The sequence below is a fragment of the Rothia sp. HMSC066H02 genome, from assembly GCF_001814995.1.
GTDB classification, from domain to species: Bacteria; Actinomycetota; Actinomycetes; order Actinomycetales; family Micrococcaceae; genus Rothia; species Rothia mucilaginosa.
Window position 1 is genome coordinate 1 of record NZ_KV818670.1, and the last position, 57,671, is coordinate 57,671.

The 57,671-nt window shown below is 59.3% G+C and carries 45 protein-coding genes and 1 other RNA gene; 11 read left to right on the forward strand and 35 right to left on the reverse strand.

Features of this window, described 5'->3' with window-relative positions; translation table 11 throughout:
• Positions 1-66: 66 nt before the first annotated feature.
• The 17 genes from HMPREF2999_RS01890 to glf form a co-directional block, all read right to left on the reverse strand.
• On the reverse strand, positions 67-675 hold the full coding sequence (locus HMPREF2999_RS01890; protein WP_070676034.1) for a hypothetical protein: 609 nt from the start codon (positions 673-675) through the stop codon (positions 67-69).
• Between the two features lie 426 nt (positions 676-1,101).
• Positions 1,102-1,474, reverse strand: a transfer-messenger RNA (tmRNA) gene (ssrA, locus tag HMPREF2999_RS01895).
• 299 nt (positions 1,475-1,773) lie between these two features.
• Positions 1,774-2,667: a DUF4190 domain-containing protein gene (locus HMPREF2999_RS01900; protein ID WP_005508596.1), complete on the reverse strand. Its 894-nt coding sequence runs from the start codon at positions 2,665-2,667 to the stop codon at positions 1,774-1,776.
• A gap of 238 nt (positions 2,668-2,905) precedes the next feature.
• Positions 2,906-3,370 carry a DUF4190 domain-containing protein gene (locus HMPREF2999_RS01905; RefSeq protein ID WP_070676032.1) on the reverse strand — a complete coding sequence of 155 codons (465 nt, stop codon included), beginning with the start codon at positions 3,368-3,370 and terminating at the stop codon, positions 2,906-2,908.
• A 127-nt stretch (positions 3,371-3,497) separates the two neighbouring features.
• Positions 3,498-3,992: an SsrA-binding protein SmpB gene (gene smpB / locus HMPREF2999_RS01910; RefSeq protein WP_005508591.1), complete on the reverse strand. Its 495-nt coding sequence runs from the start codon at positions 3,990-3,992 to the stop codon at positions 3,498-3,500.
• 19 nt (positions 3,993-4,011) lie between these two features.
• Entirely contained in the window at positions 4,012-5,139 is a 1,128-nt protein-coding gene (gene prfB / locus HMPREF2999_RS01915; RefSeq protein WP_049327697.1) for a peptide chain release factor 2, read from the reverse strand.
• A 204-nt stretch (positions 5,140-5,343) separates the two neighbouring features.
• Positions 5,344-5,937: a pilus assembly protein TadG-related protein gene (locus HMPREF2999_RS01920; RefSeq protein WP_083315082.1), complete on the reverse strand. Its 594-nt coding sequence runs from the start codon at positions 5,935-5,937 to the stop codon at positions 5,344-5,346.
• Positions 5,900-6,421 (reverse strand): pilus assembly protein TadE, encoded by a 522-nt coding sequence (locus HMPREF2999_RS01925; protein WP_070676031.1) that lies wholly within the window; start codon positions 6,419-6,421, stop codon positions 5,900-5,902. The genes HMPREF2999_RS01920 and HMPREF2999_RS01925 overlap by 38 nt, the downstream gene beginning before the upstream one ends.
• Positions 6,387-6,842 (reverse strand): TadE family protein, encoded by a 456-nt coding sequence (locus HMPREF2999_RS01930; protein WP_005508587.1) that lies wholly within the window; start codon positions 6,840-6,842, stop codon positions 6,387-6,389. Before HMPREF2999_RS01930 ends, HMPREF2999_RS01925 begins: the two co-directional genes overlap by 35 nt.
• Positions 6,842-7,069, reverse strand: a complete 228-nt coding sequence (locus HMPREF2999_RS01935; protein ID WP_070676030.1) for a hypothetical protein — start codon at positions 7,067-7,069, stop codon at positions 6,842-6,844. Before HMPREF2999_RS01935 ends, HMPREF2999_RS01930 begins: the two co-directional genes overlap by 1 nt.
• Before the next feature lie 109 nt (positions 7,070-7,178).
• Positions 7,179-8,111 (reverse strand): type II secretion system F family protein, encoded by a 933-nt coding sequence (locus HMPREF2999_RS01940; protein WP_070676028.1) that lies wholly within the window; start codon positions 8,109-8,111, stop codon positions 7,179-7,181.
• Positions 8,108-8,962 carry a type II secretion system F family protein gene (locus HMPREF2999_RS01945; RefSeq protein ID WP_070615018.1) on the reverse strand — a complete coding sequence of 285 codons (855 nt, stop codon included), beginning with the start codon at positions 8,960-8,962 and terminating at the stop codon, positions 8,108-8,110. The genes HMPREF2999_RS01940 and HMPREF2999_RS01945 overlap by 4 nt, the downstream gene beginning before the upstream one ends.
• Positions 8,962-10,224 carry a TadA family conjugal transfer-associated ATPase gene (locus tag HMPREF2999_RS01950; protein ID WP_005508584.1) on the reverse strand — a complete coding sequence of 421 codons (1,263 nt, stop codon included), beginning with the start codon at positions 10,222-10,224 and terminating at the stop codon, positions 8,962-8,964. The genes HMPREF2999_RS01945 and HMPREF2999_RS01950 overlap by 1 nt, the downstream gene beginning before the upstream one ends.
• 465 nt (positions 10,225-10,689) lie before the next feature.
• Entirely contained in the window at positions 10,690-11,463 is a 774-nt protein-coding gene (locus HMPREF2999_RS01955) for an ABC transporter ATP-binding protein (protein ID WP_005505398.1), read from the reverse strand.
• A 4-nt stretch (positions 11,464-11,467) separates the two neighbouring features.
• Entirely contained in the window at positions 11,468-12,349 is an 882-nt protein-coding gene (locus tag HMPREF2999_RS01960; RefSeq protein ID WP_005505397.1) for an ABC transporter permease, read from the reverse strand.
• Positions 12,346-14,352 carry a glycosyltransferase gene (locus tag HMPREF2999_RS01965; RefSeq protein WP_070676026.1) on the reverse strand — a complete coding sequence of 669 codons (2,007 nt, stop codon included), beginning with the start codon at positions 14,350-14,352 and terminating at the stop codon, positions 12,346-12,348. The genes HMPREF2999_RS01960 and HMPREF2999_RS01965 overlap by 4 nt, the downstream gene beginning before the upstream one ends.
• A gap of 2 nt (positions 14,353-14,354) precedes the next feature.
• Positions 14,355-15,542, reverse strand: a complete 1,188-nt coding sequence (glf, locus tag HMPREF2999_RS01970; RefSeq protein WP_005508581.1) for a UDP-galactopyranose mutase — start codon at positions 15,540-15,542, stop codon at positions 14,355-14,357.
• Positions 15,543-16,161: 619 nt separating this feature from the next.
• Between glf and HMPREF2999_RS01975 the strand changes: the two genes are divergently transcribed.
• Positions 16,162-20,649 carry an FtsK/SpoIIIE domain-containing protein gene (locus HMPREF2999_RS01975; protein WP_246823057.1) on the forward strand — a complete coding sequence of 1,496 codons (4,488 nt, stop codon included), beginning with the start codon at positions 16,162-16,164 and terminating at the stop codon, positions 20,647-20,649.
• A gap of 11 nt (positions 20,650-20,660) precedes the next feature.
• On the opposite strand, the gene HMPREF2999_RS01980 is transcribed toward HMPREF2999_RS01975, so the two are convergent.
• Positions 20,661-21,101 carry an alpha-N-acetylglucosamine transferase gene (locus HMPREF2999_RS01980; protein ID WP_070676022.1) on the reverse strand — a complete coding sequence of 147 codons (441 nt, stop codon included), beginning with the start codon at positions 21,099-21,101 and terminating at the stop codon, positions 20,661-20,663.
• A gap of 476 nt (positions 21,102-21,577) precedes the next feature.
• On the opposite strand from HMPREF2999_RS01980, the gene HMPREF2999_RS01985 reads away from it, so the two are divergent.
• Positions 21,578-21,826 carry a WhiB family transcriptional regulator gene (locus HMPREF2999_RS01985; RefSeq protein ID WP_005505386.1) on the forward strand — a complete coding sequence of 83 codons (249 nt, stop codon included), beginning with the start codon at positions 21,578-21,580 and terminating at the stop codon, positions 21,824-21,826.
• A gap of 151 nt (positions 21,827-21,977) precedes the next feature.
• Here the strand turns inward: HMPREF2999_RS01985 and HMPREF2999_RS01990 are convergent, their stop codons facing one another.
• From HMPREF2999_RS01990 to HMPREF2999_RS02000, 3 genes are all read right to left on the reverse strand, one after another.
• Positions 21,978-23,552 (reverse strand): sensor histidine kinase, encoded by a 1,575-nt coding sequence (locus HMPREF2999_RS01990; protein WP_049337848.1) that lies wholly within the window; start codon positions 23,550-23,552, stop codon positions 21,978-21,980.
• A gap of 306 nt (positions 23,553-23,858) precedes the next feature.
• Positions 23,859-25,553: a CpaE/TadZ family protein gene (locus HMPREF2999_RS01995; RefSeq protein ID WP_070676020.1), complete on the reverse strand. Its 1,695-nt coding sequence runs from the start codon at positions 25,551-25,553 to the stop codon at positions 23,859-23,861.
• Positions 25,550-26,242: an SAF domain-containing protein gene (locus HMPREF2999_RS02000; RefSeq protein ID WP_070676018.1), complete on the reverse strand. Its 693-nt coding sequence runs from the start codon at positions 26,240-26,242 to the stop codon at positions 25,550-25,552. The genes HMPREF2999_RS01995 and HMPREF2999_RS02000 overlap by 4 nt, the downstream gene beginning before the upstream one ends.
• Positions 26,243-26,604: 362 nt before the next feature.
• On the opposite strand from HMPREF2999_RS02000, the gene HMPREF2999_RS02005 reads away from it, so the two are divergent.
• Positions 26,605-26,838 carry a helix-turn-helix domain-containing protein gene (locus HMPREF2999_RS02005; RefSeq protein WP_005505378.1) on the forward strand — a complete coding sequence of 78 codons (234 nt, stop codon included), beginning with the start codon at positions 26,605-26,607 and terminating at the stop codon, positions 26,836-26,838.
• A 190-nt stretch (positions 26,839-27,028) separates the two neighbouring features.
• Here the strand turns inward: HMPREF2999_RS02005 and HMPREF2999_RS02010 are convergent, their stop codons facing one another.
• Entirely contained in the window at positions 27,029-27,697 is a 669-nt protein-coding gene (locus tag HMPREF2999_RS02010; RefSeq protein WP_070676016.1) for a histidine kinase, read from the reverse strand.
• A gap of 208 nt (positions 27,698-27,905) precedes the next feature.
• Between HMPREF2999_RS02010 and HMPREF2999_RS02015 the strand changes: the two genes are divergently transcribed.
• Both HMPREF2999_RS02015 and HMPREF2999_RS02020 read left to right on the forward strand, forming a co-directional pair.
• Positions 27,906-28,886 carry a LysM peptidoglycan-binding domain-containing protein gene (locus HMPREF2999_RS02015; protein WP_070697696.1) on the forward strand — a complete coding sequence of 327 codons (981 nt, stop codon included), beginning with the start codon at positions 27,906-27,908 and terminating at the stop codon, positions 28,884-28,886.
• A gap of 124 nt (positions 28,887-29,010) precedes the next feature.
• Positions 29,011-29,670, forward strand: a complete 660-nt coding sequence (locus HMPREF2999_RS02020) for an Rv3235 family protein (RefSeq protein WP_070676012.1) — start codon at positions 29,011-29,013, stop codon at positions 29,668-29,670.
• A gap of 113 nt (positions 29,671-29,783) precedes the next feature.
• Here the strand turns inward: HMPREF2999_RS02020 and secA are convergent, their stop codons facing one another.
• The 10 genes from secA to HMPREF2999_RS02070 all read right to left on the reverse strand — a co-directional run bounded on the left by secA (position 29,784) and on the right by HMPREF2999_RS02070 (position 43,606).
• The gene (gene secA / locus HMPREF2999_RS02025; RefSeq protein WP_070676010.1) at positions 29,784-32,399 is read right to left on the reverse strand and encodes a preprotein translocase subunit SecA; all 2,616 of its coding nucleotides are present in this window, start codon (positions 32,397-32,399) and stop codon (positions 29,784-29,786) included.
• Between the two features lie 371 nt (positions 32,400-32,770).
• A complete protein-coding gene (gene hpf / locus HMPREF2999_RS02030) occupies positions 32,771-33,412 on the reverse strand; it encodes a ribosome hibernation-promoting factor, HPF/YfiA family (protein WP_246823058.1) in 642 nt (213 codons plus the stop codon).
• A 209-nt stretch (positions 33,413-33,621) separates the two neighbouring features.
• Positions 33,622-34,548, reverse strand: a complete 927-nt coding sequence (locus tag HMPREF2999_RS02035) for a ComF family protein (RefSeq protein ID WP_083315081.1) — start codon at positions 34,546-34,548, stop codon at positions 33,622-33,624.
• A 40-nt stretch (positions 34,549-34,588) separates the two neighbouring features.
• Positions 34,589-36,295, reverse strand: a complete 1,707-nt coding sequence (locus tag HMPREF2999_RS02040) for an LpqB family beta-propeller domain-containing protein (RefSeq protein ID WP_070676003.1) — start codon at positions 36,293-36,295, stop codon at positions 34,589-34,591.
• A gap of 229 nt (positions 36,296-36,524) precedes the next feature.
• Entirely contained in the window at positions 36,525-38,276 is a 1,752-nt protein-coding gene (gene mtrB / locus HMPREF2999_RS02045) for an MtrAB system histidine kinase MtrB (RefSeq protein ID WP_070676001.1), read from the reverse strand.
• Positions 38,277-38,310: 34 nt separating this feature from the next.
• A complete protein-coding gene (gene mtrA / locus HMPREF2999_RS02050) occupies positions 38,311-39,012 on the reverse strand; it encodes an MtrAB system response regulator MtrA (protein ID WP_005505360.1) in 702 nt (233 codons plus the stop codon).
• A 55-nt stretch (positions 39,013-39,067) separates the two neighbouring features.
• The gene (locus HMPREF2999_RS02055; RefSeq protein ID WP_070675999.1) at positions 39,068-40,372 is read right to left on the reverse strand and encodes a uroporphyrinogen decarboxylase/cobalamine-independent methonine synthase family protein; all 1,305 of its coding nucleotides are present in this window, start codon (positions 40,370-40,372) and stop codon (positions 39,068-39,070) included.
• A gap of 67 nt (positions 40,373-40,439) precedes the next feature.
• A complete protein-coding gene (locus HMPREF2999_RS02060; protein ID WP_070634482.1) occupies positions 40,440-40,838 on the reverse strand; it encodes a chorismate mutase in 399 nt (132 codons plus the stop codon).
• Between the two features lie 101 nt (positions 40,839-40,939).
• Positions 40,940-42,163, reverse strand: a complete 1,224-nt coding sequence (gene mnmA / locus HMPREF2999_RS02065) for a tRNA 2-thiouridine(34) synthase MnmA (protein ID WP_070675997.1) — start codon at positions 42,161-42,163, stop codon at positions 40,940-40,942.
• A 195-nt stretch (positions 42,164-42,358) separates the two neighbouring features.
• Positions 42,359-43,606, reverse strand: coding sequence for a cysteine desulfurase family protein (locus tag HMPREF2999_RS02070; protein ID WP_070675995.1), 1,248 nt, complete (start codon positions 43,604-43,606; stop codon positions 42,359-42,361).
• Positions 43,607-43,765: 159 nt separating this feature from the next.
• Here HMPREF2999_RS02070 and HMPREF2999_RS02075 point away from each other — a divergent pair, with 159 nt between their 5' ends.
• Together HMPREF2999_RS02075 and HMPREF2999_RS02080 are read left to right on the forward strand one after the other, a co-directional pair.
• Positions 43,766-44,233 (forward strand): tRNA (cytidine(34)-2'-O)-methyltransferase, encoded by a 468-nt coding sequence (locus HMPREF2999_RS02075; protein ID WP_070675993.1) that lies wholly within the window; start codon positions 43,766-43,768, stop codon positions 44,231-44,233.
• A 1-nt stretch (position 44,234) separates the two neighbouring features.
• A complete protein-coding gene (locus HMPREF2999_RS02080) occupies positions 44,235-44,882 on the forward strand; it encodes a uracil-DNA glycosylase family protein (protein WP_070675991.1) in 648 nt (215 codons plus the stop codon).
• A gap of 193 nt (positions 44,883-45,075) precedes the next feature.
• On the opposite strand, the gene HMPREF2999_RS02085 is transcribed toward HMPREF2999_RS02080, so the two are convergent.
• Entirely contained in the window at positions 45,076-46,404 is a 1,329-nt protein-coding gene (locus HMPREF2999_RS02085; RefSeq protein ID WP_070675989.1) for a S1C family serine protease, read from the reverse strand.
• Positions 46,405-46,779: 375 nt separating this feature from the next.
• Here HMPREF2999_RS02085 and HMPREF2999_RS09460 point away from each other — a divergent pair, with 375 nt between their 5' ends.
• The 4 genes from HMPREF2999_RS09460 (at position 46,780) to HMPREF2999_RS02100 (ending at position 53,009) form a co-directional block, all read left to right on the forward strand.
• Positions 46,780-46,947, forward strand: a complete 168-nt coding sequence (locus HMPREF2999_RS09460; protein ID WP_168165990.1) for a hypothetical protein — start codon at positions 46,780-46,782, stop codon at positions 46,945-46,947.
• A gap of 303 nt (positions 46,948-47,250) precedes the next feature.
• Positions 47,251-49,641, forward strand: a complete 2,391-nt coding sequence (locus HMPREF2999_RS02090) for a non-ribosomal peptide synthetase subunit (protein ID WP_070675987.1) — start codon at positions 47,251-47,253, stop codon at positions 49,639-49,641.
• Positions 49,642-49,909: 268 nt separating this feature from the next.
• On the forward strand, positions 49,910-51,979 hold the full coding sequence (locus tag HMPREF2999_RS02095; RefSeq protein WP_070675985.1) for a TPM domain-containing protein: 2,070 nt from the start codon (positions 49,910-49,912) through the stop codon (positions 51,977-51,979).
• Positions 51,980-52,244: 265 nt separating this feature from the next.
• Positions 52,245-53,009, forward strand: coding sequence for a PspA/IM30 family protein (locus HMPREF2999_RS02100; protein WP_070675984.1), 765 nt, complete (start codon positions 52,245-52,247; stop codon positions 53,007-53,009).
• Between the two features lie 121 nt (positions 53,010-53,130).
• On the opposite strand, the gene HMPREF2999_RS02105 is transcribed toward HMPREF2999_RS02100, so the two are convergent.
• Both HMPREF2999_RS02105 and HMPREF2999_RS02110 read right to left on the reverse strand, forming a co-directional pair.
• Positions 53,131-55,560 (reverse strand): S-layer homology domain-containing protein, encoded by a 2,430-nt coding sequence (locus tag HMPREF2999_RS02105; RefSeq protein WP_070675982.1) that lies wholly within the window; start codon positions 55,558-55,560, stop codon positions 53,131-53,133.
• A 1,475-nt stretch (positions 55,561-57,035) separates the two neighbouring features.
• Positions 57,036-57,668, reverse strand: a complete 633-nt coding sequence (locus tag HMPREF2999_RS02110; RefSeq protein WP_314684801.1) for a site-specific integrase — start codon at positions 57,666-57,668, stop codon at positions 57,036-57,038.
• Positions 57,669-57,671: the final 3 nt, after the last annotated feature.

A 57,671-nucleotide genomic window follows, 5' to 3' on the forward strand; every position in this document is an offset into this window, starting at 1 on the left:
GGCTTTCCCGTAAGTGGAAAGCCGCCGCCTCGCTATGTATCGCTATGAGAGCAAGTGTTGCCTGTTTTAGGACAGCATCGTGAGAGTTCCGAGCAGACCCAGCAGGCTCAGACCCGAGATGATGTACGCCAGAATGTTGAAGGTCGTCATCTTCGAGGTGTACTTGGTGACGTGACCGGTGTTGACCTTCGCCGAGTAGATGGCAAGCCAAATGGAAACACCGACCGGGATCAGGCCCACGAGCAGCAGAGCAATCACCATGATGTTGGGGCTCAAACCGGAGCTATACGCAGAGGAGCTATAGCCGCGGGAGTTGAGCGCTGCTTCAGAGTGGAGTGCCGCGACCTGAACCCACGCGTAGAGGGTCAGCGCCAGGGCACCCAGGGAGGCACCGAACGCGCCGATGGAGTAGAAGTAGCCGGGGCCGCGGAAGTCACCGGTGGTCTCGCCGTAGGGGCGGCGGTGCTCAGCCGGTACCCGGTACATGTCCGGGATGCGCTGGTAGCTGTCATCGCGGTCGCGCACGTTAGCGGGTGCCACGCCCAGGGCGGGTGCGGGTGCTGCGCCGAGGGGAGCGCCGAGGGGAGCGCCGGGTGCTACGCCAGCAGGTACCGGCTGCGGGGAGTTTGCGTTGTTCTGCTCCGGGAAGGAGGGGGCGGGAATCTGGTTTTCCATGGTGTGTCCTTGAGTGGTCGTCATAGCGGGTATGTAGCTACCGCGTCGTAGCGGTGGCGTCCCTATGACCGGCTATTCTGTGGCTCGTTTGGTGGCTCTGTGGTTGCTCTCGAATGTTGCCGGTGAGATTGAATGAACAATCAACGCCGAACAACGATATCTACCCTTCGATACTACGCCATAGGGTGCGTTTTCGCCTTCTCTGATGACGTTCTCATTACAATGCGGTCACCTGAGCACCCTCGGGCACGCAGGTACACCCCAGAACAGACCGACAATACAGACCGACAATTGGGCATAAAAATACCCGGCAGGTGACGCCGTGGGGCGTCCTGCCGGGTGGTAGAAACCTACCGCGGTTCTTCCTCTGGATTGGAACCGATAATCACCGCCGCACCCCATACGGGATAGCGGACGGCTGGGAGATCGTGGAGATGCGGGGAATCGAACCCCGGTCCGATGTGGCGTCAACGGGGCTTCTCCGTGCGCAGTTTATGCGAACGCTACTTTTCGGCTCCGGTACTTGCATAAACACATATACCGACGAACCTAGTCACGTAAAAGTCCCGCTAACCCCCGCAACAAGGGCTAGCAGCAGTGGCCTTTTAAGTCGATGCCGGTAACTGAGCCAAAGGCATGCTCAGGCCGACAGACGGCAACTCGCGCTTAGGCAGCGAGTGCGAAGTCAGTGCGCTTAGATTCTGCACTTAATTTTTTGCAGAGGGCGTTAACGAGATAACCCTGCATCCTCGGCACGCTTCACCCATCTCAACTCACATCGTCGAAACCGATCATCCCCCTATGCTTTTATCAAAAAGCCCACCGTCTTCTGAAAGTTTTCCTCGACATACCTTGATGCCGTGGTGCCATTCAAACACGGTAGAGATTCAGTATATCTAAGATGTTTAACGGCGTGCAAGTCCCCTACCCACGTAAGTACACCCCTCCGCTAGAGGCGAATAAAGCGAACAGATTAGCACAGCAGCAACACCGTAGCCTGACACAGCGCATAAAAACGGGGTGAGGCACCCCAGAAAATCTGGAATCCTCACCCCGTTCGCGTACCGCGCTGGGTAGCCAAAATTAGGCGGCTAAGACTTAGCGGTGAGCCGGAACAGTCATGCGGTTGTTCGGGTTATCACCAATCTGGCACACCACGTTACCGTGGCCGTCATCGGTACCAACTTCAAGGCACTTCTCAGCAGTCTGAGCAACAGAAATGTACACGAAGAGCATGCACAGCGAGAACAGGACAGCCACCGCGCCGGTTACGATACCGGTAATCGCGAAGCCCTTACCCGCGCCAGCCTCCTTGACCTTCTTCAGGGACAGGGCGCCCAGAATAATCGCAGCGATACCCAGCAGCGCACCAAATACGAAGAAACCGGTCACGACGCCCACAATACCCAGAATCATCGCAGCCAGCGCCATGCCGGGAGCCTTCTTCACAATGGGAGCCGCATACGGGTAACCTGCGGGCTGACCGTAACCATAAGCGTCCTGCTGAGGCTGCTGCTGGTAAGAGTTCTGCTGGTAGTTGTAGTCAGCAGGCTGAGCCTGGTACGAGGCTTCCTGGCCGTAACCGTACTGGTTCTGCTGAGCGGGCTGAGCCTGGTAGGAAGCATCCTGACCGTAGCCGTACTGCTGCTGAGCGGGCTGAGCCTGGCCGTAGGTGTTCTGAGTCGCAGCGCCCTGGGCGGAGGTGCCCTGAGCAACGTTCTGGCCGTAAGCATTCTGCGAAGAGGGCTGCGCACCAAACTGGCCGTACTGGCTCTGCTGAGCCGAAGACTGCTGGCCCGAGTTCTGCTGCGCCTGGCCGTAGCTGTTCTGAGCGGATGCGCTCTGACCGTAGTCCTGGCCGTAAGTGTTCTGAGCCGAAGGAGCCTGGCCATAATCCTGACCGTACGAGCCCTGGGCGGAAGAATTAGGCTGCTGAGCAGCGTAGGGGTTCTGCGCGTTCCCCTGGTTGTTTCCGTAGTTATTCTCAGACATCCGTCGTTCTTTCCTTCACAGTTGCAGCGAACAATTTATACTCGCCCAACGCACCATTGCGCGCTGAGTTCGGTTCCATTATATAAATAAGCTGTCATTTGGGTCATCTGTGAAGTTCAAGATTTCAGATTCAGCGCCCAGAATCCACCAATCGGGCAGATTCAGCGCCGAAAAAGAGCAAGGGACCGAATAGTTCAACACTATTCGGTCCCTCAACGCTTCAAAGAGTCAACGCGACTTAGCGGCGGACAGCCTTATATTCCTTAGGGCTCATGGTCATAGTCTCGCCATGAATGGTGCACACATAGTTACCGCTCGAATCCGGCTCGGCATTCTCAGCGCACTCGCTGAGCATACCAATGCCAATCAAACCCAGAACCAGCACAACAACAGCAACAATCATGCCCAGCGCACCGGTGACAATACCACCAATCGCCATACCCTTACCGGATGCGGTACCGTTCTTCACCTTCACCAGGGCAACAATACCCAGAATCACGCCGACCAGACCCAGCGCGCCACCGAAAATCAGCCAGCCAGAGAGCAGACCAATAATACCCAGAATCAGCGAAGCAATCGCCAGAGCCGAGCTCGGGGTCGGCTGGTAGCCGGGGTAACCACCCTGCATGTTGTATGCGGGTGCCTGCTGCGGTGCGGGAATGAACTCGCCCGGGTTCTGCTGGTAGTTCGGGTTCTCAGACATGTGTCTCCTCAAAAACGTATGGTGCTCGCGGTACACCGCGAATTTTCAACCATTATACGCGAGGAACCGCGCCCCGCCCCTACAGGCAGTCACCGAACCAGCGGTGCATCCCGCCGTTGCCTCAGCCCTAGCCGAGGTTACGGTAACGCATCGCGCGGCGCGCCTCCAGGTCATCCTGACGCTCACGCAAAGCCTGACGCTTATCATACTCACGCTTACCGGTCGCCAAAGCAATCTCAACCTTCGCACGACCATTCGAGAAGTACAGCTTCAACGGAACTACCGTGTAACCGGTCTCCTTCAGCTTCTGCGCCAACTTATTAATCTCAGAACGATGCAGCAGCAGCTTACGGCGACGACGAGCCGCATGGTTCGTCCACGTACCGTAACCATACTCCGCAATATGAATACCCTCGAGCCACAACTCGTTATCGGTCACCTGGCAGAAACCATCCACAATGGACGCCCCACCATCACGCAGAGACTTCACCTCGGTACCCAGTAGAACAATGCCCGCCTCATAGGTATCCACAATGTTGTAGTTGTGGCGAGCCTTCTTATTCTGGGCAATAATCGCGTTATTCGGGTCCTTCTTCGCGTCTTTCTTCTTTTTCTGAGCCATCACTCAATCCTTATACGTCTTAGCTCTCTTCAGCCGCGCGCCCCGAAGCACGCCAGCGAATACCAGCATCAATAAAGGCGTTCAAACCGCCATCCAAAACATTAGAGGTGTTACCCTCCTCATAGCCGGTACGCAGATCCTTCACCATCTGGTACGGATGCAAAACATAGGAGCGCATCTGGTCACCCCAACTTGCCTTAATATCACCGGCAAGCTCCTTCTTCTTCGCGTCCTCCTGCTCCTTACGCAACAGCAACAGGCGAGACTGCAACACACGCAAAGCCGCCGCACGGTTCTGCAACTGCGACTTCTCATTCTGCATCGACACCACAATACCGGTCGGCAAGTGAGTCATACGCACCGCCGAATCCGTCGTATTCACCGACTGACCACCCGGGCCCGACGAGCGGAACACATCCACCTTAATCTCAGACTCGGGAATCTCAATAGCATCCGTCTGCTCAATCAGAGGAATCACCTCAACCGCCGCGAACGAGGTCTGGCGGCGTCCCTGATTATCGAACGGCGAAATACGCACCAGGCGGTGAGTACCCGCCTCCACCGACAGACGGCCAAAAGCGTACGGTGCGTTCACCTCAAAGGTCACCGACTTCAGGCCCGCTTCCTCAGCGTAGGAGGTGTCCAGAACCTTCGTCGGGTAGCCGTTCTTCTCCGCCCACCGCAGGTACATGCGCAGCAGCATCTCCGCGAAATCAGCAGCATCCACGCCGCCGGCGCCCGAACGGATCGTCACCACAGCCTCACGCTGATCGTACTCACCCGACAGCAGTACCAGCACCTCAAGCTCTTCCAGCTTGGCGCGGATTTCACCGCACTCACGCTCAGCATCAGCGAGTAGCTCGGCGGCAGTCTCCTCATCCTCCGCTTCGGCAAGCTCCACCATCACCTCAACATCATCAATGCGAGAAGACAGCGAACGCAGACGATTCAGCTCCGACTGCTTATACGACAGCGCGCTCGTCACCTTCTGCGCGTTCTCCACGTCATCCCACAAATCGGGCGCGGCAGCCTGCGCAGACAGGTCCTCAATGGCGCGCTCAATCCCCTCAATATCGCTCACAGCAGCAATAGAGGTGAAAATCGCGCGAAGCTCTTTAATCTCAGCAGAAAAGTCGAAGGATGCCATAGCTTTTAACACTATCGCGAAACTGCCAGAAAGTCCCGCCGTTACAGTCCGCAACAGCCCACAGCGCAGAAGGATGCGTTGGGCAGCGTACAGAAGCCGCGCAACGGAGACATAAAAAGGGCATAAAACGAGGGCGCACCCGCTAGCCGTTACACTACCTTGCGGATGCACCCTCGCAGTCTATGGGGGGGGCTCACAACGCCCCTAGTCGCTGGACGGGCCCTGGCTCGTCTTCAAACGCGACGAACCGTGAGCGGTCACCTCAATACCATCAGGTACCAGAATCGACAGCAGCGGCGGACGAATACGAGCCGACAGGTACACGTGCACACTGTGATCAGAATCCACGGACACATTCTCCAGACGCAACGCATGAAAATCCTGCCCCGGCTGAACCTCAGCCAGGTACGCACTCGCATACTCCCACGCCGCCGAACCACTCGCCTCATCCAGAGTGCGCATCGTGCGGGTAATCGAGTTCGCCTGAGCATCCGCCATATCCTGCAGATGCTGCGTCTGCAGATACGCACCCGTAATCGCCACCGTCACCGAACCGATGAGCAGAAGCAACGCCAGCATACCCACAATCAACGGGGCAATGCTGCCCTCTTCCGGGTCTGAGGCGAGCGGGTCAGAGGCGAGCGCCCGGCTCTGCGCACGAGCCTGAACCTGTAGATGGGCACGACGGCATGCGTTAGCGTAGCGCTCCCGCACCGAGGAAAGCAGGCGAGCCGGCGATAACAGGTGAGCGGGCGAACCATTAGGAATCAGCATGACCAGACCCCCAACTCGTCGCATGAGAACTCACCGGAATCACGCCGCCACCCATAAACGAAGGCAGCAGCGGCAGACGCGCCTGAACCGTCACCGTGGCGTACGCCTTCGTACCCGAGACGCACTCCCCCGACGCACAGCTCAACGACACGCTCACATCGGAAGGCTCAACCCCGTAATCCGCGGCAGCATGCACCGCCAGACGCTGAGCCAAATCAGGACCCACCGACGAATCCTGCGGCTGCTCCTGCACATACAGCACCACCTGGGCGCTCGCCGCATGAGCCGCCATCACCGAAGACTGCAAGCTAAAAATCGTCAGAATGCCGTAGAGCACCGGGATCAACAGGGTAATACCCAAACCCAGGAACTCCACGATGGCGCTGCCCTCTTCAGAGTCGTGTTGCTCAGAAAGAGGTCGATTAGAGCGGCTCTTCAGGCGTTCCTTCACACGCTGCCGAAGCGAAAAGTCGCTAATCACCGGAACGCTGCTCCGCATAAATCGCATGCCCCTTCACCTCAATAGAATCCGGAAAACCCCACGGGCCCAGCACCGGCAACGGAGACTTCACCGTCACCTCCAAGGTGCGCACACCCGTAGAATCACTACTCTGACGGTACGAAATATTCTCAGCATACGAAGACGGAAGAACCCCCTCAATCATCTGACGGGTACGCTCCATGCCCTCCTGCGGAGTGCGGTCACGCATCGTACCGTAACGTGCCCCAGCCGCCGCAGCATCCACCAACATGGTTCGTGCATACAGGGCGAAAGAAACCTGCAGAATCGCCATGGTCAGCAACACCAACAGTGCACCGACCATGACGAATTCCGTGCTAGCGTCACCGCGCTCGCTCTCCTCCACAGAATATTCCGCGGAGGATAGCTCAGCGGCAGTCAGCTCAGAAGCGATGCGGGGCTTACGCATTACTGGTGAACCAGAGCAATCGCATCGTTGAACATCTTGGTCAGAGCGGGCTGAGCAATCGCCAAGATAGCGGCAACCAGCACGGCGCTCATCATGGTGATCATGACCCAGCCGGGCACGTCACCGCGCTCGGGGTCATCCTGCTTGTTCTTCAGGCGCAGAGCCAGCACGGATGCGACAGCCAGGGCAATCAGCACGGTGAGGGTGGTGCGGAAACGACGGAACATTGTATTCTCCTTCTCTCAAAGGGTGTAGTGTGTGGTTGGTGCGGCACGCCGGGCAATGAAGCCTAGCCCGCCGCGGTGCAGCCGGTACGGTATGTACCCGCCGCAAAATCTAAAAGTTCAAACGCATGAGCGACAGGCCGGGGAATACCGCGAAAATCACGGTCAGCGGCAGGATGAAAAACACCACCGGGGCGAGCATCGCGATCTCCTTCTTACCGGCTGTTTCCATCAGCTCACGCTTAGCGTTATCGCGCACATCCTGAGCCTGCGCACGCAACACATCGGCTAGAGGGGTGCCGCGCTCAATCGCCACGGCAATACCCTCAACGAAGCGGCTCAACGCCGGAACGCGAGTACGCTCCGCAAACTCCTGTAGCGCGCTCAACAGCGAAACACCGGAACGGGTCTGCGCCAAAATCTCCGAAAACTCACGAGCCAACTCGCCGCGAGAGGTCAAACAGATACGCTCCAAAGCCGCCAGCGCCGACTCGCCCGCCGTCACCGACAGAGCCATCATCTCCGCCAGCGCCGGGAACTCAGCGACCAGCTGCTTCTCACGCTTAGTCACCGCCTCACCCAGCCACCAGTCACGCGCCAGAAAGCCGCTCAAACCGCTCACCAGCACCAGCACAAGAGCCACCAGGATGGAGAAACGCTCCTGCACCACACCGATAACGGTCAAGGCACTCATGACGGTCACACCGGCAAGAGCCCACAGCAGCTGCTCAGCACGAAACGCGCTCACACTCTGCGAAGAACCAGCACGACGCAGACGCTCCTGCACCGAACTATCGCTCAGCGACGAGCCGCTCAGAGACGAAGACAGCGAACGCAGAAGCGGCGCGCAGAACGCCGAAATCGCCTCCAGCAGGCTCGGCTCACGGCGCTCCTGCTCCTTCAACAGCAACTCACGCAGAGTCTCACCGCGCAGCTGCGACGCCACACGATCAGAAAACGAAATACTGCGGGTATTCAGCACCGACGAAAGAATCAGACCCACGCCGGTCGCCAACAGCAGACCAAAAATCAGAGGCAGGTTCACCCGAAAACCCTCCGTTCACGCGGCAACTCACCAATACGCAGCATCAGACGGTACGCCGCCAAAGAAATAGCGGCACCTGCAATCATCAGCATCGCACCGGCAAACGAGTTATACACCATGCGCGCGGCAGGCTGAGTCGCCATCAGACACAGCACAAACCAGGGCGCCACACAGGAGAGGCGAGCCGCATTCACAGTCCACGACTGGCGAGCCAGAAGCTCCGAACGGGTACGCGCATTCTCACGCAGAAAATCACTCAGCGTGCCCAGCAGCTTACCCAGGTCCGAACCGCCCACCTCGCGAGCAATCTTCAACGCCTCAATAATGGTGTCCGCCACCGGGTCAGAGAGGTACTCCTTCAAACGGTTCAGCGACGGCACAAACTCACCCGACGCACGGTAATCACGCGAGAAATGGGCGAAGGCATCACGCAACTCTTCCGGGCCGCGGTACGAGAGCTGAATCAGCGCCTCCGGCAAGGACAAACCCGCACGAATCGCCGAACGCAGGTGGTCCACCGCATCCGGCCACAACTGCCAAATACGGGCATCCGCCGCGCGAGCACGATGATTCACAATCACGCGAGGTGCCGCAAAACCACCAATCAGGCCCAGCAAGCCAAGCGGCAAAAGCTGAGTGACCATCAACAGCAGAACCGACGCGCTCACGCCGCTGGCAACGCTCACCCACATGAACGTGCGAGGAGTCAGCGAATGCATACCCGCCTTACGCAGCGCCACAACCAGCGCCGGGTCGTTACTCGGCTTCGGCGGCTTGCCGTTATCCGGAAAGCAGGAAAGGTAAATCAGGCAGACGCCCAACCCCAAAATCAGGCTCAGAAACAGAGGCATTACTGACCCGCCTTCGCCGCAGCCAGCACCTGCTCAGGACGGTGACCGGCACGAATCCAACGGTCCGGGTTCGGCAGCTCCAACGCCACGCACACCATCTGACCGTCACGGCGCACAAACAGCGGGGACATCTCAATCACTCCGTCCTCAACGCGGCCACCCAGCATGCTGATCTCTTCGACCTGACGCTGACCGCGCGAATCGCGGCCGCAATGCACCACAATGTCAAAGCAGGACGCCACGGTCGGCACCACGAACGCCGAGGAAATATTCTCGCCCGCCAGCAGCGGCAGGGTACAAATCTTGGTCACCGCGTCACGCGCCGAGTTCGCGTGAATCGTGCACATACCCGGCAGACCCGCGTTGAGCGCAATGAGCATGTCCAGGGATTCCGCCTCACGCACCTCACCAATGAGGATGCGGTCCGGGCGCATACGCAGAGCTTCCTTGACCAGGCGGCGCAGCTCAATCGCGCCGGTGCCCTCAAGGTTCGGCTGGCGGCACTGCAGGCCCACCACATCGCGTAGCGGAACCGCGAGCTCAAAGATTTCTTCGCACGTAATCACGCGCTCACGCGGCGGAATGGATGCAGACAGGCAGTTCAGCATCGTGGTCTTACCCGCCTGGGTTGCGCCCGAAACGAGGATGTTCATGCCGCTCTCCACCGCCGCGTGTAGCAGGGACGCCGCGCCGGCGCTCAGCGAGTTCATGCGCACCAGGTCGGGCAGTCGGCGGGCACGCACCACGAACTTACGGATATTGATGCTCGTGTGCCTGCGAGTAATATCCGGAATCACCGCGTGCAGGCGGGAGCCATCCGGCAGGGATGCATCAACAAACGGAGAGGAAAGGTCCACACGACGGCCCGAAGGCTTGAGCATGCGCTCCAGCAAGCTATTGATCGCCTCGGCGCTCAGGTGCAGACCGGTCAATTCGCTTTCGCCGTTACGGGCGATAAAGATTTCGTCGGGAGAGTTGATCCAGATTTCTTCAACGCTCTCGTCATCGAGAAACGGCTGAATCACGCCAAAGCCGCAGATTTCATCGTGCAGGCGCTGAATCACGGATTCGCGGTCACCCAAATCCGGCAGGGAAATGCGGGTGCGCCGCTGCTCATAATCGTTCAGGTGCTCGTCAATGAGCCCACGCACCGCATGCTGGTCCTCGTGCGGATCCAGGCTGCGGTGGCGCATTGCCTCACGGATATTTTCCTCGAGCAGAGTTAGATGCTCCGCCCGGGTATCCAGTACGGTGTTCTCCATTGAAGTGATCCGATGCTGTGTGTGGTGTGGTTGTGTGGAATACGGTGAGGCATTGATACATCAATGCCACCATCACCCTACCCTCAGCGCATCAAATTTATCAAAATGTAATAAAACGCCCCTTAATATTTACGAGTATAGTATTTGAGCATTTTTGATGCATAGAATTGCATACATTGTTACCTAACGTGCACCAACATTCAAAGCGCCTAGTCAGCTGTGACTCGCAGAACAGTTGCAGGTACGCACCTCGAACCACTCACCGTTAATCACCGCCATATTGCACTCGGTGCACACGTAACATTTCGTCTTAAAAGCCGCAGCCTCCCCTGCTAAAACGCAAGAACCCTACCCAGCAGCACATTCCCGGGCACAACTTTCGGGCGCTCCTTCCCGGGCACAGTAAAGGGGCGTGCACTCCCCCATCGGGAATACACGCCCCATCACAAGCGATACATCTAGCGGTTAGTCGCCGCCACGAATCACCTTCACAGCTTCCTTAATCGGACCGTCAAAACGCAGGTTACCGTGCTCCAGCACCACGCCGCGGTCACAAATCTTCGACACCAAATCCAGGTCGTGGCTCACCACGGCAAGAGTCTTACCGGCAGAGCACAGCTCCTGAATCTTCGCAATACACTTCTTCTGGAACGGCTCATCGCCCACCGCAAGAATCTCATCCACCAGGAAGATATCCGGGTTCGTATGCACCGCAACCGAGAAGGCCAGACGCAGATACATACCCGAAGAGTAGAACTTCACCTCTGTATCGATAAAGTCGTGAATCTCAGCGAAATCCACAATCGAATCGAAGGAAGCCTCAATCTCATCCTTGGTCATACCCAAAATCGCGCCGTTGAGGTACACATTATCGCGACCGGTCAGATCCGGGTGGAAACCAGCGCCCACCTCAATCAGACCCGCAATATTGCCGCGCGTGAGAACCTCACCCTCATCGGCGCGCATCACACCAGAAATCATCTTCAGCAGCGTGGACTTACCCGAGCCGTTCAGACCCAGAAGAGCCACACGCTCGCCCTGACGAATATCCAGGCTCACGCCGTTGAGCGCATTGAACTTCTCCGAAAGATCACCCTTGCGGCCCTTAATCAGCCACACAAAAGCTTCCTTCATCGAACGGGTGTGGCGCAGAACGAAGCGCTTCACCAAATTCTCCACGTGAATCACTACGGGAGCGTCCGGGCTCACCGGCGGGAACTCAAGCTTCTTAATATCCACAGAATCAGAGCTCCTGGGCGAAGTTGCCCTCAAACTTACGGAAGAGCAAATCACCAATCAAAACGGTCAGCAGAGAAATACCAATGGCAATCGGAGTCCAGAAGCTGAAGAGATGCGGAACCACCTGCGAAGCAGGAAGCGCCAAATCCTCAGGACGAAGCGTCGGATGCCAGAAGCCATAGTGGAACAGCTCCACCGCAACAGTCAGCGGGTTAATCATGAACACGTTGAACACCCATGGGTAGAGAGTGTCACGCACCATGGTCCAGGAGTACAGCACCGGCGAGAACCAGGTAGCCACCATCAGCAGCATGTCCACGATGTTCTCCGAATCACGGAAGAACACGTTAGCCACACCGAAAATCAGACCCAGACCATAGGACAGCAGCATCACGATGAGCATGCCCGCCAGAATCGACTCAAAAGCCAACAAGGACGGATGCCAGCCCACCGCAAAACACGCCAGGAGCATGACCACAATCTGCGGCACAAAATGCACCAGAGCCACCCACACCGTAGACAGCGAGAACAACTCACGCGGCAGGTAAATCTTGCGAATCAGAGCACTGTTAACCACCATGGCGCGAGCACCATTGCCGAACCCCTCCGAGAAGAAGTTAATAGCAATCATGCCCGAGAACAGGTACACCGCATAGTTGTGCATACCGCGTTCCAGGCCAAGGAAAAGACCCATGGCAATGTAGAACACCAGGAACTGCACACCCGGCTTAATGTAGGACCACAGAATACCCAGCACCGAGCCGCGGTAGCGGACCTGGATTTCCTTATCGACCAGAAGTCGAAGCAGGTAGCGATTCTTCATCGCATCCAGAATGCCGCGGCCGCGACCGGGCGCCTTCAGGGGAACAGACTTCAAATCGCTCATCGGGTCAGCTCAGAATCCGTATGCTCGGCGAAGGTCTTAGCCCACGCATCGTAGGAGGCAACCTCAGCAGCCTTCGAACGGTACTGCTCACGCAGCTTCTCCCAGCCGGTCACCAGCTGAACGTGCAGCTTAGCGGCCTGAGCCAGCTTCGACTTGAGCTGCTCGGGGTCGCGGCGGTACCAGAACAGGCCGGTACCCTCAGCATTAGTCGCCAGAGCCGAATCGAACTTCGACAGGGTCCACCAGTTGGTCTCACCGTAGTTCAGCTGAATCTGCGGGTGAGCCTTCGCCTCTTCGCTCACCGGCTTGAACAGCTGACGAGCAACAGTCTTCGCGGTCCAGGAAGCAAGCTTCTTGTAACCGGGGGACGCGAAGGAACGGCGGCCACGGAACGGAGGCTTCTTCGTCTGAATAGCCGGGAAGTCATCCACGTTCGGCTTCACCTGAGACTCCGGGTACTCCTTAGCCATCGCACGAATCACCGGCAGACGCTGCGAGAGCGAGGGGTGCAGGTGCTCGGGGCCGGAGAGCAGATCCTCCAGCGCCATCAGGCGGCCGGCCTCAGTGTAGTACTGCATGGACAGGGTGTGCTTGACGTCCAAGAACAGGGACTCCAGCAGCACGCGGCCACCCTTATCGAAGGGCGAGTGCAGCAACGCCGTAATGAGGCGGTTGCGCTCGTGGTAGTACGCCTGCCAGCCGACCGAGTCATCCTTATCGGTCCAGGACACGTGCCACACGCCAGCACCGGGGAAGGACACGGTAGCGAAGCCCGCAGCCTTAGCGCGCAGACCGTACTCAGCGTCATCCCACTTCAGGAACAGAGGCAAGGACAGACCGATTTCCTTAATGACGGCGGTCGGGATGAGGCACATCCACCAGCCGTTGTAGTCCACGTCCACGCGGCGGTGCAGCCACGGGGTGTTACGCAGATTGTGGTGGCCCAGGTTGTGACCCATAGCCATGTCTTCGTGCGGCTTAGCGTAGAAGTTACGCCACGGGTCAACAACCTCACCGAACGCGTGCAGGACCGAACGGTCGAACATGTCGAACATGTGCGCACCCACGATGGTGGGTTCCTTGCAGTAGTTCGCGAAGGTCACCATACGCAGGATCGACTCGGGCTCAACGATAACGTCATCATCGAGCAGCAGCACGTAATCGGAGCCGTTGTTGACAGCCTCAAACATGCCGCGCGAGAAGCCACCGGAACCACCCAGGTTGCCCTGGTTAATGATGCGGAACTTACCGGAGAGGGGCTTGACGACCTCTTCGAAATCCTCGTGATCCTGCACCTTCTGGGTGCCCTGATCCACAATCAGGAACTCGTGCACAGCATCGAAAATCTCGGGGCTCTCACCCAGAGCACGAATGTTGTTGATGCAGTACTCCACCTTGTTCATGGTGGTAATCTGCACGGTCGCCTGACCAGCCTTCACGTCTGCGCGGGGCTCAATGTCGCCCAACCAGTTCGCTTCAATCAGCTCAAGGTCGCCGGTACCAGCCAGGTCGAACCAATACCAGCCACCGTCGCCGAACGGCGCCAGGGGCAGGGTGAAGGTGTTGGTCTCCTCGCCGGAGAGCAGCTTCGCATCCACACGCTGAATCACGCCACGGCCGTTGGACTTGTACACAATGACCATGCCCTCACCGCGAGTCTGAACGCTCAGAGTGACCTTCTTCAGGTCAGTCCAGCGGCGCCAGTACGATGCGGGGAACGCGTTGAAGTACGTGCCGAAAGACAGGCTCTGGCCCGCGTTTACGGTGATGGAGCGGCGGCTGTTCAGGCTGTTCGCGGCATCACGGTTCGCGCTAGCGTTCGACACAGACTGACCGGAGGTGTTCATCGCCTCCGCAATGGAGGTGGAAGCGTCACCGTCAATACGGGTAGGCAGCTGAACGCCGGTTGCGACACTCGCGTCCACGTACAGGGGCACGACGTCAGTCTCAACCGCGCTCGGGAAAATAACCCGCTGCAGGTTCTTCAAAGTCTTATCAGCCATGGTTATGCGTCAACACCACCGGACTCGATCTTCGCACCGTTAGCGAAGTGCGGGCGGATCTTGTTGTCGAACATGGACAGTGCAGCGCCGATAGCCATGTGCATATCCAGGTACTTGTAGGTACCCAGGCGGCCACCGAACAGCACATTGTTCTCGCCCTTAGCCAGGTCGCGGTACGCCAGCAGCTTCTCACGGTCCACGGAGGTGTTGACCGGGTAGTACGGCTCGTCGCCCTTGTTCGCGAAGCGAGAGTACTCGCGCATGATGACGGTTGCATCCTTGGTGTAGTCACGCTCGGGGTGGAAGTGACGGAACTCGTGGATGCGGGTGAAGGGAACATCAGCATCGGGGTAGTTCATCACGGAGCAACCCTGGAAGTCCTCAATCGGCAGGACTTCTTCTTCCAGGTCGATGGTACGCCAGGACAGGTCGCCCTCAGCGTAGTCGAAGTAGCGGTCAACCGGGCCGGTGTAGACCACGGGAATCTGACCCAGGACGTTCTCACGAGAGTACTGGTGACCGGGCTCGAAGAAGTCAGTGTTCAGGTGCACCTCAATGTTCGGGTGCGCCGCCATACGCTCCAGCCATGCTGCGTAGCCGTCAACGGGCAGACCCTCGTACTTGTCGTTGAAGTAGCGGTTGTCGTAGTTGTAGCGAACCGGCAGGCGGGAAATGATAGATGCGGGCAGCTCTTCCGGCGGGGTCTGCCACTGCTTAGCGGTGTAGTGCTTGATGAACGCCTCGTACAGGGGGCGACCAATCAGGGAGATACCCTTGTCATTCAGGTTCTGCGGGTCGGTGCCAGCCAGCTCGCCAGCCTGCTCAGCAATGAGCGCCTTTGCCTCTGCGGGAGAGTAAGCGGCGTTGAAGAACTGGTTGATGGTACCCAGGTTAATGGGCATGGGGTACACGATGCCGTTGTGGCGGGTGTACACGCGGTGTACGTAGTTGGTGAACTCGGTAAAACGGTTCACGTACTCCCAGACACGCTCATTGGAGGTGTGGAACAGGTGCGCACCGTAGCGGTGCACCTCAATACCGGTCTGCTTCTCCTTCTCGCTGTATGCGTTACCACCGATGTGGGAACGGCGGTCCAGCAGGGCAACCTTCAGGCCCAGCTCAGTGGCAGCCTGTTCTGCGATGGTCAGACCAAAGAGGCCCGAACCGACTACTACGAGGTCAGCGGTCAATGTTTTCTCCTGTATTATCACGGCGCACCGCCGCTTCTGCGAGGGCGGTATTCACCTACCAGATTGGACACATCCGAGGGTTCTCAGTCGCGCCGCAATCCGCACGGGTGGGTACAAAAAGCCCCTCCCGTGATGGATATAGTCATAATCTAAGATACCTGTTTATCAAGCACTACGCATACTTATGACGTGCTTTTAGGGGCTTTTGGACTATTGTTCGCACGCTCTTTCCCCGAGTGAGTATTCTTCGCGAACCCCGAGGTCACGCCGGTCTGAGACAGTTCTTTCTTCTGCGTATTTTTACGGTCTACTCATGGTGAAGGAATTTTATTTACGGGTAAATATTCACCCTGTCCTAGTTGCGGCGGTAATTAGCCACCACCTAGAGCTGTAGGCACAGAGGGTGGTTCGAGGGGGCGTTTCATGGCTCTCACACGCTACAAAGAAGTACCCCCATCAGCACTTTTGGGGATGCGCACCGGTGTATGCGAGAGGCAATTGAGGTGATTTATCCACAGCTTTTTGAAAAATAGGGCGAAAAATTCAAAAAATACGAACATATTAGTTTATCTACAGATAATTTATTGAGCTTTAATGCTTTTTAATGTTTTCTGAGGGTATGACTCTCTTCTTTCTCGACCACCACAACACAACCAACGCGCTCCCCTACCCCCGCGTACTCCGACTCGACGGCGAGGCGGCACCCACCGGAATACAGCTGCGCCCCGGTAGCGCACACCAGCAGGCTCTAGAGCAGGCGCTCAACCAAGCTCTACAGCACCCTGCACCCGGCGCGCACACTCAGGCACAGGAAACGACGTTCCAGCTACGCCCCGCGCACGATAAGGATCCCGCCGGCACCTCGGTTGCGCCAAACAGCCACGTTCCGAACGAATCTCAAACTCCGGGCGCGCCCGCCGTCAGCCTCCTGCATATTCTGCGCGGACCCGACGCGGGCGCAACCTTCCCCATCAGCCGCGGTCGCACCAGCCTCGGCAGGGCGGCGCTAGCTCCCCGCGGAGGAGAGCAGCCGCACCATATTCACCTGCAGGATCCATTCCTCAAGCCGGTACACGGCAGCTTCTACGCCGATAGCTCCGGCATCCGTTGGATTGAGAAGCCCCCCTCCGCGAGCGAGGGTAGCGAGAAGGTGCAGGGCGGCAAGAAGGTGCAGAGCGCCGAGCCGCGCATCCTGCGCTGGGACGAGCCGTTCCGACTCGGTTCCTCGCTCTGCGTGCTCACCTCCCCCGGCACCGACGGCGAGCGCACCGTGGAGAAGACGAGCGCGCACACCATTGCAGAGAATTCCGGCGAGCCCGCGCAGACGCTCACTCCCCTGGGAGATGCCGGCAACCCGTTTGAGCCGGTGGTCGTGAACCCTCCCGCGCCGCGTAAGCTCAAGCAGATTCTGTTGAGCGTATGCCTGCCGATTGTGGTGGGTCTGATTATTGCGCTGGTGACCGGCATGTGGTTCCTTCTGCTGATGTCTGCGGCGTCTTCACTGCTGATGCTTCTGCATTTCTTTGGCGGTCGGGCTGAGAACCGTGCCGCCTCGCAACAGACCCATCAGGCAGCTGTTCAGGAGAAGGAACGCGCCCTCGCTCTGCCGACCGCAGGTAACTTGGCGATTTCGGGTGATTCGAGTCTGAGCGCCTCTGGGTACCCGGCGATTGTGCTCGGGTGCGGTCCCCGCCAACCCTACCTGCGCGGACGTAACCTCCCCCTGGGCACTCTGGAGAAGCAGGATGCGCCCCACTACCTGCCGCTGCCCACCCCGGCTCTCGGTCACTACCTGAAGCTGGAGGAGGCGCATCTGCGTGCCTACCTGGTGCAGTTGGTGGCGGGGTATCCGGGTGCAGTGCATGTTCTGTTGGCGGGTGCTGAGAGCGCTGATCAGCAGCGCACTAATAGTCTCTTGCAAACTCTGGCTGTGGTGCCGGGCGTAAGTGTGCATTGCCTGCCGGGTGTGCAGCAGGAGAAGTACCTGCAGACTCTGCAGAGTAGCCTGCAGTCGGAGCTGTCCGCATCTGTTCCGCCGCTAATTCTCATGCCCCAGCATGCGAGCGCGGTTTACGCTCCCCTGCTGACCGCCCTAACTTCTGGTGCGGCCGCGGAGTCTTCGCACTCTCGTGCGTTCTCTTCCCCGCGTGAGCAGAAGATGAACGCCCCGGCGCTCTGCGTGGTGGGCGGTACCGAGGCTGATAGCCCCGCCCATACACCTTGTGCGCTTTTTAGTTCCGCCTGGGTTGAGTGTGCGAGCGAGGGGAGCCACCGTCAGAGCATCCGCTACCGCGCGCACGGCTATTCGGCGCCTCCGGTGCAGCCTACCGAGGGTGTCTATCAGGTGCACCCGCTGGCGTGTGAGGGTCTGTGCCAGCACGCCGACGGGCTGAGCGTTAGGTCGTTCTGCACCGCTCTTGAGAACCTGTACCGCGCCGGATGCGAACAGGAGCAGGGCGCGCTCAACGAGGCGCAGGTGCACCAGTCGGCTCACCTGTTCTCTTCGCTTCAGCGGCAGAGCGCACAGCAGAAGAACCGTGCCGATGACGTGGCGGTGGAGTCCGTTCTGCAGCGCTGGTCTGCTCAGCGTTACGCCTCCGATATTCGCTGCTACCTGGGTGTTTCTTCGGGTGGCTCGCTGAATATCGGTCTGTCTGAGCACGGACCGCACTGGTTGCTCGGTGGCACGACCGGTGCCGGTAAGTCGCAGCTTCTGCGTTCGCTGGTGCTCAGCGCCGCCCTGCGCTACCCGCCCGAGCGCCTCGGCCTGATTCTGGTGGACTTCAAGGGCTCCGCGGGTTTGGGTCCCCTGGCTCAGCTGCCGCATGCGCTCAGCGTGTTGAGCAATTTTGATGTGTCCGCAGTGGAGCGTGCCCTCGAATTTTTGCGCGCCGACATTCACCGCCGCGAGGTGGATCTGCAGGCGCTCGGCGTGAACTCATACCGCGACTACCTGGCGTCCTGCCAGGCGGCGGGTACCACTCCGCGCTACCCCGAGCTGCTGATTGTGGTGGATGAGTTCCGCATGCTCATCGATTCCATGCCGGACGCGATGGCTGAGCTGATGCGCATCGCAACGATTGGTCGTTCGCTGGGTCTGCACCTGGTGTTGGCGACTCAGCGTCCGCAGGGCGCTATTTCGCAGGATATTCGCGCCAATATTGCCACGAGCATTTGCTTGCGCGTGGCGAGCGCGCAGGATTCCTATAACCTGCTGGAGCATGAGTCTGCGGCGTATATTTCGGCGGCGCATCCGGGTGCCGGGTATGTGCGCCTGCCGGATGGCCGTTCGGTGCCGTTCCGCGCCCCGCTCGTGGATGCGGTCCCCTCGAGTAGCGATGCCCGCCCGGTGCAGGTGCTGGGTCTTGAGGAGGACGGCTGGCGCGAGCTGACTACTGTCTCCCCCGTTCAGCAATTGGGTGGGAATGAGGATGAGTTGCTGATTCGTTCGGCACAGCAGATTCGTGCGCTCTACGAACGCGAGTACGCTCCGAAGAGTCTTCAGAAGAACGCGGCAGGTCAGGATGAGTACTGCCCGATCCCGCCGGAGCTTCCCGAGAACACCCCGCTGCCCGCGCTGGAGGCGCCGGTTAGCGAACCGGTCGCGTACGGTATTGACCCGGCGGCTGGTCCTCATGAGTCCACCGAGCCCAGCACCGCCCCCGAAGGCTACCTGCTGGGCGAGCTGGAGATTGCCCGCTACGGCGTGCGCCGCCGCATTAGCTGGTCGGGGCATCAGGCTCTGGCGTTGCTGGCGCAGAACGCCGAACGCGCACCGATGCTTTACGGGCTTTTAGCTCAGGCGTTTGCCGCACGCACGCCGGTTGTTCTGCTGACCTCTGACGGCGCGCTCCACCGCGATCTTGAACCCTATGCCAGTGCCTTTGAGGCGCTGGTGGGTGCACAGGAGCTTTCGCATCTGCGGTTCTGCCTGGAGGAGCTGCGCGCCCCGAACCTGTGGGGTGCCGAGGGTACCACCCGCCCGCTCATCATTGTGGACGGTCTGGACAGCTGGCTGGAGGCGCTGGTTCGCCAACCCGATACGGAGAACCTGCTCTACGATCTGCTCTCGCAGGGGTGCCGTCGCGGCTATTCGGTGGTGTTCACCTCCGCGTTGAATCCGCGCGGTCGTTTCGCCGCTGCGGCGCATTCTACGCTGTTGAGCCGCCGCTTCCTGGATGCCGATCTGATGCGTTCGACGAGCAAGGACTACCCCACCCCGGCGCAGAGCCACTACTGCGTGGAGGGTGCCATTAATGAGGAGTTGATTGGGGATCAGCCGCTAAGCGCGTCGATTCTTTCGCCCTGCGTTGCGGGCTTCCAGGAGCTTGTACAGGTTCTGCGGTGCAACGCCGCGAGTGCTTCTAGCGGGTCAGCCGCTCGCCCCGGCACGCTGTTGAAGCAGTTCCCCGAGTACTACCGCATGCCCTCGACCGAGTACGTGACCGCCGCCCACGCCGCCTGCAATCCGCAGGGCGCTAAGCTGCTGGTCGCGTTTGACCGTCGGCAGATGCCGGTGTGGTTGAGCGCCCCGGCCGGCGCTGTGGTTCCGGTGCAGGGTTCCCGTTCGGCGGGTAAAACCACCCTGCTAGAGAGCATTGCTCAGCTCAACCCGATGATGGAAACCCTCGTCCTTGAGGGTTCTGGCGGCACCTCGGGTGATGGCGGAGCGTCGGGTGAGCCGCCGAGCGTGGAGCGTACCCGTGCGCTCCTGGATTCGGTGAAGAACCCCGCGCAGACGCTCGTGCTCATTGACGACCTGCAGTATCTGCAGCCCACCGTTCAGCAGTTGCTTCTGGAGCGTCGCGGTGAGTTCCGCGCCATGCTGGTCGCCTACACGCCCTGGCCTAGGCGCGTCTCCTCACCCATGCTGGCTGCGCTCATGGGATGCTCGCGTGCGCTCCTGCTCGCGCCCACCTCCCTGGCGGATGCCGACATGTGCACGGTGACCGCGCTACCGCTGGACCGGTTTACGCAGGGTGAGCAGCCCGCCGGTCGCCTCGTGGTAGTGGACGGCGCCTCCGTCTATGCGGCGCAGGTTCCCCTGGCGCTGGCACCAGTAGCGCAAGCTGCTACGTCTGTACAGAAGGTACCGGCAACGGTCTAGGGTTTAGTGGTTTAGCGGCGTCGGCGGTTGTACTTCTCCGCTTCTTCGCCCGATGCCTCGGTGACCGCCTCAATATAGCGGCGGCTACTGGGCATGAGCACGAAGATGAAGGCAGCCGCCGCACCAATAACACCCGCAATCGTGATGGACTGGCCAATGTTCAGGCCGTAAGCGCTCACATTCATGACGAGGGTGCTTGCGGTGACCCACAGGGCACAGAGGGTAATCAGAATCATGGGCAGGCGCGAGCCGAAGCGGCCGCGGTAGAAACGCAGACCGAAGTAGGTCATGCCCGCGGCGATGAGCACCTGGAGCACACCGCCCACAATCGCCTGCGCGGTAGACATTCCGCTGACGATAAAGGGGTAGAGGATACCGCGAATCAGAATGTATGCCGCGAAGGTTTCGGTCAGGGCGAATGCATAGATGACGTTGAACGGGCGTGACGGCACGGTGGGCTCCTCATGGGTAGTGTCGGCGGCAGACCGGGGTGTATTCGGTCCGATGTGTTGGTCGATGTGCTGGTGCGTTAGCGGGTGGCATTGCCCCCCCCGTCTCGGGTTCACCGCCTCGTCGTCGGTGCGGCATTTCAGGGGTAGGTACCGCTTTATATTATGCCTGAGGCGCCACTCACCCAGCCGCCCGCGTCTCGCCTATGAGACGCAACTCAGAATATGTGTGTCAGCATGCGATTCCCCGCCCTCTCAATTAGACAAAGGTTTGCCTAAGTGATAGATGCCTCAGCGTAATACTGAAGTTTTTAGAGAAAAGTACTTGTCACATCCGCTCCAACATGCGAAAGTTGATAAGTCAATTTTCACCCTAACGCTGGGTGAGCGTCCCATCATCGGATGTATTTGACACGCACACAGGAAAATAGATGTGTCTTGCCACCGCGTGAGACCGTAAAACATGAAGGAGGTCCACCGTGGATTGGCGTAGTCGTGCAGCTTGTTTGGACAAGGATCCGGAGCTGTTCTTCCCCGTAGGAAACACCGGACCTGCCCTGTTGCAAATTGAAGAGGCTAAGACTGTCTGCCGCTCTTGCGAGGTTGTAGACGTCTGCCTGAAGTGGGCCATCGAGACCGGCCAGGACTCCGGCGTATGGGGTGGCACCAGTGAAGACGAGCGTCGTGCGATGAAGCGTCGCGCAGCTCGTGCCCGCCGTGCATCCTAACTTCCGGAGTATTCAATAGGGCATCAAAAGCGTGGTGCAGTGATATAAAGTCACTGCACCACGCTTTTGCCATATACAGAACAGATACGAAACTGCCGCCGCTCCCCCTATCGGAAGCGGCGGCAGTTCAATATGTCGTGCGAGAAGGTGGCTAGATGAGCGCCGCGGTAATCACCACGCGGGTACCGGTCGGTTCGTTAGCCTCCCAGCGAATCGAGCCGTTCAGCTCGCTCGCCACCAGGGTACGCACAATCTGCATGCCCAGGCCTTCCTTACCGGTCACCGGGCGGTAGGCGTTCGGGCCGGACTCTTCAATCTTCTTATCGCCCATGCCCTTACCGTCATCAGTAATCACGACGGTGAGGATGTTCTCACCCTCATCGTTGGTGCCGCGAATACCCTCGAGAGTCACGGTGCCGGTCTCACCGTCCAGGCCATGCTCCACAGCGTTCGCGACAACCTCGTTGATAACCAGTGCCAGAGGGGTAGCGAACTGGCTCGGCAAAGATCCAAAGGAGCCAATCAGCTTGGTAGACACGTGCTGACCGGGGGAAGCGAGCTCAGCGGCAAGGTGGAACTGACGCTCAATCAGCTCATCAAAGTCGACGTTCTGAGTCAGACCCTGCGAGAGCGCCTCGTGCACGGTAGCGATCGTTGCCACGCGGCGCATCGCCTGCTCCAGGCCCTGACGTGCCTCATCAGTGGTCATACGGCGCGACTGCAGGCGTAGCAGAGCGGACACGGTCTGCAGGTTGTTCTTCACGCGGTGGTGAATTTCGCGGATGGTCGCGTCCTTGGTCATGAGCTCCAGCTCGCGGCGGCGCAACTCGGTCACGTCACGGCAGAGAATCACGGCGCCCTCACGCTCGATGCGGGCGCGCCTCTGCACCAGCAGCGGGATGGATCGCATGGTCACGCGAGCACGGGCAATAACCAATTCGGTGCGCAGGTCGCTACGACCGGCAAGGACCAGCTGCAGGGTTTCGTCTGCCTGTTCACCGGCAGGAAGCATCGCACGGGTGACGTCGGCAAGGTTTTGCTTTTCGAGGTAGCCGGTCATGCCCATGCGGTTGTACATGGAGTTCGCGTTCGGGGAAGCGACGACCACACGGCCGGAGGGGTCAAGCACAATAATGCCGTCGATCACGCGGGGGTTGCCCTGGGTGTTATTTCCCTGGGCGAGGGGGTCGGGCCACAGGCCGGAGTGCACCATGGAGAGCATGGTGTCAGCAGTATATTCGTAGACCTCGTCGCTGATGGAGGGGTAGCCACTGGGTGTGGCAATCTTGTGGCTGGTCAGCAACGCAATGGTGCGGTTGTTGCGCACGATGGGCACGAAGGTTACGTGTACGCGCGGGCGGGCACCAACACCCTCACCGCTTCCTTCGTCGGTGTAGGTGCTGATGTTCTGGTCAATCCAGACGCGGTATGCTTCGTCGCGGATTCCGTCTTCCATGTCGTGATCGATGATGTCGTGGTGGAAGAGGGTTCGGACGTTGGAGGGGCGCACGTGCGCGAAGGCACGGAAAGTACTGGTTTCGCTGGGGCCGGATACGGCGTCCGGGGAGCTACCGTCGGCAACAACGTAGTCGGTGGGGAACCATAGAACCAGGTCACTCTGGGCGATGTCAGAGATGACCTGCCATTCGCCCATGATGAGGTGAACGCGTTCAGTGTCGCCGGGACCGAAGTCGCAGGCGCTCATAATTCCTTCTGCAAAAGACATATGTTTGTGTGCTTCCCTAAGTTCGGGTGTGTTCAACCATTTTACGGTTTGTTCGCCGCAAATCCCATTCAAACGACAATACGTGGAATAGTTTACAGAGCATTTCTTGGAGCGCGCTTTTTAATCGCATATATGACGCAGCGCAATGAGATGCACCCCTCAGTTGTACAGTGAGGCATTCGCACTACTCCCCCGTTTCGACCCCCGTGTGAAGGCGCAAAAACCCGGCGTATCGGCGCTCCCATGTTCTGAGAGGAATACCGATAAGCCGGGCTTTTTAGCAAGCGCTAGTTATAGCTGACGGGCCTACGCGCCGGGGTGTACCGCGTACATGCCCGCAAGCATCGCTTCGAAGGACTGTACGACCGCGTGGCGGGGCGCCACCTCCAGCAGCGCTTCACCGTTGCGGCGCAAACGGTCCATGACCTTCCGTTCGTACGGAATCACGCCGGCGAGCGGGATGGACAAGTAGCGTGCCCAGTTATCGCGCATCTTCGCCTCGGGATTGAACCCGGCGGCTTCGCGGCGGCTGCGGTTAAGCCAGTACTGCACATCCGTTTCGGGTGCGAACAGATCCGGGCGTGCCTGCACCTCGCGGGCGAGGTTGATCAGGCGCGGCAGGCCGATGACGTCCGCTTCGCCGAGCGCAATCACGCGGTCGGAGCAGGCGAGCGCGGTGAGGGTCGCGGCGTTACGGCGCGGTGCCGGGCCGTCAAAGGTCAGTTCCTCGTCTACCTCAATGGGGGCGGCAACATCGCAGATGACCAGGTCGTAGCGGTGCTTGAGCCATTCGAGTACCTCGGCGAAGGCGCGGGCACGCACCTCGGGCCAACGCGAGGAGGAGGTGATACCGCTCAAGAAGTCGAAGGTGCCGTTCTTCAGAGGTACGCGCTCCATGATGGCCCCCGCCTTTTTCTCGTCGAGCTGGGCACGGTCGGCATCCGAGCAGAGAATCGCCAGGCCGGAGCCGGTATCTTCGAGCGCCATGAGCGCATCCAGGCTGGGCGCGTAGGTGTCTGCGTCGATGAGGCAGACCTGCTGGCCCTGCTGCGCCGCGAGGGCGGCAAGGTTGAATGCGATGGTGCTTCGGCCGGGTGCGCCGTGAGTACCCCAGACGGTCACAATCTTGCCGAGGCGGTGGCCGGGCTGGTAGCGGGAGGGCGCGGCGGGATCCTGGGTAATGTCGGGGTGTTGCGGCAGGGTGCCGTCGTTGTTCTCGTTCTGCACATGCAGGGCGTAGTCGCTGCCGGGTGCGAAAGAGTCGACGATGGCGGCGGCCTGGCTGAGCACGGATTCCTCGTTGCTGGGCACAACGGAGGAGGCTTCCGCCGGGTCATGCGCGCCGGGTGCACCGGGCGCGTTTCCGGCTGGGGCTGCGGGGTCGATCCCGTAACTTCCGTAGTCGGCACCGTAGGGTGCGCCAGCGTTTACGGCAGTACCCGCGGCGGGGTCGTAGCCGTAGCCGCCCGCCCCATATCCATCAACGCCATATCCAGCAGCTCCGTTATCGTAACCGTAGCCACCGTATCCACTGTCGTAGCCGTAGCCTGCATCGTAGCCGTACCCGGTGTCCTGACCGTAGACGCCCTCCGGTCGGTGGGAGACAGGCTGAACGGGCGGCTGAGCCGGTATCTGCGCGGGAATACCGTAACCTGCGGCGGGTCGGGCGAGCGCCGCATCCACAGCCTGTTCGAGCGATCCCAGAATTTCTTCGAGGGCCGCTTCGGGGCGGATGCGGTGCGTCTGCGTGGGTAGCGGCAGAGTGTCCGGGGCGATAACCGCCAGGAGCACTTCGGAGGCGGCGAGCGCGTCCACGGTGGAGGCGCTCATTTCGGCGGGCACGTGCACGCAGAGCAGCACGCGGGCAATGCCGGTGTGCGCCATACCGACGGCTTCGCTGAAGTCCTGCACGGTACGCGCCACGGAGACGCGGCCGCGCTGGGATTCGATGCGGGTCAAGAGCGAGCCGTCATCGCCGTAGAGGATGACGGGGATGTTCACTGGCCCTCCCCGTAGGTGCCGGGGATGAGGCTGATCTTGGAGTCGCTGTTGCTTTCCTTCACGAGGTCGGTGAGGGCTTCTTCCTTGACCCACAGCTGCACGGTTGCTTTGCCGTTGGCGCCGAGCACGCCCTCGTCGACCGTTACGGCAACGATTTCGGCATTGGTGACGATCGCGCGGGCACCGTTTTCGGTGCGGTTATCGCTCTTGGTGTCGGGGTTGCGCGGGCCGGAAGTCCACACGTCCACGCGCTCGCCAGCCTTCAGTGCGGAGGCGGCGGTGCGGTCAATGCTGACGGTGGCGAGGCGGCGCCCCGGGGAGGTTTCAGTGCCTACCGATTCTTTGCTGATGAGGTTGCCGGCGGGGATGCGCTGGGTAGCGATTTTGCCGTTCATCTGTGCGGCTTCGGCGCGGGTGAAGTACTTGTCTTTGGCGGAGTCTATGTTCGCTTCGACTCGGGCAAGTTTGTCTTCGGTGATTTTTTCGCCGAGGCGGATTTCGCTTTTGGCGGTGTAGTACTCGGTTTTGCTGTTATTCGCCTGCACGTAAAGCTGCACGCCGGTGATGGAGACGAGCACGAGTAGTACACCGAGAATGAATCGCCAATCCTTGACGGTGGGCCTTTTGAGGCGTTTGGCGTGGGTTTCGGTGAGGGTGGAACGCTTCGTCGCGTTCTGTCGTATGCGCATGATGTGGTTGTGCCTTTCGGTGCGGAAGCCGGCGGTGATTCCGGGTGTTGTTCAACTGACCGATGAGCGAGTGGTGTGTGTTCGATAGTGCTTTGATTGGTTCTGACACTAACCCTAACAGCATATTTCATTTAGTACTCTCTCTCAACAAGAGTCGTGTTTATGAAATATTTTTGAGTCTTGCCCCTTTTGAAGGGGTGATTAGATAACTTTTCAGCTCATATAAGGCTTTTTGTGAGCAAATTTCACGGTGATGGCATATACTGAAAGTACTCAATAGATGTTCTGTATGGACTCTATGTAAAAGGCCACTAACGGTGGCTAAGGGGCCCAGGATTTCACTCACGGAAAGGAACAATTCGATGACTGCACCTCGTTTCCTCACTCTGAGCGACGTTGCCGAGGAGCTGCAGGTTTCGCTTTCGCAGGTGCGCGCTCTGGTGCGTAGCGGCGAACTTCCCGCCATTCAGATTGGTGGACGTAACCAGTGGCGTATCGAACGCTCTCGCTTTGAAGAGTACATTACCGAGCGCCACGAGCAGACTCTGGAGGCGATTGCTTCCGGCAAGCTCACTGCAAAGGCTAAGGTCGATTAGTATTTCGACGTGCACCTCGCGGGCGTAATGCTCGAGTGTTTTAGAAAGGTCCGCTCCTCTCGTTGAGATTTCAATGAAGAGGGGCGGACCTTTTTGTGTTTATTCTGCTTTCATAAGGGTATTTATAGTTATCGAGGCGTTTTTGCGAGCGTACCCACGAATGGTAGCGCCCGCTATTTCCCCTGTGTGCTTAGCGTGAAATACGGGCGATGACTGCACTGACGCGAGCTAGCGGGATGGTGCGCACGCCGGCGCCGCGAGGTGCACGGGAGTAGCCGGAGGCGCCCTGCCCATAACCACCCTGACCGTAACCACCCTGCCCGTAGGTTCCCTGCGCACCATAGGCTGCACGCGCGTACTGGTCGCGTTCGTAGATGCGCGGGTACTGGCCGCCGTTAAGCAGACGCAATTCGAGGAAGTCGGCACCGACTCGCTCGATCACGCCGTCGTAGCTGACGGTGCCACCTTCGAGGGAGAGGCGGACGGGTTCGCGTGCCATGGCGAGGGAGCGGAGGGCGAGCTGAATTTTCATGCGGTAGCGTTCAGGGCGAATATCAGCGCGCCCGGGAGCGATGCCGCCTTCCCACCAGAGCATTCCGCGCAGGGGGATGATGATGTTCTCGCCGCGCGCTTCGATGCTGACCCATTCTTCGCCGACCATTTCGAGTTTGCCTTCGTAGGTTTGCATGTCGGTGGCGCAGATGCGAATGGGGCCGCCGACCTGTGCGAGGAGGCGGTCGTCGAGGGTGATGGTCGAATAGTGGACGCGCGCGACTTGGCGGGCGTCCTGTTCCATATCCCAGGCGCGTTCGGAGGCGAGGCGCGCCTCAATGTCTCGTAGGAACTTTTCCATGCTCATGTTATGACCCTACCCGAGTAGCGGGTGCGGATACGAACCGGGGAGTCTGTGGGTCAGAATACGGTCTTAACCCCTGATTTTTGAGGCAAATTCCACCAAATTACATGTTTTTCATGCATTTTGATGCTTTTTACTTCATTTTTAAAGTGACTTCCTGTATAAATGAAGCAACACCAAAACACATCAAATACACCATTTGGAGGTCATTGTGGACCAACTATCCACTCCGGGTCAGGCACCCGCTGCCTTCGCTTCACATCCCGTTACATCCGTTACGCCCCTGGCATCCGACACTGATGCAGGGCACGAAACCAGCACCAAAGCTAGCTACCAGGACGCGCTACTCTTCATCGCCCCTCCCCTGCTTTCCGCGGCAGTCTTGGGTGCGTTGAGCGTAAACCTACACCGCATCCCCTCGGCACACCCACTAGCTGATGCCTCGTTGCTCTGCGCGGGGGCTGCGGCAATCCTCATTACTGCATGGTGGTTCGTCAGCTTTATCTGCACGCTCTTCTACGCTCGTTCCCTGCGAGTCTCGGCACACGCCGCAAAGCCCACTGAGCTGAAGGTTCCGGCGATTTTCCGTCCGCGCTTTATGCGCCGCATCGTACTGACGCTCGGCGGTACGGCTCTTGGAGTGGGTGCGGTTTTGGCTCCCGCGCAGGCTACGGTGGCTACGCCCAGCAACGCCGGGGTAACCGGCACGGAGGGCATGCCGCAGACGACCATTTCGGCGGTCATGACCACAGATTCAATGGGCGCTGCAGATTCAATGGGCGCTGCAGATTCAATGGGCACCGCGACGGCAGATGCCAGCCCGGGCTCCAACGCAGATGCGGTTCTCTCCGATACCGCCCCGAATCAGTCCGCTACTCCCCTGACCCTTTCTGCTGAGGTTCCCGATATTCCCCTGGCTCCTGAGCCTTCGGAGGCGGCAGGCTCGTTGCAGGATCGCAGCCCGTTCTTCTCCCCACCCCGTGCTGAGGCGGGCACCTACTCTTACACGGTTCAGGCGGGCGATACGCTCTGGTCTATTGCCGCCGAGCAGCTTGGTGAAGGCACCGACGCCTCTACCATTTACGACTACACTCTCGATATTTACGAGGCAAATAAGGACGCTCTGGGTCAGAACGCCGAGCTGCTCTACGAGGGGCAGGTTCTACAGATCCCCGAACAGCCCGTTCACTAACCTCACCCGCGTCTTCCACCCCATTCCACCTCATCCCAACAGTCTTTCGTTCACTCAGCTCACCTCACATACCCCTACACCGAAAGCCTCTGCACCGAAAGCCTCTGCACCGAAAGGAGCCGTCATGAGCTTCTCCCACCTTCTCCCTCGCGCCCCGTGGACGCCGCCGCGTTCTCAGCCTGCGCAGCCTGCCTCCCGCGACAACCAGCCTGCCAGTCCGTATTCGAAGAGCCGCCCGTCCGCTCAGCCTGCGACTGCCGAGCAGGTGGCTCCGCTACCGGAGCAGGGGCAGGGCACGATGGCTCTGGTGCAGAGGCGGAACAGCGCGTCGGTCTATTCGCTGTTGCCGCTGCCGCGTTATGAGCAGCATTCGGCGCAGCGCCCGAAGGTAGTGAAGAGGGGCCGCCCGCTGCGTCCTGCGGATGCACTAGCTCGCCAGCTGGAGGGCCGTTGTGCGGGTGTGGCGATTGCTTACCTGGAGATCATGTCGGCTCGTCGTTCGCGTCAGCAGCTGGCGCAGTGGGTATCAGCGGATTGTTTCCACCGTCTGCTACCGTTCTTCCCGAAGAACCCGCGTCAGGTGCGCCAAGAGATGTTGTTGACCCTTCCGCCGGTTCTGTTGCGGGTGCGAGCGCAGAAGGTACACGAGGAGCTCTACGAAGCGGTGGCGCTATTGCGTTGTGCGGAAAGGGTGCGTGTGGTGACCATGCAGATGCGCCTGATTCACGGCATGTGGCTGATTACCGCAATTGAGCAGCCGCAGAGCCGCTTGGACGAAGACTAAGGCTTCCCCGGCTTCCCCTGCAAAACACACAGACAAACAGAGAGGGTGCGAATCCGGTATTGGATTCGCACCCTCTCTGTTGCGTCTATAGCGTTTTCAGGTTTACGCCGAGGCTACTTCTCCTTGGTGCGCTCAACGTGAACCTGCTCGTGGCCGTCCTCATCCGGGGCGGAGTACTGCAGGAACTTCGGGCGCGAAGGCTCAGCCAGGCGCACGGCAGAAGCCTGAGTACGCTGCTTGGACAGGTCCAGGTTGAACAGGTAGGTCACGGTCTCTTCACGGACCGCGCCGAGCATCGACTGGTACATGTCGTAGCCTTCACGCTGGTACTCGACCAGCGGGTCACGCTGAGCCATTGCACGCAGACCGATACCTTCCTTGAGGTATTCCATCTCGTACAGGTGCTCGGGCCAGCGCTCACCGATGACGGACAGCATGACGCGGCGTTCAATTTCGCGCATGCTCTCTTCGCCGACGCTCTTTTCACGCTCCTCGTAGATGAGGTGTGCGTCCGCCAAAACTTCCTTCACGATCTGGTCGCGAGTGATCTTGGTGCGGTCGCCGGCGTCCTCCGCCAGGTCGTCCACGGTGATGGAGATGGGGTACACCTGCTTGAGTGCGTCCCAGAGCTCGTCGAAGTCCCAGTCCTCGGCGTGGCCTTCAGAGACGCGGGCGTCAATGATGGTGGTCAGCACCTCGTCCACGAAGCCGGAGATCTGTTCCTTCAGGTCGTCACCGTGCAGGATGCGGCCGCGGTCCTTGTAGATCGCTTCGCGCTGGCGGTTGAGCACGTCGTCATACTTGAGCACGTTCTTACGCTGTTCAGCGTTACGGCCCTCAACGTTTGCCTGTGCGGTAGCGATAGCGCGGCTAACGATCTTGGAGTCCAGTGCGGAGTCCTCGGGAGCTGCCGCCATGAGGCGGGTTGCCATGCCGGTGTTGAACAGGCGCATCAGTTCGTCGGTCAGCGACAGGTAGAAGCGGGACTCGCCCGGGTCGCCCTGACGGCCGGAACGACCGCGCAGCTGGTTGTCGATACGTCGGGACTCGTGACGCTCAGTGCCGAGCACGTACAGGCCACCGAGCTTGGTGACTTCATCGTGCTCTTCTTTAGCGGCGTCTTCGCAGGCCTTCAGAACCTCAGGCCAGCGTGCCTCGTACTCTTCGGAGTTGGTGTTCGGGTCCAAGCCGAGCTCACGCATCTTCTCGACGGCCTCAAATTCGGGGTTACCGCCGAGCATAATGTCGGTACCGCGACCAGCCATGTTGGTTGCCACGGTGACGGCGCCCTTACGACCCGCCTGCGCAACAATAGCTGCCTCGCGCTCGTTGTTCTTCGCGTTCAGCACCTCGTGGCGCACGCCGGCCTTCGCCAGCTGGCGGGACAGGTACTCGGAGTTCTCCACGCTTGCGGTACCGACCAGGATCGGCTGGCCCTTTTCGTGGCGTTCCTTAATGTCCTTGACGACCGCCTTGAACTTGGCGATTTCGTCGCGGTACACCTTATCGGGGTTGTCGATGCGCTGCACCCCCTTGTTGGTGGGGATGGGCACCACGCCGAGCTCGTAGGTGTTCATGAACTCTGCTGCTTCGGTTTCCGCGGTACCGGTCATGCCGGAGAGCTTGTCGTACATGCGGAAGTAGTTCTGCAGGGTCACGGTCGCCATGGTCTGGTTCTCAGGCTTGATTTCGACGCCTTCCTTCGCCTCAATCGCCTGGTGGATGCCGTCGTTGTAGCGGCGGCCCGGTAGAATACGACCGGTGTGCTCGTCAACAATCAGGACCTCGCCGTCAATGACCACGTAGTCCTTGTTGTTGGTGAACAGCTCCTTCGCCTTGATGGAGTTGTTCAGGAAGCCAATGAGCGGGGTGTTCTTGGATTCGTAGAGGTTCTTCACACCCAGGTGGTCTTCCACCTTATCAATGCCGGATTCGAGGATGCCGACGGTGCGCTTCTTCTCGTCTACTTCGTAGTCTTCACCGCGCTTGAGCAGGGTTGCGGCAATGCGCGCGAACTCTGCGTACCAGCGGTTCGCTTCACCGGCTGCGGGGCCGGAAATGATCAGAGGGGTACGCGCCTCATCGATCAGGATGGAGTCCACCTCATCGATAATGGCGAAGTTGTGGCCGCGCTGAACCTGCTCCTCCACGGTCCACGCCATGTTGTCGCGCAGGTAGTCGAAGCCGAACTCGTTGTTCGTACCGTAGGTGATGTCTGCAGCGTACTGCTTACGACGCTCGTCAGGTTCCATGGAGGAGAGAATCACGCCGCACTCCATGCCGAGGAAGCGGAACACTCGACCCATGAGGTTCGCCTGGTACTCAGCCAGGTAGTCGTTCACGGTCACAATGTGCACGCCCTTGCCGCTCAGCGCGTTCAGGTACGCGGGCAGGGTCGCAACGAGGGTCTTACCCTCACCGGTCTTCATTTCGGCAATATTGCCCAGGTGCAGCGCTGCACCACCCATGAGCTGCACGTCGTAGTGGCGCTTGCCCAGGGTGCGCTTGGATGCTTCACGGACCACCGCAAAGGCCTCCGGCAGCAGAATATCGAGGGATTCGCCGTCCTTGACGCGCTCGCGGAACTTGTCGGTCTCTGCTCGCAGTTCCTCATCGGTCATAGATGCGAAGCTGTCCTCGAGCGAGTTCACCGCCTTGGTGTACGCTTCGAGCTGTCGCAGAACCCTCTTATCGCCGGTTCGGAGGATTTTCTCCAAGAAAGATGCCACTGAGCTTCTACTCCTTGCTTGTTTCGGTACCCTCACCAAGGGCGCGCGAGAGTGCGCGCGGTGAGGCCTTCCTACATATTGTATGGCAGAGCCGCCTAATTCGCCCGTCCGAGCTATTTTTTACGCTCTGCGCCCACGAGGTGACATTTGGTGACGTTGCGCGTCGTTCATCCTCTGACTGAGGTGGAGGGAGCACCGGGTTCCGGGGTCGGGCGCATCCCCGCGCTGAGAATCCGAGCCGAGAACCTCAGCTGTAGAAGGCAGAGAAAAACCCGGGGGCCTGGAGATTCACAGTGCGTGTTTCCAGACCGCCCGGGTCTTTAGCCTGCTCGCTGGGCATACCGCTTCAGCTACCAGCAGGTACGTTAGTTTTACTCGCTATCCAGAGTAATGATGCCGTAGCTCCAGCCCTTACGACGGTATGCCGCAGCCGGTGCGCCGGTCTCGCTGTCAATGTACAGGTAGAAGTCGTGGCCGACCAGTTCCATACGGTCAACAGCTTCTGCGGGAGTCAGACGCTCGCCCTTGAAGCTCTTGTGGCGAATCTCGATGGGAGATGCGGCTTCGTCGGCGAGGGTGACCTCACTGTTGTCGAATGCTGCTTCTTCCACCGGGACATCCGGCAGTAGAATCTCGGTAATTGCTTCGGTAACCACAGGAATCGAGCCGGTAGCGTCCGCTACGGAGACGGGGTGCTTACCACCGCGCTTGTGTAGCTTGCGGCGGTCACGTGCACGGCGCAGACGCTCCAGGAGCTTGCCGTAGGTTTCATCGAAGACCGCGAACTTGTCGTGACCCTGGGCTTCGGAACGGAGGACAGGACCAGTACCAACAACGGTAATCTCAACGCGGATGGACTCGCCACCCAGGTGACCGTCCTTGCTGAACTTGACGTCGATGTCCTTCACGTTATCGCCGAGCTGAGCGAACTTCTGAACCTTCTCACTCACGTACTCTTCCAGGCGTTCGGTGACCTTGATATTGCGGCCGTAGATGTTGACTTCCACGATCATTCCCTCCAGGTTGGGGGCTTATACCGCGTCCGGTTGGACCCGGTACGGGGGTTCGACTTCAATGCCGTTCCCTTGTATATATTTTAGTACGAAACATGTTTCATATCACTAGATATGACAAATATTTAGCCTAAATAATAGCTATTCGTCCGTCTGCGAACTTTAACAGCTAAAAATCGTGTATCTCTTGCAACTAACTACAAGAAACGCTATGTCTGAGCCTTTTTCGGTACCGCCGCCACAGCACACACGCCCAGCACCCGCGAACCGGATTCCTGCAGCACACGCACCATCTCAGAGGCGGTCGCACCGGTGGTCACCACATCATCACAAATAATGCTCACCCGATCCGCGCACAGGGCAGGCTCCATAACGCGTAAGGCACCGTGCATCCGCTCGGCACGACCCACAGCGCCCAAGCTCTTCTGCTCATTCTTTGCCTCAGAAGCACCGAGGAGAGAAGCACCCACACGAGAAGATAAGGAGGCGCCGCTCCCCCGCCGACTGCGAGGCGCATACCCGATGACGTCCACGGCACGCACTCGTACTGAGGCGGGCAGACGCTGATTGAGCTGACGCGCCGCCTCCTGCACCAAAAGATTCGCTGGCGCATAGCCGCGGCGGCGCACGCTCTGCGCGGAGGACGGTGCTGGAACCAGCAGAACCTCAACCGGTGCGGCGGAGGTGCCCACAGAAGAGATAGAAGACCCCGGGGCGCTCTGAAGCTCAACCCGATGCGCCCGAAGAAGCTCGTACACGCTACGCGCCAAACCCTCACCCAGCAGGGGCAGCAAATCAGTGCGACCAGCGTTCTTCAACGCCAACAGGGCACGCGGCATCATCCCTTCATACCGGGATGCCGCACGCACCTCAGGAACCACCGCGCCATCAAGAGGCTGCAGAACCTGCACTCGCTCCACACGCGCCAACGCCGAATGCAGCTGCGGCAGGCATTGTTCACACAGCGGTGAGCCGGCACCGTACGCCACCGGCACAGCACAGCACGGGCAAGTACGCGGCATCAGCACCTCACCCAAAGCCCCGCTGGCACTCTTGAGAGCGCCCGCAAGCCCGGTCAGAGACTTGCTCCAGGACCCATTCACGGGCTCGTTCAAACCACGCTGTACCGAACTCACCGAAAGCAACCTTTCCGTGCGCCGCACCCCGCCACAGGGGCTAACCGGCGTAACTAATCTCGTGCAGGGTCGTGTCCAGGCGGATCCAGCCGCGCTCCTCCATCAGGTAGCACGAACCGTCAGAACGGTGAGCAATAATATTCGACGTATTATCCGCCGTCGAAATGGTCATCACACCATCCAGACGGTCCAGCTTCGTCTCTTCACCGCTGAGGGAAATCACCTCAGACTCACCATTCTTCACGTTCACCACCACGACGCTCTGGTCGCCAGCCCAACGGGCATTACGCGGAGTCACAGAAGAACTCAGACGCACCATCTCCGTCAGACGCAGAGGCTTGCCAGCATCATCACGCACAATGCCGGAAATAATCACAGCCGACGCACCCTCAGTAGACGCCACAATCGCCATGCGTGCACCATCGTGAGAAACATTCACGCTCGTAAAACTCAAATTACGCTGCCAGGACAAACCAATATCCACACCGCGCTCACGCTCGGTTGCATCCTCAGAATCGGGCTTGAAAGCACGCACAACACCCTCACCATCAGCAGCCCACACCCAGCCGTACGCATCAAAGCTGGGAGCAGTCAGCGCGGTACTCTGCCACACGCGGCGGGCAGTACCCTGATACACCGTGTACAGGCTCGCAGCATCATTCGCCAAGCAGGCGTAAACATCCGCCGAATAGCCCATCGCCGGGGAACTCAACTGGCTCACGCCACGCAGAAGCAACTGCTCCCCCGCATTGCTCATATAGTCATCACGCGCCACCATCTGGCCGTTCGAATTAATAGCAACCGTGCGGGCAGGAACACCCGGGTTCAGCTTCACCGCAGAAAAGCCGCTCGGCGCGTTCTCAGAAATCAGAGTGCCGTTATAGAAAACCTCAGTCTTACCCAGACCCGAGAAGTTCTCCAAGCCATGCATAATCTGCTCACGCACACGCGCCAAACGGTTATCGTCCAGGTGCGCACCCGAGAGGCGAACCAGCACATCCTGGTTATCGCTCATATTAGCGGTCTCAAGGTTCATCGACTCATTCAATGCCGAGAACGCGACATCCTTCAGGTAGGATGCAGGACCAATCATGAGGGTACGCACCAGCAGCTCAAAGTAGCGGTCCGTATGCGGGAACCAGCGGATATCAGGCACAGCATAACGGAACGCACGATCATAGAAATACAGGCGGCACGGGCTAAACACGCGCTCAAACTCAGCGCTATCCAGCCACAAACCATCCGGGCACGAGTTAATGCGCCATTGGTTATCCTCCATGATCACCGTAAAATCCTGAGTCTCAGTCTGAGCCTCAGGGAAGGTGCTCGTAATACCCTGACTATTCACAGTCGCCGTCTGCTGGAAACGCACATGGTACATCCCCTCAGCAGTTCCGCTATCGTCACTACGAGGCTGCACCGTATTACGGTACACACGAGTCGTACCCATAGGATTCCAACGGCCCGCAAAAGAAGAACTCAAATACTGGCGCGCCACCGCATAATTCTCAATGCTATCCACACCAGCACGCACGAAGCCCTCAATAATCGCCTCGGGAGTAGCACCCGCCAGCGGTCCCGGCGCACGCGCCGGAGAAGTATTAACGCTCTTCACGTCCAGACCACTGCTGTGCTGAGTCACTCGGTCGTTCGAAGGAAGACCCGCGCAAGAGCTCATCAGCGTCGCCAAAGACACCGCGCACCAAGACAACGCGGCGCGTCGAGAAACAATAGCCCTGTGAGACATGGAGGTCTTAACCTTCCTCTACGAACAAAGACAAACAATCACCAGCTACCACTGCAGGCCATCGCAGCGCGGCGAAAGAATCAACACAGCGAAATAGCAACACCGTGAAAATATATCTGCATTGATTGTACTGGGTAAACAGTGCAAATACGCAAGGATAAGTGCAAATACAACCGCACCGACCCCAATCCCCCCGTTTCATGACAGGGACCAGGGCCCCACGCCTCTTCTAGAGGTCGCCCCCAGCAGCCGTACGAGGAGCGATATTGGGCAGCGTATCCTTAGCCGGCGCCGAACGATGCGAGCTTGACTCAGGCTCACCCGTCACCAAAACCGGCGACTCACCCAACGGAGCGCCATGAACCAAGGGCAGGTTCACCGTGAAGCAAGCACCGCGGCCCTTCTCGCCCCACGCCTCAATCGTGCCACCGTGCAGACGCACATCCTCAGCAGCAATCGACAGACCCAGACCCGTACCGCCCAGGGTACGCTTACGCGAAGTATCAGCACGCCAGAAACGGTTGAACACCTGAACGGCTTCATCCTCAGACAAGCCGATACCGTGGTCGCGCACCGCAATACCCAGATTCGTGGCGTTTGCATCCACGTACACGTCAATCGGTCGGGATTCGCCGTGCTCAATCGCGTTGTACAGCAAGTTACGGAGCACACGCTCAATACGTATACGGTCCATATCCACCATGATGCTCTCATGGCTCGTATGCACGTTCAGCTTCGTATGCGTACGTTCCAGATGAGGCAGAGCCTCCTGCAAAATATTCGAGAGAACACGGATGAAGTCTTCCGTGTCAATGGTCAGCATTGCGCTACCAGCATCGAAGCGCGAAATCTCGAGCAGATCAGAAAGCATTGACTGGAAACGGTCCACCTGCTCATGCAGAAGCTCCACGCTACGGACCTGCATCGGGTTCATATTCTCACGCGAATCGTACAGCAGCTCAGTACCCAAACGCACCGTCGACAGCGGAGTGCGCAACTCATGAGAAACGTCAGATACGAAGCGCTGCTGCAAAGTCGACAGGCGCTCCAGCTGAACAATTTTCTCCTGCAGCGAGTCAGCCATCAGGTTGAAGGAATAGCCCAGACGCGCCGCCTGATGCTCACCGTGTACAGACACACGCTGATCCAGGTCGCCAGCAGCCAGCTTCTCCGCCGTAATAGCGGTCTGCGTAATCGGGCGGACCACAAAACGAGTCACAATCCACACCACAGAAAGCACCACAGTAAGCAGTGCACAGAAACCACCAAAAAGAACAAAGTTAATATGCGCAATCGTGGCGGAAGAATCCGTCATATCGTACACAAGGAACAAACCGTAATTAGGGTTCTGAGAAATAGAAATATGTGTACCAACGATAAGCACCGGATAGGTGCGCTCACGATTATTTTCGACAGTAGTCACCGTAGACGTCTGCCAGAAAATACCGTCCTTATCACGAACAGTTTTTTTAAAATCATTCGGAATACTCGAAGAATTCAAAGAATTATTACTGCTCTGCTCAGGAATAAAACCCTGCTTACCTTGACCTTCCAAAGGCACAAGAATCCAATTGCGCTTACCCGAGCTACCCGCGTCCAAGACGGTCAGGGTACGGCTCACATTACGACGAATCTCGCTGTCACTACGGGCTTCAGAGGAGTCCAGCACGCTCTGAACGTTGCGGAAACCACTCTCTGATTCCGCCAACGCCTGGCTCTTCTGATTCTCAAAAAGACTCGATGCAATCTGGCTCGACAAGGACCAACCCACCATCAAGAAGCTCAGGAACATCATGATGCCCGCGGTTCCCAGAGCACGGAACTGCAGAGATTCCTTCCACAGACGCTGAGCGCGCTGCATCAGGTTCCTACGCTGCTTCTGTGCCTTACGCGGCTTGGAAGTGCGGGTACGCGAAGAGGCGGAGGCTACCGCCTCCGCCGTCAAAGCGCCGTGCTCATGGCTCGACTTCGCAACAGACAATCAGGTTATCCCTTCGCCTATGAATAGGTTCCGATTAGCTACCGGAAGATCCCACCAGCTCGGTCGGAATCTTATAGCCAACGCCACGGACCGTCTGGATAAAACGATCCGCACCCAGCTCATCAAACTTAGCGCGCAAACGCTGGACGTGCACGTTTACCAGCGAATCGCTCACATCAGTGTAACCCCAGACCATGTCCAGCAGTTCCTGACGACTCAACGCCTGACCCGGGTGACGAACCAGCGCGGCCAACAGGTCAAACTCCAGAGGAGTCATTGGAACCTCAGTGCTGTGGTACTTGACGGTACGACCGTCCATATCCATGACAATATCGCCAATGGACACCACCAGCTGACGGCTCTCACGCGGACGCAAACGGGTACGAATACGCGCCAACAATTCAGCGTGCTTAAAAGGCTTAGCAATGTAATCATCAGCGCCAGCTTCAAGACCCTTAACAACATCTTCAGTGTCGCTTTTAGCGGTCAACATAATAATCGGCACATTAGAAGAACGGCGAATTTGCTGGCACACTTCAATACCGTTCATGCCAGGAAGCATCAAATCCAAAAGCACCAAATCGGGAGTGGAGCGCATAAAAGTTTCAAAAGCGCGGCTGCCATTTTCGCAGAAAACAGCGTTAAAGCCCTCTTGCGCGAGCACGAGGCCAATCATTTCCGCCAGAGCATCATCGTCATCAACCACCAAAATGGTGTGTGCGTCGCTTGCGCTCACAGTACCTCCCTAAAGAATTGTCGTAAATACTTACATAAAAATGCTGATTATCTAATCATACCGCGCACTCAGCCAATGCACGGGCACACTCTGTCACCCGAGCCAGCGAAGCCGTGGCATCCAGCATACTTACCGCGGCTGAAGTCATCCCAGCAGGCACGGAACCGCTCTGAATACGCTCATCAGGCATCAAACCCACCGCACTCAACTGCGTCGGATCAAGACCAACCTCACGCCACAGGCTGTACAGGCGGCGCACCTGATCAGGAACCCGTGCAGAAGTCACCACCGGCAGCCACAGCTGAGCCTGAGCCTCCAAAAGTTGCGCCACAGGTTCCCAGGAACGAGGGTCGCTCAGCGGCGGAACCTGCAGCGTGCCCGGCCCCTTGAGGCGGGCACGATCAGGATGCAACAGCAAAGCGCAAGGAGCGCCGTCCTCAACACGCATCGCCTTCACAAGAGCCAACGCGTCAAGGGTGGGGCGGGGCTGGCTCAGCAGCTTCAGCTCCTGCACAGGCTTGAGCGCGGTGCCATCCACGTCCAGGATGAGCTGCAGATTCAGCTCGGCGAAACGCTCCGAGATACGGCGGTACACCTGCTGATAGTAGTGAGGTTGCAATGCCGACAGGGAGCGGATTCCACTCACCGTAGGGATGGACCCCTCCATCAGACGCTGAAACTCCGACTCATCCAGCTGCACGGCAATCAGCGCCCGCGGAGCTTGCAGAGCCTCGCGCAGAGAATCCATCCAGCGTTCCAGGCCTTCCAGGAACGACTCCAGCAAGTCACGGCTCGCCCCTGCATCACTGATGGCGCGCTCGCCGCCGGGCAGGTAGATGCTGGCGGCAAGAGTCAGCGGACCGACCAGCTGAATCTTATACGCCGGGGCGGTATCCTGCCCTGAACCGAAACGTTTCTTCTGCGAGCCCACACGGTCAGCGAGAAGATTGATATCCGAAAGCAGACGGTCCTGCGCCAAGGCAGACTCGCGTGCTCCCCTGCCACCGCTATGCACCATGCGCCAACCAAACGAGGCACCGTCAAAGGCAAGTCCCTCGCACACCGCCAGGGTGCGTGCCAGAGGAGTACTCCGCCAGCCCAGCGCCGGCAGATGCGGCAAGAACGGCAGGTGCGGGGCACCCAGCTCCCCTTCCACTCGAGACATTGCTTCGCCCAAATCATCGCCGGGAAAATCGCCCAGACCGCTGGCGCGCACCAGCGGACGCTCCGTAGCGAGCGCGGCAAGGTCTTGGTCGGTCAGTTCGTCCCCTTCGGGGGCGCGGTACTCACCGGGCAGTAGTAGGCGCTCCGGCACCGGTTCGGTGCGTACGGCATAGCGGTTGGAAGAATGAGCGAGCATAGGAATGTGTCCTGAGAGGTCAGATGGCGTACAGGTTCAAACGCAATGACGCGAAAGTAGCGCGGTACTAGCCTTCGGACTTCTCGGCTTCAGTTGCCTCGCCGTCCTGCTCAGCCTGCTCGTTTGCGATGCGCACGTGGTGGCGAATCACCTCAGAAATAATGAAGTTCAGGAACTTCTCCGCGAATTCCGGGTCGAGGCTGGATTCCTTCGCCATGGCACGCAGGCGAGCAATCTGCGCCTCTTCACGGCCGGGATCGCCAGCGGGCAGGTTGTGCTTAGCCTTCAGGATGCCCACGCGCTTGGTCGCCTGAAAACGCTCCGCGAGGATGTGCACCAGCGCTGCATCGAAGTTGTCGATGGAGCGGCGCATGGCGAAGAGCTCCTCGTAGACCTCCGGTGCGACTTCATCGCCCATGGAGGTGGCGTGGGGGTCAAATTCGCAGGAAGTGTTTTCGGCAGTCATCGGTTTCTCCTCGGATCGGTTGTGGTCTTCTATGCGGTGCGCCCAAGCAGGATGTTGCGGCAACGGTTGGCAATAGCGGGGTGAGCGGCTACTTGGTGCGGCTATTCGGCGCTGGTAGAGGCGCCAGCAGACAGGGTTTCCTGAATGTCTTCGCGGTCCAGCGAGTAGGCGCGGGCGATCGTGGACTGGCCCAGCACGCGGGTGTCCTGGTAGAGCACCATGGTCTGTCCCGGTGCCACGCCGGAGAGCGGATCCAGGAGGCGCACTACGGTTTCCAGACGCAGTGCGCCTTCTTCTTCAGCTTCGGGGTCGGGTGCCCAGGTCATGTATGCCTTGGCGCGGACCGGGTCGGCGTGCGCGCGGACCTGTGCGGTCACCTCGAACTCTTCACTGCGGGCGCCGGCCTGCGCGGGCTCTTCCAGGAAGCGTGCCGCCTGCTCCACGGGTACGCCCGCCCAGGTGGCGCGGATACCGCGGATTTCGTGCACGGCAAGCAGTTCGCGGGAGCCGACGATGACTTCATTTTCCTTGGGGCGCACCTCCAGCACGAAGCGGGGTTTGCCGTCGGCGGCGGGGCGGCCCAGTGCCAGGCCCTTGCGCTGGCCTACGGTGTATGCCTGCGCGCCGGGGTGCTCGCCGAGTACCTCGCCGTGGGTGTCTTTGATGAGGCCGGGGCGCATTGTGATGTGGTCGCCCAGCCAGGCACGGGTATCACCTTCGGGGATGAAGCAGATGTCGTAGGAGTCGGGCTTCTTCGCCACGGAGAAGCCGCGCTCTGCCGCCTCCGCACGCACCTGTGCCTTGGAGGGGGTATCCGCCAGGGGGAACCAGGCGTGCTTGAGCTGTTCGTGGGTGAGCACGCCGAGCACGTAGGACTGGTCCTTGGCCCAGTCGGCGGCGCGGTGCAGTTCGCGGTTGCCGTCTTCGGTGGTGATGACGCGGGCGTAGTGGCCGGTCACCACGGCGTCGAAGCCGAGCGCGAGGGCGCGTTCGAGTAGCGCGGCGAACTTAATCTTTTCGTTGCAGCGCATGCAGGGGTTGGGGGTTCGTCCGGCTTCGTATTCGGAGATGAAGTCGTCGACGACGTCTTCCTTGAAGCGTTCGGAGAAATCCCAGACGAAGAAGGGGATACCCAGCTGGGAGCAGACGCGGCGGGCGTCCATGGAGTCTTCGAGGGTGCAGCAGCCGCGGGAGCCGGTGCGTAGGGTGCCGGGCATGCGGGATAGGGCGAGGTGAACGCCGACTACTTCGTGTCCTGCTTCTACGGCGCGGGCTGCGGCGACTGCGGAGTCAACGCCGCCACTCATAGCTGCAAGAATTTTCACTGCCTATCCTTCTGTTCTGTTGAGCTTCTAGGAACGTTCGGAGCGTGCCCTGTGTGCGGGCGGACTTTCCGTTACTGTAGCTACCCATTGTACGCAGGGGCTCGGCGGGATATTGGACAGTGCACCCTCAGCCAGCCCTCAGCGAACGCTGAGATTGCAGGCTGAGGGCGGTTCGGTATCTTCTCGTCTGGGTTTCTAGTGCCAGCGGGAGGCGTCGGGCAGCTGCGAGGATAGCCCCGCCTTTGCTGCCTGTTCGTAGGCGGCGGGTAGTGCCGCGATGAGGCGTGCAATATCGGCTCCGGTGGTGGAGTGGCCGAGGGTGAATCGCTGGGCGCTGCGGGCGGTGTCTTCGTCCATGCCCATTGCCATAAGCACGTGGGAGGGGCGGGTCACCCCGGCGTTGCAGGCGGAGCCGGTGGAGCTACTAATGCCCTGCATGTCCAGAAGGAAAAGCAGGGTATCACCTTCGGCGTTTTCGAAGGTGAAGTGGGCGTTGCCGGGCAGTCGCTTCTGGCCGGGGTATTCTTCGGTGAGCGGGTTTTCGCCGCTCAGGTGCGCCTGAGGGATGAGCGCGCTAATTGCCGCAATGAGTTCGTTGCGTAGCGCGGCGATGCGGGCGGATTCCTCGGGGAGGTTCTCGACCGAGTGCACGGCGGCCTCTGCGAAACCTGCGATGGCGGGCGCATCGATGGTGCCGGAGCGTACGGAGCGTTCCTGACCGCCTCCGTGAAGCACGGGGGTCAGCTGCACGGCGCGGGTTGCAACCAGCGCGCCGATACCCATGGGTCCACCGATTTTGTGACCGGAGATTGCGAGGGTCGCTACCCTGCTGGCGTGAAAATCAATGGGCACCGCACCGAACGCCTGCACCGCATCCGAGTGCACGGGAATACCGTATTCGGCGGCGATAGCAGCGATCTCGGGGATGGGCTGTACGGTACCGACCTCGTTGTTCGCCCACATGACGGTCACGAGAGCGACGTCTTCGGGGTTCTTTTCGATGAGTTCGCGGACGGTCTGCGGGTTGACGCTACCGTGCTCGTCTACGGGGATCCATTCGAGCTGCGCGCCTTCTGCCTTTTCGAGCCATTCGCAAGTTTCTTCCACGGCGTGGTGCTCAATGGAGGAGACGAGAATTCGGGTGCGCTGCGAGTCTTCTTCGCGGCGCTTCCAGTAGATGCCCTTGACCGCGAGGTTGTCCGCCTCGGTGCCGCCGGAGGTGAAAATAACCTCGGCGGGGTCCGCTCCAACAGCGCGGGCGATGCGTTCGCGGGCGTATTCGACGGTGGCGCGGGCGTCGCGTCCTACGGCGTGCAGGGAGGAGGGGTTACCGCCGTTGCGCATCTGTTCGACCATGGCGTCGATGGCGGCGGGCAGTACGTCGGTGGTGGCGGCGTGGTCGAGGTAGACGCGGCCGTTCTGACGGTTGGTTTCTGCGCTCATGGTTCCTCCTGCTGGGTTGTTCGGCGGTTTTTCGCCTCGCTTATTTTATCGCGCTCTATCCGCGCTCTTCTAGGCGTGTTCATCTGCGGCTGGGTTGGCGAGCGCTACTGCCCCGGGACGCTCAATGCTGGTCGGGGGCTGGGCGGTACACTTAGGAACGTGTTCAAGATTCTTTTCTATACCCCTGAGATTCCGGGCAATACCGGCAATGCTATCCGTTTGGCGGCGATTACTGGCGCTGAGCTGCACCTGGTGAAGCCGCTGGGTTTTAACTTTGATGATGCGCATCTGCGCCGCGCGGGTCTGGATTATCACGATCTGGCGGTAGTGACAGTGCATGAGACCCTTGAAGATGCGTGGCAGGCTTTGGCTCCGGAGCGTGTTTTTGCGTTCACGACGACTGCTTCGACGTCGTATGCGGATATTAAGTACCGTCCCGGTGACGTGTTCATGTTTGGTCCGGAGTCGGTGGGTCTGCCCGCTGAGGTTCAGCAGGACCCGCACGTGACCGAACGCGTGAAGATCCCGATGAAGCCGGGCCGCCGTTCGCTGAACCTGGCTAATTCTGCGTCCATTGCGATTTTTGAGGCGTGGCGTCAGAACGGTTTTGAGGGAGGCGCCATCTAGCATGGCTGCAGCACACCATAATCTGCCGGGGCCTCTGGTTCAGCAGATTCTGGAGACGCGCCCTCCCCTGGCTGAGCAGATTCGTTTGGATTCGCAGAATAGGGAGTTCACGGAGCAGGGTTGGGAGCCGGTTTATTCGGCGTCCCCAAAGGCGCGCATTGTGGTGATTGGTCAGGCGCCTGGGCGTGCCGCGCAGGAGAGCCGTATCCCGTGGAATGACCCGAGCGGCGTGAAGTTGCGCGAATGGATGGGCGTGACGGCTGAGCAGTTCTATGACCCCGACCTGATTTCGCTGTTGCCGATGGATTTCTATTACCCGGGTAAGGGCGCGCACGGCGATAACCCGCCGCGTAAGGATTTCGCACCGAAGTGGCATCCGCAGCTTCTGGAGCTCATGCCGAACGTTCAGCTGATTCTGCTGGTGGGGGCTTACTCTCAGAAGCACTATCTGGATGGTGTGCACGCCCCTAAGGCGCAGAAGAACCTGACGGAGACGGTTCGTGCGTGGGAGTCTTATCTTCCTAAGTTTCTGCCACTGGTGCATCCTTCGCCGCTGAATTTTAGGTGGCAGGCGAAGAACCCGTGGTTCGAGCAGGATGTTGTCCCGGCTTTGCGGAAGCGCGTGGGTGAGGTTCTCGAGGGCCTCTAATTCTCCCCTAATCTGCAACGCCAATACAGTTTGCTGTGCTAACGAAAGAAAGCTCCCACCCCGCGTATGGGGTGGGAGCTTTCTTTCGTTACACCATGTGGCACTCTTTTGAAGTTAGAGTTACTGAACGGTAGAGCCGGCTGAGCGAGTGTTTCCCAACCGCGTTTCTACCTGTTCAGAGGCAGAGTGCGTTTTACCTCTGGCTGTCGGCGTCGCCCAGGGTCACGGTGATGTCATGGGTGGAGGAGCCGCGCTTGACCTTCAGCTTCAGATCGGAGCCTGCCGCTGCGGCACGTACGGTACCGTTGAGCTCTTCGCTCTTGGTCACGGCGTGACCGTCGGCTTCAATCACCACGTCGCCGGATCGCAGGCCTGCCTTCGCGGCGGGGCTGTTAGATTCTACCGAGGCAATTTCAACGCCACCGGGGATGAGCTTGGACGAGCCTGAACCGGTGTCTGCGGGGCTGTTCTTTACGCTCGCGCCCAGGTAGCCGTGGGTTGCCTTACCCTTGGCGATGATCTCGGAGGAGATGCGCTTGGCGTAATTGGAGGTAATGGAGAACGCCATACCGTCGGCGGTGCCGCCGTCCTGGCTTGCCTGACCCTGCGCGTTAATGCCGACCAGTTCGCCCTTGAGGTTCACCAGCGGGCCACCGGAGTTACCGTGGTTGATGGGCACATCAACCTGAATCATGGGGATGTAGTTCTGACCCTTCGCGTCAGCGGGCTGCACGCGGTTGACGTTCGAGACTACGCCGGCGGTCACCGATTCGCTACGACGATACGGCGCGCCGAGGGCAACCACTGCCTCGCCGGAGACCAGCTTGGAGGAGTCGCCCCAGGTGATGGGTTGCAGGTCCAGGCCGGAGGGGTTAATCTTCAGGACCGCCAGGTCAGCGGCAGAGTCTAGGCCCACCACGGTTGCGGTGCGCACGGTGCCGTCGCTCAGGCGAACCTCAATGGTGGATGCTTCTCTGGAAGATTCGAGGGTGACCACGTGGTGGTTGGTGAGGATGTGGCCGTCCTTGTCGAGGACGACACCGCTACCGCCGCCGGAGGTGGAACCGCTTGAGGCCATGATGGTCACGGTGGAGGGCAGGACCTTCTTCGCGGTTTCTGCTACGCCTGCCACGGTGGAAGAGTTGCTGATATTGGAGCTGACGGAACCACGGGAGGAGGTGCTGGTGGAGCTGTTATTCGATGCTGCGATGCCGCCTCCGACACCCGCGCCAACGCCACCGCCAACGAGGGCGGCGAGCAGAGCTGCGGTGAGCACAACGCCGGCACCGTAACGCTTGTTGTTATTGGTGTTCTGGGGTGCAGACTGCGCCGAAGCTACCTGAGCAGCGGCTGCCTGGGGGTAGGTGTATCCGGGAGAGGCGTATGCCTGTGGATATGCGTTCTGACCCTGCTGCTGGTTTGCGGGCTGGTAGCTTGCCTGTCCGTTCACGTTCTGCAGGGGACGGGTTGCATCCGTGACGCCGTCATTGCCGCCGTAGGACCATCCATTGTTTTGAGTCATGAGTTCTCCTAGAGTCGTGCGTATGCGTCACCCTGGGCACACGCTATCTTTCTACTGTAGATGGTGTTTCATTGCGTTCTATATCTTTTTGCTGTTGGTTATCGGGGAGTTCCCTGGGAATTTTCCTCGCGCCCTTTCATCGGCAGCTGATGAGCCGGTCTTGAGGCACCCGGCGATTTGCCCGGCAGCTAGTTTATTTTGGAGCTTTGTTCGCTACTCACTCTCAGGTTTCTCTTTTAAAGCGCCCAGTTTTTCTCCACGGTTTACACAGCATGACGCTTCTTGGTACACAGCTTGAACACAGGGTTGCTCCGTAATGTTGAAGGCACATAGAACCGAGAACAAAGGCAAAGGACAAAAGCAAAGGAGAAACCCATGATGATCGGAACCCTGATTTTCTGTGCGATCTTGGCAAGCTCCATCGGTATTGGTGCGGGTATAGTGACGTGTTGCTCGGGAATGGTGTACCGCCGTCATCGTGCGGAAAAGGCCTCCGAGCTGGCTCAGCAGATGGCTACCCAGGCACTGACTGCCGGTAGGTAGCGTATAGAGTTTGATAGTTTTCCGGGGCGGGAGATGAGAGCCCTGCACCGGGAGGGGCGAGAATCCCCAGTATGTCCCGAAGGGTCGGTGTGAGGACCGGCCCGGGTGTGATAATGAGTTGAGTGATGATTGATGCGGCGTGAGCCCCTACATGAGGGCGCACGCCGCATCGTCTTTTAACTGTGAGGCGGATGCTGGAAGCACTGGCGGAGAGCACCCGGTACCCCGGCTACTTCCCTTTTAGTATGCGGTAAGGCAACGGCGTTGCGAGCACCCGGGATTTAGCTGGGTTATGGTGAAGTCATGAGGATTATTTCTGCTGTTTTCGCTCTTGTTGGCGCGCTGCCGGTCATGCCTGCGGCGGTGGCGTCTTCTTTGGACGGCGCAACACGCCTGTATGCGTTGCTTATATTTGTTCTGATCTGCGCGGCGGTAGCGTTTTTCGCGTCGTTGAGCCCTTCGCGCCGTCGTGCGCGTGAGATTAGGCGGCAGGTATTGCAACAGCAGCAGAACCAGGCGATGAATCAGCAGGTACCGCCCCCGCAGACACCACCTCAGCAGGTTCCCCCGCAGCAAGGGCCTTCACAGCAAGTACCCCCTCAGCAGGTACAGGGCGCGGTGAGCTACCCGATGCACTACCAGCCGAAGCCAGCGCAGCCGGGTAATAGTGCTCAGCAGGATCAGCAGGTTCAGGTGCACTCGCCTCCGCCCCCTCAGCAGCCGTTGGCTGCACCGTCCCCGCTGGAGCCGATGCAGGCCGGTGGTGTCTCCGGTTCTTCAGCGCAGAACCATTCAGCACAGAACCACTCGGCGCAAAGCCATTCAGCAGAAACCCAGGAGCGGCAGAGCATGCCCCAGAACACCCCGGCACAGCCTGAAGAGCGCCCGCAGCAGGAGACCGCCCAGCAGGCTCCCGAGAGTAACCCGGCGCCCTCCGACCATTTCTCTTTGAGCACCAACTTCAAGCTCATTCCCCCTCTAGAGAATGCACAGCGCAGCCGCTACCCCATGGTGCTTTCTGCCAGTACATCAGAGGATGAGGTCTTTGCACTGCCGTCGATTAGCGGTGTGCCGCAGCATCTGCTGGTAGGCACGCAGGAGAATCATGTTCCGCTGAATCAGCGTCCGCGCCGGCAGCAGATCGATATTCTTGAGAACTATCTCATGCGTGCGGTCATGAACCTGCAGACGCTGGAGCGTGCGCAGGTTTCTCCGTTGCACAGCTTCAAGGAGACTGCCCAGGCTGACCGCACGGTGCTTGCAGCCGAGCTGGAAGAGACCATCCGGGTATCTCGGCTGAAGCTGAGCGGGGCGCTGGAGTTCTATACGTCCCTGCCTCGTCTGGAGGATACCCCGGGCTCTTTCGCTTTTGCCCGTGACCACGCGCTCTCTTTGAGCGCCGCCGTCATTAGCCTGACCGAGGAGTGCTTTGAGCGTACCTTCCGTTGGCGCCTGCTGGAGGATAGCCTCCCGGATTCTTTGAGCGACCGTCTCTACGCGGTGCGTTATCTGCGTGAGAGTGCCCAGAAGCTGGCGGCTTTTGTGGAACTGAGTGAATTTGATCGCGCCATGCAACTTGCCGAGACCTGGAAGAAGACTGCCCGCAAGGATTCGAATATCGATAAGGCCAAGGTCTGGAATGAGATGACCGAAGTCGCCTTTGACGTTCTGCCCAAGTTGCGAGAGCGGGCGTTGAAGGGCGTGCAGTCCACGCTGGAGTTTAGCGAACTTTTCTACCGCACTGGCGAGGACGGTACACACCGTATGCTCCGCCCCGAACAGCTAAGCGAGTTTGAGCTCAAGGGCGTGCAGTCCACGCTGGAGGAGCGCTTGGAGAAGGTGCGTCTTGAGCTTCAGGATGCGGAGTTCTGCGCTGCTGTTTTGAGCTTGCAGGCGCGCTCTGTCATTGAGCTCCTGGAGGAGCTTCTGCAGGTTGAGCAGGACGGCGTTCTGGCGGAGGTCGTGACCGATTTACGGGCGCTTGCTCATGACTCGCCCGACCTTGCCGAGCAGTCTATCCAGACGTTGATGTTCAGCCGCGAACAGTACGCCCCGGATGGGGAGGATCTGCCGACCATTGGCGAGCGCATCCGTTCCCTCTCGAGTGTTCCCGAGGTTCTGGCGTTCGTTCACTACGAGGGACCGGTGCTTCTGGTGGGCGTTTCGGATCCGTATAAGGCGTTTTCCGGGGAGGGTGCCGAGGGTCTGCTGTCGGAGGAGGAGAGACTATCTTCCATGCCGCTGTCGGTGTTGCGCACCCATTCGCGGCTTCTACGGCAGGTGCTTCGCCTGCAGAATCTACGTTTGAAGCTGGCGTGGGTGAGTAGCTGTAGCGGTTACATGCCTTTGAGCCTGGTCGAGCGGTATTACGTCGGCCCCTCTGCCGCAGATGAGGATTTGAAGGAGCTGACCGAAAATATTGAGGCGCTCGCTGAGCTTCTGGACGCCCGTTCTAACTCCCAGGTGTATAGGGGCCGTGGCGTGCCGACTACGCCCTTTTTGTGGTCGCAGATGCGGAAGCAGGCAGATCGCAGTTCTAGGTTGCTGAATCATGTGCAGTTCTTAGGCTGGATGTTCGCCTCGTCTTCGCGGGTTCAGGTGGTGAACGGCATAGCACAGAGTATCCATGATGTTGATGCCGCGGAGGTAGTAGGTCACCTGATGAGCAATCTGAAGATTGCGCGCCGGCGCTAATCACTGAATAGCCGGTGAGCCGGGGTCTAGCATGAGCCTAGACCCTGGCTTTCTTATATACCGGCTTTCCTGTATACCAGCTTTCCTGTATAAAGCCTGGGAAGTCGGTAAACGGTCGGCAAACAGCGGCGCAATATTCTCGTATCTGTGCGTCTGTGTGGCTGTGCCACAGCTACACTAATAATGTGACCAGCACTAAGGTGTGCGATGAACAAGCACGCCGTGAAGTGCAGGTCCGTTCATACTTCACGACAACGGAGGAAAGACCATGACCGAGCACGCCTTTGCGCGTCAGATTCGTCCCGCACGCCCTCGCCTGCGCACTATCTTGGGCGCCACAGTGCTGGCGGCAGGTCTTTCTTGTGCCCCGGTGGTTCTGCCGGCTGGTTCTGCATTTTTGAGCACCTCGGCGCAGGCTGCTGACCCGATGCAGATTACGGGCACCACCGTGTACGATTCCACGAAATCTTTGGGTGATACCGCTACCCTGAAGTCTAAGATTTCTGCTCTGTCGAAGAAGCACAACGTGGATTTGCACGTGGTGGTCATCGATAAGTTTGAGAACCCGTCTACTTCTTCGAGCTGGACGAAGGCGCTTGCTACGAAGAACAATTGGGGTTCTGCCGATGTGGTGCTGGTGATTGCTACCGAGTCTCGCCAGGCGTATTTCTTGGCGGGTAGCACGAAGACCCTGTCGAGTGACCAGCAGACCAAGGTGTACCAGAACTACATTAAACCGAAGCTGCAGAATAGTGACTATTCGGGTGCGGCACTGGCCGCGGTTGAGGGTATCGAGGCCCAGAAGGGCGGTAGCTCTTCGGGTGTTGTAACCGGTGTGCTCGGTGTGGGTGCTGCGGCGACCGTGGGTGCTGGCGGTTACGCGATGTACCGCCGCCGCAAGAAGAAGAACGCTCAGCAGCAGCCTCAGCGTTCCTACGGTGCGCCTCGTAACTACTCCCCCATTCCGGAGGTTCCGCTGGAGGAGCTGCGCACCCGCGCCGGTAGCGCCCTGCTGCAGGCTGATACGACGATGAGCCACGCAAAGCAGGAACTGGATTTTGCGCGCGCACAGTACAGCGATCAGCAGGTTGCTGAGTTCGCTCAGGAGATTGCGCGTGCTGAGGATCTGATGCGTAAGTCCTTCCAGCGTCAGCAGCTTCTGACCGATAGCATCCCGGATACTGAGGCTGAGCAGCGTGCCTGGTTGACTGAGATTATTGATAACTCTCAGGAAGTCACCCGCATTGCTCAGGAGCAGGACGCTAAGCTGGCTCAGTTGCGCAACCTGGAGCAGGAGGCACCGCAGGCTATTGAGGCTCTGGCTCAGCGTCTGCCGCAGCTGCGTGCCTCGGTGGAGGAGATTGCCGCCCAGTACCGCGCGTTGAAGGAACGTTACCTGCCCAGCGCGCTGGAGCCCATTTCGAAGACTCCTACCCTGTTGGAGTCGAACATGGTGCTGTGTGCTGCGGAGGTTGAGAAGGCTCAGGCGACCGTCGCGACCGCTCGTTCGGAGGCGGTTGCTCACCTGCGCACCGCTGAGGAAGCCGCCTCGCAGATTCAGGCGCTGGGTGCGGCAGTCAATACCCGCGCGCAGGAGCTGGAGCAGGCTCAGCTGGGTCTGAGCACCGACCTGCTGAGCATTCAGCGTGACGTGGCTGAGGCGAAGAGCCTGGCTGCATCTCAGCGTCGCGATGATTTGGGTGCGGTCGCAGCCGGTATGGAGGCGGTGCTCAACCAGGTCAACCAGAGCGCTTCGGCTCGCCCGAATGACCCGCTGACTCTGGCGAACCAGCTGCGTCAGCTTTCCGCCGAGCTGGATAAGGCAATGACGAATATGCGTGCTACCCGCGAGCGTTCTCGTGCGGCTTCGCAGAACCTGGATCGTACGATGCGTTCTGCCTACGCTGCGGTGAACGGTGCGCGTAGCTACATCAATAACCGCCGTGCTGCGGTGGGCCCGATGACCCTGACCGCTGTTTCTGAGGCGGAGCGTCACCTGGGTCAGGCTCAGCGTCTGGCTTCTTCGGACCCGCTGAACGCCATGAAGGAAGCCAACATGGCAATCCAGAAGGCGACCGACGCGCAGAACCGAGCTCAGAGCGAGGTCGGCAACTACTACAACAACCAGAACAACCGAGGCGGCGGCAGCTTCGGCGGTGACCTGGCGAAGGGCCTGCTGCTGGGCGCTCTGATGACCGCGATGAACTCTGGCACCAGTAGCTGGGGTAGCAGCGGCGGCCACAGCAGTGGCGGTAGTAGCGGTGGCAGCTGGGGCGGCGGCTTCAGCGGCGGTGGCGGCGATTGGGGTAGCGGCGGCGGTGACGGCGGTAGCTTCTAACCGCCTCCGATGCTACCGATTCTGTCGGTCGATTTCTGTAGGTTTTTCTACAGTCTGACCGGCGGGGTGGATAGCTTACCTCACCGCTTTCTTCCCCAGTCGGAAAACACCTGAGGTAATTTACCAAAAGTTTAGGTTGCAGAAATCAGGCGTGCATCATTTTCACAGCATGCACCCAGAAATCTGCCACATAATTAGTTATACGGGCACGGCTCACGAGGAGCGTAGTGCTCCCCCGCAGCCCGTGAACAGAAAGTAGGAGATTATGGCTAAGCAGACCATCTTCGGCCGTATTGCACAGCTCGCTAAGGCAAACATCAACGCTCTGATTGATGCAGCTGAGGACCCGGAGAAGATGCTGGACCAGATGGTTCGTGACTACACCAACAACATCCGCGAGGCGGAGGCTGCAGTAGCACAGACCATCGGCAACCTGCGTCTGCTCGAGAAGGACCACGCTGAGGACGTCAAGACCGCTCAGGAGTGGGGCACCAAGGCTCTGGCAGCTTCTAACAAGGCTGATGAGTTCCGCGCAGCTGGCGACGTTGCCAACGCTGACAAGTTCGATAACCTCGCGAAGATCGCTCTGAACAAGCAGCTGCTGGCTGAGAAGGCTGCGCAGGCTGTTGAGCCTCAGCTGACTTCTCAGACTCAGGTTGTCAACCAGCTCAAGGACGGCCTGGAGAAGATGCGCTCCAAGCTTGAAGAGGTCAAGTACAAGCGCGATGAGCTGACCGCACGTCAGAAGACTGCAGCAGCTCAGACCCAGGTGAACGACGCTCTGAAGGCGTTCGACGTTCTGGACCCGACCAGCGAGATGAGCCGCTTCGAAGAGAAGGTTCGCCGCGAAGAGGCACGCGTCATCGGTCAGCAGGAGCTGGCAGCTTCCTCCCTGGACGCACAGTTCAACACCCTGGACCAGATGGAGCGCGACACCGAGCTGGACGCTCGCCTGGCTGCTCTGAAGGCAAAGAACGCTCCGGCAGCTCCGGCTCCCCTGGCTGTGGAATCCCCCACCCAGACCCTCTAAGCCTAGGATCTTCTAAGCTTGGTCTAGCGTATAGCTTCTTGAGCTAAACCTATAGAAAGAACCGCCCCGTTCCTGAATTTCAGGAGCGGGGCGGATCTTTATGCGTTAGGGGCCATGCGCCTTAGTTAGCGTAGATGTACAGGTAACCAGCCATAGCGGAGCGGGTGACCGCGTCCGAAGAGGTGGAGCCGGTACCGATACCGTTGGAGGCGGCCCATGCCAGAGCCTGGGACGCGTAGCCGCCCTGAGCCTGTGCCGGGGAGCCGGCCGCACGGTACATGAACTCAGCCATGGTGGACTCGGTGACGGCCTCCAGGGGGCGGAAGTCGCTACCGCTGATGCCCTGCTGGCTCAGCCAGAAAATCTCCTTGTACGCGGGGTGGTTGACCGGAACATCGCTGAACGGCGAAACAGCCGGTGCGTTCACGGCGGGGCGACCAGCCACGCGGTACAGGTAGGTGGCCAGCTGCGCACGGTTGACCGATGCGTTCGGGCGGAAGGTGCCGTCCGCGAAGCCGAGCATGATGCGGTGATCAGAGTTCCAGCTGATCTCGTTGTAGTTCGGGTTCGAGTCGGACAGGTCGCTGTAGCCCAGTGCGGGGGTCTTACCGGCGAAGTCCAGGGAGGATGCCAGGATGTGTGGCAGGTCGTAGTCGTGGTGGCTGAAGCCGTCAATCAGCTTCACGCGGGCGTCGGAGAAGCCAGCGCCCAGGTATGCGTTGTAGCCGGACTCGACTGCGCCTCGTGCGCTCCAGGTGACGGGGTTGGTGTTACCGGAGGTGTCATTAGCGCCAACCCACCAGTACATCGGGGATGCCTTGGTGGTTGCGTCAGCGTCCACGGAGCCGTCCGAGTCACCGCCTGCAACCATGATGGAGCCGCCGCCGTTACGCCATGCGGTGTTGTGGTCGGTCAGCTCGTAGGTGATGAACTCAGCGCCACCGGAGTAGCCCATGGTCCATACCTGGGATGCGTCCAGGTTGTTCTCGCTCACGAAGGACTTCGCGAAGGAGCGGAAGAACTCACCGTTGGTGTTCATGTCTTCCCACCAGGTGATGCCGTCACCGGATGCGTTGGTGTCCGGGGAGATAACCGGTACGAAGACCATGTTGCGGGCGTTAGCGATCTTGCCCATCGCCGCGAGCATGCCCTCGTCGGGGGTGTAGACTTTGGACTCGTCACGCTGCCAGTAGTCACCGTCGAAGTAGAAGACCACGCCAACGGGCTTGGAGTAGTCCAGGTTGTTCGCGTACACGTGGTACTGGGAGGTGGTGCCCGCCGGGGAGGTGTAGCTCTGGTAGGTTGCGGAGCTCATGGTGCGGGCACGCTGAGTGTTCTGCTTCTGCTCAGACTTCTGTTCGCTCTTCTGATCAGCCTTCTGCTCGACCTTGGGAGCGGCGGTTGCCTTACCCTTGGTGAGCGAGTTACTCAGAATCTCGGAGAAGTTGTAGTCGAAGTGGCCCGAGCCGTTCAGAACGGTCGCGGAAGCGTTGGTGTAGCCGGCGTTGCGGTATGCGTTGTAGCCGCCCTCAACGGCGCCTCGTGCGCTCCAGGTCTGCGGGTAGGTCTCACCGGTACCGTCGTTCGAGTTTGCGTACCAGAACATGGGCTGGGACTTCAGCGCAGCCGAGGGGGTGCCCTCGTCCAGGCCGCCGCCAGCGACCATAATGGAGCCGCCGCCATTGCGCCAGGTCTGGGGCTTAGTGTTCAGCTCGTAGGTGATGAACTCGGCGCCACCGGAGTAGCCCATGGTCCACACGTTGGAGGAATCCACGCCGTTAGCCGCGATGAAGGAGGAAGCAAAGGAGCGGAAGAACTCGCCGTTACGGTCCATGTTTTCCCACCAGGTCACGCCAGCATCGTAACGGTTGGTATCCGGGGAGATGACGGGCACGAACAGCATGTTCTGTGCCGCAGCGGATGCAGCCATCTGAGCCAGTTCACCGGAGGGGTCGTAGACCTTGGACTGGTCGTTGCGCCAGTAGTCACCATCGAAGTAGAAGACCACGCCAACGGGCTTGGAGAAGTCCACACCCTCAGCGTAGACGTGGTACTGCGAGGTGATACCCGCCGGGGAGGTGTAGGACAGGAAAGTCTGGTTGGTGCGGGTTGCCGCCACACCGGATGCCGCCTGGGTAGCCTGTGCAGTCTGCGCGGGCTGAGCGGCGGGGGTCTGGGCAACCTGTGCCAGGGTGGGCTGAGCGGATGCCTGAGCCGCCTGTGCGGACTGGAAGGTAGCCGAGGGGGTTGCCTGCTGAGTTGCCTGAGCGGTGTAGGTCTTCTGGATGGGCTGAACCGCGGTCGTTGCGGGAGCCTGCTGAGTCTGCTTTGCCTGTTCTGCCTGCTGGCGGATCTGCACAGCAACCTGCGAGAGGGTGGGCTGCACGGTGGAGGTGAACAGGGACTTCGGGGCCTGGGTAGCTGCGCCGGGGATGTCCTGAACGACGGGTGCGAATGCGGAAGCGGGTGCTACCAGGGTGCTACCGAGCACGGAGGGTACAGCGATGACTGCGAGAGAGCCAGCCTTAACAGTGCGGGGGCGAAGTGCCATGGGTTGTCCTCGTTGTTGGTGTTTCGTGGGGCGCGGACGCCCGAGAGTGGTTGAGTGATAGGTGGTCTATAGGTGAGAAGCCTATAGGCGGTCGGCCTGCGAATGTGATGCCGCATGGAGCAAGTCCAGTAACCGTCCCGTGTGTGTTGCGGGGACGTCCTCATGTGATGGAGGGCTGCAGTATTCATTTCGGAGAGCTACGCGGCGGACCGCGGTGACCACGTACTCAAAGCTACCAGGTCAAAAAGCCTTTTCCAGCGGTTTTTTGGGGCTATTTTTGGGTATCGAACAAGATTCAATCTTAACAAGAGCTTTTTCTAAGCTTCTAGTTTAACTTGAATCACCCTCAAGTAGAGGTTGAATGGGCTATTTTTCCTTGATTTTCCGGGGTTTTTGAGCGTTTTTTGAAAGAGTTTCAAAAAACTCTACAATTAACTTGAATGTTTCGTATGTGATTACAATCACTTTCAGAGTGAATTGTTGCACTCGAAGCCCAATTTTTGCCAAAAACCGCGGAATTCCGGGGCAAAACGGGTGATTTCCAAGCCCGGAATATAGGCACCTTTCGCATATTCCACTTTGAGAATGCACTTTGAGGCAAAAACAGCCCCCTCGCCACTCCCCCACCCAGGCATCCTATCGGACCCCTCATCACGCTCTTGAGACCCGCCCCAGAGCCCCCTTCAGGACCCCTTTCAGATCCCCTTTCAAGGAGCTCAAAAGCAGCGTCTCAAGAAGGCGTAACCACCCTCCAGCAACCGCTCGGAAGTGACTCCACCACCCCCATGGGCACACCCGCTTGAAGCCCCGATAGACGGACTGAGGAATACCTCGAAAGACGCATCGGGAGACGTTCCGAAACCAGTCCAGGGTACTTTCACGACGGTTCTATGAAATTCCGTGAGGAGGTTTCAAGAGGGGTTTCGAGAGGCCGAAAGATCCACCTCAAGCACCCCGGAAGGGGCAGCAGGCTGCCCCCCCCCATCAGTCTCCCCGAAGCACCGCCCCGACAAGGTTCAGAAGACCCCCTCCGCAGATTACAGAAGGCAGGAGATACGGAGAGGCAGGAGATATAAAGAAAGCCGCCCAGCAGGCGGCAGAAAGGTAGCACAAGAAGAAGAAAAGTAGGCGGCAAATGAAGACAGGTCGCCGACAGGAAAGGTGCAGGAAGGTGGCGAAAGAAGGCAGACCGGCGGTCGGAAGGTGACGGGAGGACAGCAGAAGGAGACAGGTCGGCGGGAGCGCGGGTTTTGGGGAATAAAAAAACTCCCGATAGCTAAAAGCTATCGGGAGCTATCCGTTGCGGGGACAGGATTTGAACCTGCGACCTCCGGGGTCTGCATCTCTTTTTAATGAAACAGTGAGATACAGCCAAGTAATCGTTGATATTGTGCGGTAACCGTCCCCTTATCCTTCCCTAAAGATACTTGAAGTTACCGGCATATCCTCACGAAAGATAGGGAATAAGGTAGGGACTACCTTTCCTCCCTACGCCGTGCTCGGGCTGCCTCGTACAGCGTTGTGAGGTCTGACAGGTCTGAGTATGCCTGTGCGTTCACATCGACCGAGTGGCCGAGCGTTCGAGCACGCAGTAGCGCGTCTACGTCCGTGCGGTACATGGTGTTGAGGGTGGTTCTCCAGACGTGGGTGCGGTGGGTCTCCAGCAGAGGCACTCCGCAGTCGCGAGCCAGATCCTTGTAGAACGCCTTGAGAGCCTTCTGAGCGTTGTATCTGTCCCACTCGGTGTCTGGGTTGAGCGGTGCGCCCACAACGTAGGCTCCACCGACTTCATCTCGTCTACGGGTAAGGTGCTCATAGACCGCAGGCTCGACGAGAGCCGCGACGCGGGTGGTGCCTGTCTTGGCGTTTTCAGCCCGAATAATGCACGCTGGGCGGTTTTGGTCGTCGGTGATGATGTCGTCCCACATGAGAGTTCTTGCTTCGCTTACGCGCAGCCCTGTGGCCATTTGGAGCAGGGTTAGGTCGATGCAGCAGCGGTGGACGGCAACGCGGTCCTCTAGCGTGTACCTGCCTCGTTTGGGTGGTACTAGTGTGGGTGACCAGGTATTGGTCGGGGGTTGTGGGTAGAGGTCGAGGTCCTTGATGATGAG

What these genes read in the sequence shown, in the direction of transcription:
- HMPREF2999_RS02055 (WP_070675999.1), bottom strand. Translation starts at nt 40,372, where the DNA reads ATGCTCGCTCATTCTTCCAACCGCTATGCCGTACGCACCGAACCGGTG.
- HMPREF2999_RS02070 (WP_070675995.1), bottom strand. Translation starts at nt 43,606, where the DNA reads ATGAGCGCAGAAACCAACCGTCAGAACGGCCGCGTCTACCTCGACCAC.
- HMPREF2999_RS02000 (WP_070676018.1), bottom strand. Translation starts at nt 26,242, where the DNA reads ATGCGCATACGACAGAACGCGACGAAGCGTTCCACCCTCACCGAAACC.
- HMPREF2999_RS09460 (WP_168165990.1), top strand. Translation starts at nt 46,780, where the DNA reads ATGATGATCGGAACCCTGATTTTCTGTGCGATCTTGGCAAGCTCCATC.
- HMPREF2999_RS02020 (WP_070676012.1), top strand. Translation starts at nt 29,011, where the DNA reads ATGAGCTTCTCCCACCTTCTCCCTCGCGCCCCGTGGACGCCGCCGCGT.
- HMPREF2999_RS02100 (WP_070675984.1), top strand. Translation starts at nt 52,245, where the DNA reads ATGGCTAAGCAGACCATCTTCGGCCGTATTGCACAGCTCGCTAAGGCA.
- smpB (WP_005508591.1), bottom strand. Translation starts at nt 3,992, where the DNA reads ATGGCTCAGAAAAAGAAGAAAGACGCGAAGAAGGACCCGAATAACGCG.
- HMPREF2999_RS01920 (WP_083315082.1), bottom strand. Translation starts at nt 5,937, where the DNA reads ATGCGACGAGTTGGGGGTCTGGTCATGCTGATTCCTAATGGTTCGCCC.
- HMPREF2999_RS01990 (WP_049337848.1), bottom strand. Translation starts at nt 23,552, where the DNA reads ATGTCTTTTGCAGAAGGAATTATGAGCGCCTGCGACTTCGGTCCCGGC.
- HMPREF2999_RS01950 (WP_005508584.1), bottom strand. Translation starts at nt 10,224, where the DNA reads ATGGAGAACACCGTACTGGATACCCGGGCGGAGCATCTAACTCTGCTC.
- HMPREF2999_RS01925 (WP_070676031.1), bottom strand. Translation starts at nt 6,421, where the DNA reads ATGCGATTTATGCGGAGCAGCGTTCCGGTGATTAGCGACTTTTCGCTT.
- HMPREF2999_RS02105 (WP_070675982.1), bottom strand. Translation starts at nt 55,560, where the DNA reads ATGGCACTTCGCCCCCGCACTGTTAAGGCTGGCTCTCTCGCAGTCATC.
- HMPREF2999_RS02090 (WP_070675987.1), top strand. Translation starts at nt 47,251, where the DNA reads ATGAGGATTATTTCTGCTGTTTTCGCTCTTGTTGGCGCGCTGCCGGTC.
- HMPREF2999_RS01935 (WP_070676030.1), bottom strand. Translation starts at nt 7,069, where the DNA reads ATGTTCCGTCGTTTCCGCACCACCCTCACCGTGCTGATTGCCCTGGCT.
- HMPREF2999_RS01890 (WP_070676034.1), bottom strand. Translation starts at nt 675, where the DNA reads ATGGAAAACCAGATTCCCGCCCCCTCCTTCCCGGAGCAGAACAACGCA.
- HMPREF2999_RS01930 (WP_005508587.1), bottom strand. Translation starts at nt 6,842, where the DNA reads ATGCGTAAGCCCCGCATCGCTTCTGAGCTGACTGCCGCTGAGCTATCC.
- prfB (WP_049327697.1), bottom strand. Translation starts at nt 5,139, where the DNA reads ATGGCATCCTTCGACTTTTCTGCTGAGATTAAAGAGCTTCGCGCGATT.
- HMPREF2999_RS01975 (WP_246823057.1), top strand. Translation starts at nt 16,162, where the DNA reads ATGACTCTCTTCTTTCTCGACCACCACAACACAACCAACGCGCTCCCC.
- HMPREF2999_RS01905 (WP_070676032.1), bottom strand. Translation starts at nt 3,370, where the DNA reads ATGTCTGAGAACCCGAACTACCAGCAGAACCCGGGCGAGTTCATTCCC.
- HMPREF2999_RS01960 (WP_005505397.1), bottom strand. Translation starts at nt 12,349, where the DNA reads ATGAGCGATTTGAAGTCTGTTCCCCTGAAGGCGCCCGGTCGCGGCCGC.
- HMPREF2999_RS02095 (WP_070675985.1), top strand. Translation starts at nt 49,910, where the DNA reads ATGACCGAGCACGCCTTTGCGCGTCAGATTCGTCCCGCACGCCCTCGC.
- HMPREF2999_RS02010 (WP_070676016.1), bottom strand. Translation starts at nt 27,697, where the DNA reads ATGAGCATGGAAAAGTTCCTACGAGACATTGAGGCGCGCCTCGCCTCC.
- HMPREF2999_RS02080 (WP_070675991.1), top strand. Translation starts at nt 44,235, where the DNA reads ATGGCTGCAGCACACCATAATCTGCCGGGGCCTCTGGTTCAGCAGATT.
- HMPREF2999_RS02085 (WP_070675989.1), bottom strand. Translation starts at nt 46,404, where the DNA reads ATGACTCAAAACAATGGATGGTCCTACGGCGGCAATGACGGCGTCACG.
- HMPREF2999_RS02005 (WP_005505378.1), top strand. Translation starts at nt 26,605, where the DNA reads ATGACTGCACCTCGTTTCCTCACTCTGAGCGACGTTGCCGAGGAGCTG.
- HMPREF2999_RS02060 (WP_070634482.1), bottom strand. Translation starts at nt 40,838, where the DNA reads ATGACTGCCGAAAACACTTCCTGCGAATTTGACCCCCACGCCACCTCC.
- hpf (WP_246823058.1), bottom strand. Translation starts at nt 33,412, where the DNA reads ATGATCGTGGAAGTCAACATCTACGGCCGCAATATCAAGGTCACCGAA.
- HMPREF2999_RS01945 (WP_070615018.1), bottom strand. Translation starts at nt 8,962, where the DNA reads ATGCCTCTGTTTCTGAGCCTGATTTTGGGGTTGGGCGTCTGCCTGATT.
- HMPREF2999_RS02040 (WP_070676003.1), bottom strand. Translation starts at nt 36,295, where the DNA reads ATGTCTCACAGGGCTATTGTTTCTCGACGCGCCGCGTTGTCTTGGTGC.
- HMPREF2999_RS01900 (WP_005508596.1), bottom strand. Translation starts at nt 2,667, where the DNA reads ATGTCTGAGAATAACTACGGAAACAACCAGGGGAACGCGCAGAACCCC.
- HMPREF2999_RS01965 (WP_070676026.1), bottom strand. Translation starts at nt 14,352, where the DNA reads ATGGCTGATAAGACTTTGAAGAACCTGCAGCGGGTTATTTTCCCGAGC.